The 57,671-nt window shown below is 50.9% G+C and carries 46 protein-coding genes (2 of these 46 running past the window's edge); 18 read left to right on the plus strand and 28 right to left on the minus strand.

Annotated elements, in window-relative coordinates; translation table 11 throughout:
- A protein-coding gene (locus DB847_RS14515; protein WP_108650532.1) for an IS4 family transposase crosses the window boundary here: on the minus strand, positions 1-1,390 show its 5' portion. Its footprint begins 35 nt before the window's first position; the window shows 1,390 of its 1,425 coding nt (coding positions 1-1,390); its start codon is at positions 1,388-1,390; its stop codon lies beyond the left edge, outside the window.
- 381 nt (positions 1,391-1,771) lie between these two features.
- Here DB847_RS14515 and DB847_RS14520 point away from each other — a divergent pair, with 381 nt between their 5' ends.
- Positions 1,772-2,383: an NAD(P)H-binding protein gene (locus DB847_RS14520; protein WP_108651342.1), complete on the plus strand. Its 612-nt coding sequence runs from the start codon at positions 1,772-1,774 to the stop codon at positions 2,381-2,383.
- A 988-nt stretch (positions 2,384-3,371) separates the two neighbouring features.
- On the opposite strand, the gene DB847_RS14530 is transcribed toward DB847_RS14520, so the two are convergent.
- Positions 3,372-3,989, minus strand: a complete 618-nt coding sequence (locus DB847_RS14530) for a hypothetical protein (protein WP_108651344.1) — start codon at positions 3,987-3,989, stop codon at positions 3,372-3,374.
- Between the two features lie 706 nt (positions 3,990-4,695).
- On the opposite strand from DB847_RS14530, the gene DB847_RS14535 reads away from it, so the two are divergent.
- Positions 4,696-7,710, plus strand: a complete 3,015-nt coding sequence (locus tag DB847_RS14535; RefSeq protein ID WP_108651345.1) for an NADH-dependent flavin oxidoreductase — start codon at positions 4,696-4,698, stop codon at positions 7,708-7,710.
- 95 nt (positions 7,711-7,805) lie between these two features.
- Positions 7,806-8,723 carry an FAD:protein FMN transferase gene (locus DB847_RS14540; protein ID WP_199911578.1) on the plus strand — a complete coding sequence of 306 codons (918 nt, stop codon included), beginning with the start codon at positions 7,806-7,808 and terminating at the stop codon, positions 8,721-8,723.
- Positions 8,724-8,839: 116 nt separating this feature from the next.
- On the opposite strand, the gene DB847_RS14545 is transcribed toward DB847_RS14540, so the two are convergent.
- Positions 8,840-9,832: a sugar-binding transcriptional regulator gene (locus DB847_RS14545; protein ID WP_108651346.1), complete on the minus strand. Its 993-nt coding sequence runs from the start codon at positions 9,830-9,832 to the stop codon at positions 8,840-8,842.
- 430 nt (positions 9,833-10,262) lie between these two features.
- On the opposite strand from DB847_RS14545, the gene tal reads away from it, so the two are divergent.
- Positions 10,263-11,213 (plus strand): transaldolase, encoded by a 951-nt coding sequence (gene tal, locus DB847_RS14550; protein ID WP_108651347.1) that lies wholly within the window; start codon positions 10,263-10,265, stop codon positions 11,211-11,213.
- Between the two features lie 78 nt (positions 11,214-11,291).
- A complete protein-coding gene (gene tkt / locus DB847_RS14555) occupies positions 11,292-13,286 on the plus strand; it encodes a transketolase (protein WP_199911867.1) in 1,995 nt (664 codons plus the stop codon).
- Between the two features lie 152 nt (positions 13,287-13,438).
- Here the strand turns inward: tkt and asnB are convergent, their stop codons facing one another.
- The 11 genes from asnB to DB847_RS14610 form a co-directional block, all read right to left on the minus strand.
- Positions 13,439-15,448: an asparagine synthase (glutamine-hydrolyzing) gene (asnB, locus tag DB847_RS14560; RefSeq protein WP_108651349.1), complete on the minus strand. Its 2,010-nt coding sequence runs from the start codon at positions 15,446-15,448 to the stop codon at positions 13,439-13,441.
- A gap of 326 nt (positions 15,449-15,774) precedes the next feature.
- Positions 15,775-16,410: a crotonase/enoyl-CoA hydratase family protein gene (locus DB847_RS14565; RefSeq protein ID WP_108651350.1), complete on the minus strand. Its 636-nt coding sequence runs from the start codon at positions 16,408-16,410 to the stop codon at positions 15,775-15,777.
- The gene (locus DB847_RS14570; RefSeq protein WP_108651351.1) at positions 16,386-16,676 is read right to left on the minus strand and encodes a Clp protease/crotonase-like domain-containing protein; all 291 of its coding nucleotides are present in this window, start codon (positions 16,674-16,676) and stop codon (positions 16,386-16,388) included. The genes DB847_RS14565 and DB847_RS14570 overlap by 25 nt, the downstream gene beginning before the upstream one ends.
- A 1,027-nt stretch (positions 16,677-17,703) precedes the next feature.
- Positions 17,704-19,482 (minus strand): putative bifunctional diguanylate cyclase/phosphodiesterase, encoded by a 1,779-nt coding sequence (locus tag DB847_RS14575; protein ID WP_108651352.1) that lies wholly within the window; start codon positions 19,480-19,482, stop codon positions 17,704-17,706.
- Between the two features lie 42 nt (positions 19,483-19,524).
- Complete coding sequence (locus tag DB847_RS14580; protein ID WP_108651353.1) at positions 19,525-22,353, minus strand: response regulator; 2,829 nt, start codon at positions 22,351-22,353, stop codon at positions 19,525-19,527.
- The gene (locus tag DB847_RS14585) at positions 22,346-27,406 is read right to left on the minus strand and encodes a DUF4347 domain-containing protein (RefSeq protein ID WP_159084833.1); all 5,061 of its coding nucleotides are present in this window, start codon (positions 27,404-27,406) and stop codon (positions 22,346-22,348) included. Before DB847_RS14585 ends, DB847_RS14580 begins: the two co-directional genes overlap by 8 nt.
- Positions 27,407-27,416: 10 nt before the next feature.
- Positions 27,417-28,337, minus strand: a complete 921-nt coding sequence (locus tag DB847_RS14590) for an efflux RND transporter periplasmic adaptor subunit (protein ID WP_108651355.1) — start codon at positions 28,335-28,337, stop codon at positions 27,417-27,419.
- A gap of 52 nt (positions 28,338-28,389) precedes the next feature.
- Positions 28,390-29,823 (minus strand): efflux RND transporter periplasmic adaptor subunit, encoded by a 1,434-nt coding sequence (locus DB847_RS14595; RefSeq protein WP_108651356.1) that lies wholly within the window; start codon positions 29,821-29,823, stop codon positions 28,390-28,392.
- Positions 29,805-30,506 carry a hypothetical protein gene (locus DB847_RS14600; RefSeq protein ID WP_108651357.1) on the minus strand — a complete coding sequence of 234 codons (702 nt, stop codon included), beginning with the start codon at positions 30,504-30,506 and terminating at the stop codon, positions 29,805-29,807. The genes DB847_RS14595 and DB847_RS14600 overlap by 19 nt, the downstream gene beginning before the upstream one ends.
- An 11-nt stretch (positions 30,507-30,517) precedes the next feature.
- Positions 30,518-31,807 carry an efflux RND transporter periplasmic adaptor subunit gene (locus DB847_RS14605; protein ID WP_108651358.1) on the minus strand — a complete coding sequence of 430 codons (1,290 nt, stop codon included), beginning with the start codon at positions 31,805-31,807 and terminating at the stop codon, positions 30,518-30,520.
- Between the two features lie 210 nt (positions 31,808-32,017).
- On the minus strand, positions 32,018-32,905 hold the full coding sequence (locus DB847_RS14610; RefSeq protein WP_108651359.1) for a LysR family transcriptional regulator ArgP: 888 nt from the start codon (positions 32,903-32,905) through the stop codon (positions 32,018-32,020).
- 92 nt (positions 32,906-32,997) lie between these two features.
- On the opposite strand from DB847_RS14610, the gene DB847_RS14615 reads away from it, so the two are divergent.
- The 3 genes from DB847_RS14615 (at position 32,998) to DB847_RS14625 (ending at position 36,029) form a co-directional block, all read left to right on the plus strand.
- Positions 32,998-33,618: a LysE/ArgO family amino acid transporter gene (locus tag DB847_RS14615; protein ID WP_108651360.1), complete on the plus strand. Its 621-nt coding sequence runs from the start codon at positions 32,998-33,000 to the stop codon at positions 33,616-33,618.
- Positions 33,619-33,636: 18 nt separating this feature from the next.
- Positions 33,637-34,338, plus strand: a complete 702-nt coding sequence (locus DB847_RS14620; protein WP_159084641.1) for a B3/B4 domain-containing protein — start codon at positions 33,637-33,639, stop codon at positions 34,336-34,338.
- A 602-nt stretch (positions 34,339-34,940) separates the two neighbouring features.
- Complete coding sequence (locus DB847_RS14625; protein WP_159084642.1) at positions 34,941-36,029, plus strand: hypothetical protein; 1,089 nt, start codon at positions 34,941-34,943, stop codon at positions 36,027-36,029.
- Between the two features lie 168 nt (positions 36,030-36,197).
- On the opposite strand, the gene DB847_RS14630 is transcribed toward DB847_RS14625, so the two are convergent.
- On the minus strand, positions 36,198-37,184 hold the full coding sequence (locus DB847_RS14630; protein WP_108651363.1) for an NAD(P)H-quinone oxidoreductase: 987 nt from the start codon (positions 37,182-37,184) through the stop codon (positions 36,198-36,200).
- 207 nt (positions 37,185-37,391) lie between these two features.
- On the opposite strand from DB847_RS14630, the gene DB847_RS14635 reads away from it, so the two are divergent.
- The 5 genes from DB847_RS14635 to DB847_RS14655 all read left to right on the plus strand — a co-directional run bounded on the left by DB847_RS14635 (position 37,392) and on the right by DB847_RS14655 (position 40,568).
- On the plus strand, positions 37,392-37,880 hold the full coding sequence (locus DB847_RS14635; protein ID WP_159084643.1) for a DUF2878 family protein: 489 nt from the start codon (positions 37,392-37,394) through the stop codon (positions 37,878-37,880).
- A gap of 130 nt (positions 37,881-38,010) precedes the next feature.
- Positions 38,011-38,703 (plus strand): pirin family protein, encoded by a 693-nt coding sequence (locus DB847_RS14640; RefSeq protein ID WP_108651365.1) that lies wholly within the window; start codon positions 38,011-38,013, stop codon positions 38,701-38,703.
- Between the two features lie 10 nt (positions 38,704-38,713).
- A complete protein-coding gene (locus DB847_RS14645) occupies positions 38,714-39,718 on the plus strand; it encodes a glutathione S-transferase family protein (protein ID WP_108651366.1) in 1,005 nt (334 codons plus the stop codon).
- Positions 39,719-39,783: 65 nt separating this feature from the next.
- A complete protein-coding gene (locus DB847_RS14650) occupies positions 39,784-39,984 on the plus strand; it encodes a DUF1153 domain-containing protein (protein ID WP_108651367.1) in 201 nt (66 codons plus the stop codon).
- 101 nt (positions 39,985-40,085) lie between these two features.
- Positions 40,086-40,568 carry a GAF domain-containing protein gene (locus tag DB847_RS14655; protein WP_108651368.1) on the plus strand — a complete coding sequence of 161 codons (483 nt, stop codon included), beginning with the start codon at positions 40,086-40,088 and terminating at the stop codon, positions 40,566-40,568.
- On the opposite strand, the gene DB847_RS14660 is transcribed toward DB847_RS14655, so the two are convergent.
- From DB847_RS14660 to DB847_RS14670, 3 genes are all read right to left on the minus strand, one after another.
- A complete protein-coding gene (locus DB847_RS14660; RefSeq protein ID WP_108651369.1) occupies positions 40,563-41,084 on the minus strand; it encodes a GNAT family N-acetyltransferase in 522 nt (173 codons plus the stop codon). The genes DB847_RS14655 and DB847_RS14660 overlap by 6 nt on opposite strands.
- A gap of 27 nt (positions 41,085-41,111) precedes the next feature.
- Positions 41,112-41,540, minus strand: coding sequence for a hypothetical protein (locus DB847_RS14665; RefSeq protein ID WP_108651370.1), 429 nt, complete (start codon positions 41,538-41,540; stop codon positions 41,112-41,114).
- 958 nt (positions 41,541-42,498) lie between these two features.
- Positions 42,499-43,407 carry a LysR family transcriptional regulator gene (locus DB847_RS14670; protein ID WP_199911579.1) on the minus strand — a complete coding sequence of 303 codons (909 nt, stop codon included), beginning with the start codon at positions 43,405-43,407 and terminating at the stop codon, positions 42,499-42,501.
- 197 nt (positions 43,408-43,604) lie between these two features.
- Here DB847_RS14670 and DB847_RS14675 point away from each other — a divergent pair, with 197 nt between their 5' ends.
- Positions 43,605-45,152, plus strand: coding sequence for a CoA transferase (locus DB847_RS14675; protein ID WP_199911580.1), 1,548 nt, complete (start codon positions 43,605-43,607; stop codon positions 45,150-45,152).
- Positions 45,153-46,211: 1,059 nt separating this feature from the next.
- On the opposite strand, the gene DB847_RS14680 is transcribed toward DB847_RS14675, so the two are convergent.
- The 10 genes from DB847_RS14680 to DB847_RS26095 form a co-directional block, all read right to left on the minus strand.
- On the minus strand, positions 46,212-46,844 hold the full coding sequence (locus DB847_RS14680; protein ID WP_108651372.1) for an arylesterase: 633 nt from the start codon (positions 46,842-46,844) through the stop codon (positions 46,212-46,214).
- A gap of 179 nt (positions 46,845-47,023) precedes the next feature.
- The gene (locus tag DB847_RS14685) at positions 47,024-47,419 is read right to left on the minus strand and encodes an H-NS family histone-like protein (RefSeq protein ID WP_108651373.1); all 396 of its coding nucleotides are present in this window, start codon (positions 47,417-47,419) and stop codon (positions 47,024-47,026) included.
- Between the two features lie 153 nt (positions 47,420-47,572).
- Complete coding sequence (locus DB847_RS14690) at positions 47,573-47,869, minus strand: hypothetical protein (RefSeq protein ID WP_108651374.1); 297 nt, start codon at positions 47,867-47,869, stop codon at positions 47,573-47,575.
- Between the two features lie 20 nt (positions 47,870-47,889).
- Positions 47,890-48,174 (minus strand): hypothetical protein, encoded by a 285-nt coding sequence (locus DB847_RS14695; RefSeq protein ID WP_108651375.1) that lies wholly within the window; start codon positions 48,172-48,174, stop codon positions 47,890-47,892.
- 274 nt (positions 48,175-48,448) lie between these two features.
- Positions 48,449-48,799: a hypothetical protein gene (locus DB847_RS14700; protein WP_108651376.1), complete on the minus strand. Its 351-nt coding sequence runs from the start codon at positions 48,797-48,799 to the stop codon at positions 48,449-48,451.
- A gap of 377 nt (positions 48,800-49,176) precedes the next feature.
- Positions 49,177-50,454: an ammonium transporter gene (locus tag DB847_RS14705; protein WP_108651377.1), complete on the minus strand. Its 1,278-nt coding sequence runs from the start codon at positions 50,452-50,454 to the stop codon at positions 49,177-49,179.
- A 195-nt stretch (positions 50,455-50,649) separates the two neighbouring features.
- Entirely contained in the window at positions 50,650-51,405 is a 756-nt protein-coding gene (ulaR, locus tag DB847_RS14710) for an HTH-type transcriptional regulator UlaR (protein ID WP_108651378.1), read from the minus strand.
- 147 nt (positions 51,406-51,552) lie between these two features.
- Positions 51,553-52,425 (minus strand): L-ribulose-5-phosphate 3-epimerase, encoded by an 873-nt coding sequence (locus DB847_RS14715; RefSeq protein ID WP_108651379.1) that lies wholly within the window; start codon positions 52,423-52,425, stop codon positions 51,553-51,555.
- 168 nt (positions 52,426-52,593) lie between these two features.
- Positions 52,594-53,358: an L-ascorbate 6-phosphate lactonase gene (ulaG, locus tag DB847_RS14720; protein WP_267897767.1), complete on the minus strand. Its 765-nt coding sequence runs from the start codon at positions 53,356-53,358 to the stop codon at positions 52,594-52,596.
- Positions 53,340-53,660 (minus strand): MBL fold metallo-hydrolase, encoded by a 321-nt coding sequence (locus DB847_RS26095; protein ID WP_267897714.1) that lies wholly within the window; start codon positions 53,658-53,660, stop codon positions 53,340-53,342. The genes ulaG and DB847_RS26095 overlap by 19 nt, the downstream gene beginning before the upstream one ends.
- 451 nt (positions 53,661-54,111) lie before the next feature.
- Between DB847_RS26095 and DB847_RS14725 the strand changes: the two genes are divergently transcribed.
- The 4 genes in view from DB847_RS14725 to DB847_RS14740 are tightly spaced (at most 60 nt apart) and all read left to right on the plus strand, a layout consistent with a single transcriptional unit that may run on beyond the window.
- Positions 54,112-55,875 carry a PTS ascorbate-specific subunit IIBC gene (locus DB847_RS14725; RefSeq protein ID WP_108651380.1) on the plus strand — a complete coding sequence of 588 codons (1,764 nt, stop codon included), beginning with the start codon at positions 54,112-54,114 and terminating at the stop codon, positions 55,873-55,875.
- A gap of 60 nt (positions 55,876-55,935) precedes the next feature.
- Positions 55,936-56,412: a PTS sugar transporter subunit IIA gene (locus DB847_RS14730; protein WP_108651381.1), complete on the plus strand. Its 477-nt coding sequence runs from the start codon at positions 55,936-55,938 to the stop codon at positions 56,410-56,412.
- Positions 56,413-56,456: 44 nt separating this feature from the next.
- Complete coding sequence (locus DB847_RS14735) at positions 56,457-57,149, plus strand: L-ribulose-5-phosphate 4-epimerase (RefSeq protein ID WP_108651382.1); 693 nt, start codon at positions 56,457-56,459, stop codon at positions 57,147-57,149.
- 52 nt (positions 57,150-57,201) lie between these two features.
- Positions 57,202-57,671: the 5' portion of a 3-keto-L-gulonate-6-phosphate decarboxylase UlaD gene (locus DB847_RS14740; RefSeq protein ID WP_108652988.1), read on the plus strand. Its footprint extends 175 nt past the window's final position; only the first 470 of its 645 coding nucleotides appear in the window; the start codon lies at positions 57,202-57,204; its stop codon lies beyond the right edge, outside the window.

Consider the following 57,671-nt stretch of genomic DNA (forward strand, 5'->3'; position numbering starts at 1 on the left):
CAACCATAAATCCTCGAAGATAATCCTGAAGTCGATTCCAACCTTCCCAGAGAGTATCCCAGCCTGCGATCCCGCTTCGTTTGGTATCATTGAACCCTCCCAGCTTTGCAATCTCCTGGTAAGCCCACTCCAAACTCGGTTCGAACGTTTGCTTCTTATTGCGCAGCAAGATCAAGAGCTTAATCTCTTCTCCGGTAAGCACTCGTGACGCACTTATCTGACTGACCTCCTTCGCCTCTTTAATCAGGCCCAGCTTCTTCAGGCTGAGTGGCAAGGTAAAACTCTCCCGCAACTGCATCAGCCGAACCGCTGAAAAGCCAAGTATCGACGCCATTCGCTCCAGATTGTCTACCGACCCCATTCTTAGCTCTTCTACACCTGCACCGGATTTCCAGGCTTTGTGGAAATCCTCCACTCGCCATCTGGCCGTGTAGCTCTGGATAACTTTCAGGGCCTCTTCCAGAGTTGAAACTGGCTCGCTGGTCAGCAGAAGCCAGCGGATCGGCTCTGCACCATTAGGCTGACCCAGCTCTTCAGCCAGTACTGCGTTGAGGGTGAGAGTTCTGCCCCCCTGAGTGAGGGTCAATGAGCTGCTAAAGACTTGTAGCCTCGCCTTGCGAGTCGGCCGATTCTTCCGTTTCCCATGCTTATCTACCATCCCTTTTTGAGGGATATGAAGCTCATATCCGCCCAGGGAAGCTTGGGAGCGCAGATGTTCATCTAAAGGGAGTCCGGACTCTTCCACTTTGCGCATATGCTTTGCCCGCACGATAAATCTTTCTTGGTGCTCCTTCTTATCCTTGAGATAGTCAAAGATATCTGCTTCTCGATCACAAACGGTGATCACCCGGGACATCAGCGCTCCCATCCTGTGTCGGCAAAGGGCTGACGCATCGGGCCACTTACCACTCTCTTTCTCGTCTGCATCCTCAGGGTTATCCGGCCGCAACCACCACTCCTGATGAACCAACCCTATCGTTTGCTGCGTTCGGGCATTGAGTAGTAACTGGGAATGCACCCAGAATCCTCTTGATTTATCCTCCTTCTTTCCTAATTTCCCCAGCTTCGAAGCGGCTTGGTGCTTGTAACTTAATGAAGAGGTGTCCTCCAGAGCCAGGAGTTCGGGAATATCCTGGGCTATCTCAACTGTCCTTTCAAAACCAGCCTGACGTATTTTCATTGGTTCGACCTTTGGATTACGGATAAAGCGATAGCTGCCTTCAAGCAGGGCATCGTCACCCTCACAGGAAGCGGCCAAAGATTTCCCCACATGTCTACCACAATGGCTGGCGAGTGTGACTAACCGGGCTGTACGCCGCACGTCTCCAAGCTGTGCCGAACCAAAGATGTGCTGGGCCCAGCGTTGGGGATCATGGGGAGAAATCTGCATCGTATGAGTACCTTGAAACGGGATTATACGATGATCAGATCACTCTATGCTCAGAAAGTTCCCCTGCTCTTGAGATGTGTAGAAGAGACAGGATCTGAGCTTTCTAGAAAGAACGTGTGTAGTGCACCTTTTAACCTTCGATTAGGAACATATACTAGACTTTCAAAGCACACATCAGATCATTTAGTCAATCTATTTTAGGTTGGTCATGATAATAAGTGACTCATGTTGTTTTTCCTGAAAACATTATCTATTGATAAGCTGGTATCATATAGTGAATCAAACACGCACTAAAAGTATGGATTATAAGGCTGAGCTAACCTTAACTTATGAATCATTACTAAAAGTGATTTGGTAACTATCAACAAGGAAAATATAAACATGTACTTAATATTTGGTGCCAGCCAAGGACTAGGGCTAAGCCTTGCCAAGCAACTTAAAAAACGGGGAAATAAAGTTATTGGTGTAAGTCGCCGTAAATCAGTTCAGCATGAAGATAGTGTTTACTTTAGTCAGTGGATACCTTGTGATGCTCTTGATAAAGACACAATGCTATCTACTTTAAAAAACATTGGTTCGACACGAGATTTAAACGTAATCTCAACAATGAGCGCTCCTTTTTTAGGAATTAAAAACTTAATAGATGTTTTAGAAGAGTGCAATATAAAGCGATTTGTTTTGGTTACCTCTCTTGGGTGCGGAGATGGCTGGGAATATTTATCTGAACGAGCAAGAAAGGCATTTGGAGAGTACGTTAGGGAGAAGACATTAGGGGAAACATGGCTACAGTCTAGCTCCCTTAATTACATTATTATCCGCCCGGGTGGATTAAGAGATGATAATGTCACCGGGACTGGGATTTTGAGCCAAGGAAAAGAGGTCCACGGGTATATCAATCGAGATGAGTTATCACGATTGATTATTGAGTCTTTGGATAGTAAGAGTGCAGCGGGTCAAGCTTTTGAGTGTGTTGACCCTGAGTATACAGCCTGACCTAAAATTCTCAGACAAGAGCCCGCAAGGTAACCACCACGTATAGGTTTTAGATACCATATGGGTGCCGGAAGGCGCCTTTTGGGTCTATAATTCCCGGATGTCCCGACGCTCCACTCTTGAATCTGACAACCACAGACCTCTCAACCGACTCCTCAAAAAGACTGCTCCTTTGCCCGCTACTGTGTAGTCCAAGGCGATGACCTGCCAGCAACCGAAATCAAAACATCAACAAAGCCCTGACTTGCGCCACCTGTGTCTTGGGCGGTAAGGAGATGGTCTGTCCTAACGGTTGCACGGTCAATAATCAACTCTTTGGCTTTCTTACCTGCTCCACCTAACACTATGTGATTCAAGTTAGCCTCTGAGGGCGAGGGAAATACAGAGCCATATTCCATAACTCAACTGCAGCCCTTTGGTTTGTCGTGACTCCTGCAAAGCAATAGACAAAGAGCCCACCCTTCTTCCGAAATTCCAACTCTCCCTTCTCCCGAAGGTCTTTCAGGATCCGGCACACATTGGTGTAGGTTTGGCCACTTGAATCAGCAACCTCTTGGGCGGTCATCCACCTCGCTTGTTTTCTAATAATACGTATTACTTCATCCCGACTATTATCAATCAACTAAATACTCCACATTATGAATTATTACAGAGTTGAAAATTATTAACTGAGAACTCTTAACACCAATGACATCTTTGGAATTAATCCTGAAACATTGCCACTTAGAACTATATATCACTATTATTTTTAGTAACGAAAAGAGGATAGAGTGATGATTTTTAACTCTCATACTTTGAAGTAAAAACTTAATCATAGGCAGCGTACTGCATCTCTAAGCTAGAACTTCTGTTCGGGAAGAATTCTAAATCCACCTATCCTCAAATTAATATTACTAGCAGTGGCAATTTACAGAAATAGTCGCCTTTTTCCCTGAGGTGTTTTTGACAACACATGAAGTATGATGAGCAGCAAAAGATATTGTCCCTTTTAATGAATCTGGTTTATATATAGTCTGTATATCCCCCCATCAAGTTGTAACTCAAGAGGAAACTCATCTGATGAGTATACAGTGAGATAGTCAGTAGAAAATGGAGCACAGGTAAACCCGCCAAGCTCTGTCGCCTCCCCGGAGGACAATGTTATTGTTTGGGTCCCTTTGAGGTTGTTTTTTTCAGCTGCATAACTCGATTTACTAGCATAGAAAGGGCTGTTTATCTCCTGTTTGACATAAGGAATATACTGACCATTTATTAAATGCTCAGATACATTAACTATGCTTTTATTGTTGTTTAATATAAAAGATGATTTATACGTCTGCCCTGAGTCTGGATTTTGTTTGTAAACTAAAATTCCATAGTGAGAATCAATCGGCTCTTTAACTAACCTATATGAAGAGGATTCAATATCCCCTATTTTTTTATAATTATCACTACTGACACACTGCTTCATATTCACACAACTCAATAGCTGCACATCATACATCACGTTATTAGTATCATTAACTATTTTTAGTGAGTTAATTTCTGCGCTTTGCGCATAACAAGATACCACTCCAGTTGAAGATAAAATTGCAGCAACACATATAATAGACTTTAAGTTTTTCATACACACATCCGTAATAATTTAATTTTCCCACATTAGTGTGAGTGGAATAATATTAACACTAATAAAATAAGGATTCATATGAATTCTATACATCTGAGTGTTATCACTAAAACTTAAAGGATCACTGACATACTTTTCCAGAAAAGAAACCAAGCATTAACAAGATCAAAACTGGTCATGCACTCGAATAGTGGATCAAAAAGAAAAGCGTCATATTCAGACTGTTTTGAATTATTTGAGATGATTGTAAATCGTATTTCGATGGTCGCTAAGGCGACAAAGCGATGTCTGAAGGGCTGCTACTGGTGTCCGCTTTGGGAGAAAAGCAGACATCAAACAGTCAGCTTCAAACTCCTTAATTAAAAAGAATGCCTCAACCTTCTCACAAAACCATCCAATTTTGAGGCTTGGCCGATAGCCACATCAGCAACCAGTGTGATTTATAACCCAATCAAGCTATTCGGCTGACTGCCGAAAACCGCTTTTCCCTCTACAACCCCAATTTCATGCACCAAAATCATAAAACCAATGCAAACCATTCATTTTACTCATAACCATAAATCAATATAGTTTGCATGGTTAAAGGCTCAAACAGAACATCTGGAGCAAATTCCACATGTTTTCATATCCAAAAGACCTGTCACAGGAATCAGCAAGCTCACAGGCCGGTTTGATATGAGAATTAATCTGTAAAAAGGAAAAAATGATGGCTCAGTTAGTCGATGAGATGATCTTTCAATCAGGGGGCAAACTGAAGAATCGCATCCTGATGGCACCGATGACGATTCAGTCTGCTTTTTTTGATGGCGGTGTGACCCAGGAGATGATCGCCTATTACGCATCCCGCGCAGGTGATGCGGGTGCCGTCATCGTAGAGAGTGCTTTTGTTGAAAACTACGGCCGCGCATTCCCCGGTGCACTGGGCATAGATACCGACAGCAAGATTGCTGGTTTGAAAAAACTGGCTGAGTCGATCAAGGCGAAAGGCTCAAAGGCAATTTTACAAATCTATCACGCAGGTCGCATGGCCGATCCTGAGTACAACGGTGGCCACCAGCCGATCTCTGCAAGCCCTGTTGCAGCCCTTCGTGATAACGCTCAAACTCCCCTTGAGATGACAGAAGATCAGATTGAAGCAATGATTGAGAGCTTTCGTCATGCATTCAGACGAGCAATTTTAGCGGGCTTTGATGGCGTCGAGATCCACGGGGCAAACACCTACCTTATCCAGCAATTCTTCTCGCCTCACTCAAATCGCAGGACGGACCAATGGGGGGGCGATATTGAAAAACGCACCCGCTTCCCGCTGGCAGTTTTGCAAAAGGCCAAACAGCTTGCCCTCTCCTTTGCAAAAGAAGATTTCATCATCGGCTATCGCTTCTCGCCGGAAGAGATAGAGGAGCCGGGGATCCGCTTTACCGATAGCATCTACCTGTTGGATAAGCTTGCGGCTGAGGGCCTGGATTATTTGCATTTCTCTATGGGCCACTGGCAGCGTAACTCCATTGTAAACCCCGAAGATAAAGAGCCGCTCATCACCAGGTATCGCCAGCTTCAAACCGAAAACCTGGCCAGAGTGCCGGTGATTGGGGTGGGCGGGATCGCCCAGCGTCGCGACGCAGAAAAAGCCCTCACCCAGGGCTACGACCTGGTGAGTGTGGGTAAAGGCTATCTGGTTGAACCCACCTGGGCAACCAAGGCACTAAGTGATGAGTCCTGCGCTGAATTTGCCGACATTGCCCAACAGAAGGAATTGCAGATCCCCACCCCGCTTTGGGAGATCATGGACTACATGATTGTGGATAGCGCCGCCGAAGCTCTGAAACATCAGCGAATCAAAGAGCTCCAAAAGATTAAGATCAGCTTCAATTCGGGTGCATACACGGCTTACGGCCGCGGCCATAATGGCGACCTGCCTGTGACCGTGACCTTCTCAGAAAATAAGATCCTGGATATCCTGGTGGATTCATCCAATGAATCAGACGGCATCGCTAATCCGGCATTCGAGCGTATCCCACAGCAGATCCTAGATGGTCAAACCCTGAATATTGATGTGATCTCGGGTGCGACCGTGAGTAGCCAGGCGGTGATTGATGGTGTTTCCAATGCAGTTGATCTGGCTGGCGGTAACTCTGAAGCGCTGCGCTGCAAAGCTCGAGAAGCCGTTGAGTGGTCATCCAAAACCATTGAAGAGACCGTTGATATCGTGGTTGTCGGCGGCGGTGGTGCTGGCCTGAGCGCAGCCCTGACTGCCCTGGATAAAGGCAGGTCGGTTATTTTGCTCGAAAAATTCCCCGCAATTGGGGGGAACACGGTTCGTACCGGTGGCTGGGTCAACGCCGCAGAACCACAATGGCAAAATGACTTCCCGGCACTAGCGGGCGAAAAAGAGAGCCTGCTGGCAATTTCCCAAACACCAGAGTCCGAGTTCGTTGGTGAGTACCTCAATGATTTCAGAGTGCTCAAGGATCAAATTGCCACCTATTTTGCCGATGTAGAGATAGGTAAACACTATCTGTTCGACTCCGTCGAGCTACACAGGATCCAGACTTACCTTGGCGGCAAACGGACCGATCTCAACGGTGAATTAATCTATGGTCAATACGATCTGGTGGAGACCCTGACATCGCGCTCTATGGAGTCGATCAACTGGTTGAGTGATAAAGGCATCGATTTTGACCGCAGTGTGGTTGAAATTCCGGTCGGTGCTTTGTGGCGTCGCGCCCACAAACCAAAGCGCCCCAAGGGTGTTGAGTTTGTCGATAAGCTCCAGCAGCGCATTCAGCAACAAGGTGGCCGGATCATGACAGATACCCGGGCGACCGATCTGATTGTTGAAGATGGAAAAGTGGTGGGTATCAGGGCGACCCAGGCCGACGGCACCAAGCTGGTGCTCCATGCCAACCAGGGAGTGGTGCTTGCCTCGGGTGGCTTTGGTGCCAACACCCAGATGATCAAAAAATATAACAACTACTGGAAAGAGATCGCGGACGATATCAAAACCACCAACTCCCCTGCTCTCATCGGTGATGGTATCGAGATTGGAGAAAAAGCGGGAGCCGAGCTGGTTGGTATGGGCTTTGTGCAGCTGATGCCGATAGGGGATCCGAAATCCGGTGCCCTGCTGACGGGGCTTATCGTACCGCCCGAAAACTTTGTCTTTGTGAACCAACAAGGCAAACGCTTTGTTGATGAGTGTGAAAGCCGGGATCGGCTCTCTGAGGCATTCTTTGATAACGGTAGCCTCATCTATATGATCGCCGATGAGAAGATTCGCCAAACGGCGGCCAATACCTCTGACGCAACCATAGAGCGCGAAATAAAAGAGGGGATCATCATTCAGGCAGACACCCTCGAAGAGCTGGCTGAGAAGATTGGGGTACCTGAAGCTGAATTGACCGAGACCATTAAGCAATACAATAGCTATGTTGAACTGGGCCATGATCCCGAGTTTCATAAGAGCGCATTCGGTTTGAAGGTGGAGCAGGCCCCCTTCTACGCCACACCGCGTCAACCATCGGTTCACCACACCATGGGAGGGCTGAAGATTGATACCAGAGCGCGGGTGATCAACAAAGAGGGTGAGATTATTCCTGGCCTGTATGCGGCAGGTGAAATCGCAGGAGGCATCCACGCGGGTAACCGTTTGGGCGGGAATGCGCTGATTGATATCTTCACTTACGGGCGCATCGCAGGTGAAAGTGCAGCCGAGCTTGCTTAACTCAATAAACCGGGGAAGCATGGCTTCCCTTTTCTTTAGCATTCCATCAACGGAGCAGATTGATAAAGATGACCAAATATCACAGCAGATTCCGGATGATGGGAACAGTCATCGACTTGGTAGTTCACCATCCAGAGGGGGAGCAGCTCATCAGGGATGTTTATCTCCAGCTCGACCAATATGCCCGGCGATTTACGGTAAACCAGGACAGCTCTGAGCTGATGCAGGTCAACCAAAGTGCCGCAATTGCACCTGTGGTGGTTCAACCCGATCTATTTGAGCTTATCAGGAAAGCCAAATCGATTAGCCAAGACTCAAAAAATCCCTTTAACATCGCCATCGGTCCGCTGGTCAAGGCCTGGCGGATCGGTTTTAAAGATGCCAGGGTCCCGGCGCAAGATGAGATCTCAGCAAAGCTCCCCTTAGTAGATCCCAAAAAGATAATCCTGGATGAGCAGCAACACTCTGTTTACCTGAGTCAGCCAAAGATGGAGATCGATTTAGGGGCGATCGCCAAGGGCTATTTTGCCGATGAGGTAAAAAAGAAGCTGGTCGATGCTGGTGTTGAACATGGCTTTATCAGCTTGGGGGGAAATGTATTAACCCTTGGCCACTCCCCTGATAATCCAAACCAGGCATGGAATGTGGGAATTCAAAACCCCTTGGCAGAGCGGGGCTCTGTCGTTCGGGTTGTCCCCCTTAGAGGGAGATCTATGGTCACCTCCGGGATCAACGAGCGTTTCTTTGATGCCAATGGGCAGCGCTACCATCACCTGCTTGATGCGCAAACGGGTATGCCAATCGCAACAGATATCGCCAGCATTACCATTATCTCCAAACATTCGGTCGATGGTGAGATCTGGAGTACCGCCGGATTTTTACCCTCAACCACTGACACTATTCGCTATCTGAATCAACAAGCCGGTATAGAAGCCGTGGTGGTTTCAAAGCGAGGCGACGTCTCTGTCACTTCGGGCCTGACCGATGATGGGAGGAAAATTTTCTATTCGTGATGGATAGGTAGAACAACCGAGAACCCCAGCAACTCGGATAAACTTCAGGAGTGCCAAATTGCCTTATATAGGGGCCTATATGGGCAAGCATTCAGCCCCATGTATCAACAGACTGGTTATTTTTCTGGCTGAGCCATCTGCTCATCCAGGTTCAGTACCGTGAGGGCGTTGCTAACACTGGTTGCAATAACATCAATAGCCCCGGTACGCAGTGCTCCCAGTAAGGCTAGTGGCTTGCTGTTTTCTGCGGCGATCGCGATGACCTCTGCAATCGGCCGGTACTCCTCTAACCCCAGCCCAATGATGCGATCGCTCATCACGGTTTTCGCCGACTGACCCTGGATATCAAAAAATTCATATCCGGCAAAATCCCCGACAACCCCTTGCTGCATTCGCGACTGCACCACCTCATCTGCAGTAAACCAACCCAGATCGACCATGTAACTGTTTTCACTCATGTTACCAATACCAACCACAGCGACATCAGCCTTGCGTGCCAGATCTAAGGTTTGTTTGACGGTCGCATTTTGCATGAAGGTTAGTTTTTGCTCGCGGTTCTCAGCATAAGCCGGGGCGTACAGGGTTTCTGAAGTTCCCCCGTAGCTTTTGGCAAACTGACGGCAGATGTGGTCCGCATTGAACATACTGCCCCTGGGATGGATCCCACCAATACCACAGACAAATTTTACCTCCCGATGCGGGATCACCCCGATATGATGAGCCACAGCAGAAACATTACGTCCCTGGCCGACCGTCACCACCATACCGTTTTGTAATGAGCTCGCCATGTATTTGGATACCAGTCCCGCGACCTGAAGCCGCTGCTGCTCTTCACTGGGTTGATCCAGGGCGATTAATGCACGCTTGATCCCAAAACGCTCAATCAGTCTCTGCTCGATTTTGGCACTAAAAGCGGGGTGATACTTGACCGTGATCTCAACGATTCCCTCATCTCTGGCCTGCTTTAGCATCCGGCCCACTTTGGCACGGGAGATGGAGAACTTTCTGGAAATCTCCTCCTGGGTGGCACCATTCTGATAATAGGCGACCGAGACTTCGGTCAACAGATCTGTATTATCATCGGAGGTATCTTGGGTAAATTTGTTCATACTCGCAAACTCTCAATAGTGCGCACATATGTTCAAGAGCATAACATATGTCGCACCCTCCCCCACCTAAACATTTGACCACAGCGAATACATTTGCTCACCCTATTCCTGCGACTCAAGAAGCCGAAAACCGACCATTTACCAGGCTTCCCCGGGCCAATATTGCTCTTTTCAGCCAAGATAACGGTTAATTTGGTGATATATATCACTATAAGCCCCTATGCATGATTGACTTTATTCCCAGATCCGATAAATATGAACTCAACATTAAATCAAGAGCTGAGCGGATGATCACAGCAACTGCTCATATACTAAAAAAATTCCGCTCCGTTGATTTATCAGGTAGGGATAGAGTCCAGAACGATTCGCCACCCTGCCTGCAAATGCACAACTCAAGTCAACAGTTAGCCCGTTAAATAGGATGATCGAAATGAGCAACAAATTAGAGCAACTTCGTAAACTCACGACTGTGGTCGCAGACACTGGTGAAATTGAGGCCATCAAAAAATACCAGCCTGAAGATGCTACGACGAACCCCTCTCTGATTCTAAAAGCCGCTCAAATCGAAGAGTATGCACCGCTGATTGAAGCTTCTATTCAATATGCAAAGGCGCAAAGCCAGGACAAGGCACAGCAGATCCAAGACACCTGTGACATGCTTGCGGTTAGCATAGGTAAAGAGATCCTAAAAACGATTCCGGGACGTATCTCAACTGAGGTTGATGCCCGCCTCTCTTACGATATGGAAGGCAGCATCGCTAAGGCGCGTCAGCTGGTTAAGATGTACAACGATGCCGGTATCTCTAACGACCGTATCCTGATCAAGCTAGCTTCTACCTGGGAAGGGATCCGCGCAGCACAGGTGCTGGAGAAAGAGGGGATCAACTGTAACCTGACACTTCTATTCTCATTTGCTCAGGCGCGTGCCTGTGCTGAAGCTGGAGTCTTCCTGATCTCTCCTTTCGTGGGCCGCATCATGGACTGGTACAAGGCGAAAGAGGGACGTGATTTTGAAGCCGCAGAAGATGCGGGCGTTCTGTCTGTCACCAAGATCTACAACTACTACAAAGAGTACGGCTACAACACAGTCGTGATGGGTGCAAGCTTCCGTAACATCGGCGAGATCCTCGAGCTTGCCGGTTGTGACCGCCTGACCATCGCCCCTGCCCTGCTGGCAGAGCTGGAAGCCGCCGAGGGTGAAGTGGTTGAGAAGCTCATTGACTCTAAAGGCGCGAAGCAGCGTCCTGCGCAGATGACACACGCTGAGTTCCTGTGGGAGCACAACCAGGATCCGATGGCAGTTGAGAAGCTGGCCGAAGGGATCCGTAACTTCGCCGTGGACCAGGGCAAACTCGAAGCTATGATTGAAGCGAAGCTTTAATCACATCGAATCTGACAAGGGGAACTTCTGCGTTCCCCTTTTCATTCTCCTTTGTAAACTCAAACACTATCGGTATCTATTATGGATCGTAAATATCTGGCAAATGCTATCCGTGCCCTGAGCATGGACGGCGTACAGCAGGCAAACTCTGGCCATCCGGGCGCACCTATGGGTATGGCTGACATTGCTGAAGTTCTGTGGCGCTCTCACCTGAACCACAACCCAACAAACCCGCAGTGGGCCGACCGCGACCGTTTCGTCCTCTCCAACGGCCACGGCTCGATGCTGATCTACTCCCTGCTGCACCTGGCAGGTTACGAGCTATCCATTGATGATCTGAAGAGCTTCCGTCAACTCCACTCTAAGACGCCGGGTCACCCCGAGTACGGTTACGCACCAGGTATTGAAACCACCACCGGTCCTCTGGGCCAGGGGATCACCAACGCCGTGGGTATGGCGCTGGCGGAAAAGACTCTGGCAGCCCAGTTCAACAAAGCAGGCCATGAGATCGTTGATCACTACACCTATGCATTCATGGGGGATGGCTGTCTGATGGAGGGTGTCTCTCACGAGGCCTGCTCTCTCGCGGGTACCCTGGGCCTTGGCAAACTGATCGCTTTTTGGGATGACAACGGCATCTCTATCGATGGTGAAGTCGAAGGCTGGTTCTCCGATGATACCCCGAAGCGTTTTGAAGCCTACGGCTGGCATGTGATCCCGGCGGTGGATGGTCACGATGCACAAGCGATCGATGCTGCAATTGTTGCGGCGAAAGCCGATCCACGCCCGACGCTTATCTGCACCAAGACTATTATCGGCTTTGGCTCCCCCAACAAGTCCGGCTCACACGACTGCCACGGCGCACCACTGGGTGCCGAAGAGATTGCTGCCACCCGTAAAGAGCTCGGATGGGAGCATGGTCCTTTTGAGATCCCAAGCGAAGTTTACGCACAGTGGGATGCAAAAGAAGCGGGCGCCGCCAAGGAAGCCGCCTGGAACGACAAGCTTAGCGCTTATGAGGCAGCCTACCCTGAGCTTGCAGCAGAGTTCAAACGCCGCGTCGAAGGCGAGCTCCCGGCTCAGTGGCAAGAAAAAGCGAACCAGATCATTGCCGATCTTCAGGCAAACCCGGCAAACATCGCATCGCGCAAGGCATCGCAAAATGCCCTGGAAGCTTTTGGTCAGATGCTTCCCGAGTTCCTGGGGGGCTCCGCGGACCTAGCACCATCGAATCTGACGATGTGGTCTGGCTCCAAGTCGGTTTCTGCCGAAGATCCGTCCGGTAACTACATCCACTACGGTGTCCGTGAGTTCGGGATGACCGCCATCATGAACGGGATCGCCCTGCACGGCGGCTTCGTGCCTTACGGCGGAACCTTCCTGATGTTCATGGAGTACGCACGCAACGCGATGCGGATGGCTGCACTGATGAAGGTCCAGAACATCCAGGTCTACACCCACGACTCTATCGGCCTGGGTGAAGATGGTCCGACTCACCAGCCGGTTGAGCAGATCGCTTCATTGCGCCTGACTCCCAACATGAGCACCTGGCGTCCCTGTGACCAGGTTGAGTCAGCAGTCGCCTGGAAACTGGCGATCGAGCGTAAAGATGGCCCGACCTCGCTTATCTTCTCTCGCCAGAACCTTGCACAGCAGGAGCGTAGCTCTGAGCAGGTCGCTGATATCGCCAAAGGTGGTTACATCCTCAAAGACTGTGCGGGTACACCTGAGCTTATCCTTATCGCAACAGGATCAGAGGTTGAGCTGGCGGTCCAGGCCGCAGACCAGCTGACGGCTGAAGGCAAAAAGGTCCGGGTGGTTTCCATGCCATCGACCGATGCATTCGACAAGCAGGATGCAGCTTACCGTGAAGCGGTACTGCCTTCAGAGGTTACAGCCCGTATCGCAATTGAAGCTGGCATCGCCGATTTCTGGTACAAGTATGTTGGCTTTGGCGGCAAGATTATCGGCATGACCACCTTCGGTGAGTCGGCCCCGGCAGCAGAGCTGTTTAAGATGTTCGGTTTCACCACCGAAAACCTGATCAAGACAGCCAAAGAGCTGCTGGCTTAATCTGAACTCCGGACTCTTTTACCAACCAAGCCGAGACCCACTGTCTCGGCTTTTTTGACTCTGTGCGCGCTTAATGGATTATCAGATCAAATTGCTCTCTTAGATGACTGATATGAACCACAAAAAAAGCTCAACACTTGCTCTCAAAACCTCTAATAAACCACCTCCTCTTCACAGGACGCTTCTTTCTCCGGGCAGGTCACAAAATCTGTAATTTTAGAGTGAACCACATACTTTGTGACATTGAGTTCGGGACAACGCTGGTTGATGTTTTCCACCAGGTTGACCACAAAAAGATCATGCAACATCTGGCTGGTTAAAATATAAAGCAGCAGTGAGTTGATCCTATTTTTGAGACTGGAGCTCCAGAAATTGAGGCGATGGAAAATTTGCAAGCCTCTGACGAAATGGACATTGAATATCCCAGCCTGTTTAATCGCAGCTTGGCTAAGATATTTTTCAATGAGCTTCCTGGAGGCAGGGCAGGTTTTTTTGAGAACCAATAGGGGCGGAGCCGAAAACGGGTGTTTTGTTCTGTTGTAAATCTCTGGAATGATCCTATCCTTAAACGCCTCTTTGAGGACATACTTTTCGTTTTCCCCCTTAACCTTGAGCTCCACCGGGATGGTTCGGGCATATTCAAAAAGCTTATGATCCAGAAAGGGGACTCTACCCTCAATGGAGTTTGCCATCTCCTGACGGTCCCCTAAGATCGTCAGAATGTAGGAAGCAAGGTGCCCTTTAATACTAAAAAACTGCCGCTTTTGCTCGAAACTTAAACCATCGGTCTTGTCACGACTTATGATTTGATGCAGCCGACTGACCGGGTGATTTTGCTTAAGCTTAAGACGATGGGCATGACTAAACAGACGATTAAAAAATCCCTGACGTTTCTCACTGAAGCTCTCTGCCATCTCAATCTGTGGGATAAAGCCAAATTGCTCTTTTAAAAACTCTTTTTGTTGGCGATGGTTGCCTCGCATTTTGGTGCTCTTTGAGTTGCCGGTCCAAATATTTTGAGCGATAGAAAAAGACTCACCCTTGAAGTAGGGATAACCCAGGAACACCTCATCCGCCCCCTCTCCGGTGAGCACCACCTTGACATGCTGACGGGCTAGTTTTGACAGCAGGAACTTTCCAACTCCGTGAAGATTAAGAGCCGGAAGCTCCACGTTCCATAGGCTGTCCTCGAGATTACCAAATAGGTTATGCCGATTACAGATAATGGTATGAGACTCAGCACCAATGGCATCCGCTTGTTTTTGAGCTATCTGGGCTTCATCAAACTGCCTTACTTCATTGAAGCAAATAGTAAATGTCTTCAATTTATCAGGATGTAGCCTGGAAACAGTTGAGGCAATAATAGCTGAATCAATACCACCGCTCAGATAGACGCCAACCGGCACATCGGCCCGCAGACGAGTTTTCACCGCCTCATCGAGATGATGACGGATCTCTGGTTTTGCTTCCTCAAGTGTCTGAGGCCGTATCTGTTTCGGCAATTCAATATCCCAATAGCGCCGAACCTCTACCTTACCCTGAAGGCTGATCTCAAGATAACAACCGGGGGGCACAGTTTGTATCCCCTCAAAGACCGTATTCACATTCACAAAGCTCAGGGTATCTCTTAGTGCCAATGGATCAATTTTCGCGTTATGAAGGCCTGAGGCAAAAATGGCCTTAGCTTCAGAGCCCAGCAGAACCTGCCCCTCTTTTTCTACATAGTAAAGAGGCTTTATACCAAAACGATCTTTGACCGCATAGACAGTCTTTCTGATCCGATCAAAGAGTATGAATGAGAATTCGCCTCTGAGCTCCTTTAAAAATTTAATTCCATATTCCTGATAAAGGTAGAGAATAACTTCAGAGTCTGACTTTGTTTTAAACTGATACCCTTTATTTTTTAGTTCAGTACGAATAGATTCGAAATCGTATACCTCACCATTACACACCAGAACAATCGAGTCATCAGAGGAGGTAATCGGCTGATCGCCCGTTTCAAGATCAATAATCGATAGCCGGGCGTGCCCAAGACTCACTCTGTTATCAATATCCTGGTAGAGTCCCGCGCCATCCGGTCCCCTGTGATAAAGCGCTTTAACTGAGTCGCACAGTTTATGCTCAGTTATATTGGTATTTACAAACCCGCTAATCCCACACATAAAACACCTATAAAAATATTAGACCACTAAATTCCGTGTTCAATAAAAGTGAAAGCACAAATGTGCTCAATACCAGTTACAGTTCGACAATAAACATCCAGTGAGACTCTAAGTTGTCAATTGCAACCACCGGCTATTTCATTGCGTGCGTAGAAACAATTTGCTAAAAATAAATCCGGTCATGGATAAAAACTACTTTCAGTGTTCTCACTGCTTGACGCCAGATATCTTCCAAACTGAATCAGCCCATAAGCTTAAATTTATTAAGGTGATTCTTGTATATCTCACCTTCACCTAAAGTCAGCCTCAATATATTAAATTAACCTTTAATAGGCTAATGCCTGTGAAGTCACTGGATTAGACACTTTACTCGCAAAATTTATTTGGCTATTCACTAATTTAGACATCATTCGGATCTCTTTTTCAGTGAGATTCATGGCTGCATCGACCCAGATATCACCGATATCAAGCATAGCCTGATAACTCAGAGGGTTAACACATGATCGAACTTTTTTCATTGCCTTCAGACTGTTTAACCGATTTCGGCTTGATCGAATATATGAATTAACCGCCGACTCTCCGCCTCCCTCGTCAACCAACTCATCAATGACTCCAAGTTCATAGAACTCTTGAGCGCTATATTGCTTGCCGCTGAGGATTATTTTCTCTGTCATGGAAGGGCTGACACGCTGCATCAATAAGTTATAGGCCCCCATCCCGGGAAATAGGTTAAACAGAACTTCGGGAAAACCCAGTTTTGCCTGTCGCTCGACAATGATGATAGCACTCGATAGTGCAGCCTCCAGGCCTCCACCTAACGCATTTCCATGAATCAAAGAGATAGTCGTAATGCCAAGTTCATGCTGGGTATTGTTAAAATATACCGCATCAATACAGCGTCTTGCATAGTCTCGCAGACCTTCACTATCCCTGGATTCTATACAATGGCTGAAGTGTGCCAGATCCCCCCAAAACTAAACACCGGATGACGCGATGTGATGATGTTAAACTCTATATCAATCCGCCTTCCTTCATGGGGTAACTTGCCATTAAGATTTTTCAAAATTGAGTGGAATTCATTTACCTCCTTTAACAGCTCCGGCGTAAAGCAGGAGCGAGGCTCAGAATTCAGGTAGAGCCAAGCAGATTTCTGCTCAGGCTTGACTATTACTTCCAAATATTTAAAGTTTTTAAGTGATGCTTCATGTGTATAATATAAGTTACTCATCACAAATCCTTTTTTGAATAAACTCATCCATTAACAACTAACAAAAATAAAGCTATAGCCTATAACCCTAGCCTCGGCCGCTAAAAAACTTCACCTGCATAGCAGGATCCCTCGCTTAAATTAAACATCTGACGCACTTACCGGCTCATTTTTCTGCAGGAGGACGCCGATTATAGTCATAAAATAAACACAGATAGTCAACACAATGAAAACAATTAAAGTCATCTCGTTACTATTTAGGGAGGGTTTTGGATTAATATAACTCATTTTGACAATAAGGCTAAAAGCAGACATCGCACAAAGAAACTAATCAAACAAATCCTCAAAAAAATATCAAGTAACTCCCGAGTCAGCTGAGCATACGACGTTCAGAAAACCCAATAAAAAAACACCTCTTCAATCTTATAAATAATTTATTCAAATAATCGAGCAGATCCATTAAATAAACTAAAGCCTCAATAGTAAGGATAAAAATAACAAGTGTTCAGGTTCAGCCGTACAGCTCTCAGTCAGAATCAGTTTCAAATATCAGCGGTAAACCAGACACTCATGGCCCAACTTAGAGTGAAGCGACTTAAGCAGCAACGGCTATCTGCAGGGAGGTGATGCTGTGCCTGTATCCCCAGCTGATGACAGCTGCAGCGACCATGGTTTCTGCGGGCTAGTGCTTAAATAATTTTACCACCCACTTGTACGATGAAGTACTTGAGCCATGGGCGAAGTTATTCGTGGAATAACGTAGCGCGAGGTATGGACACCGAGCAGGGAAAGGTTATCAAGGATGGTAATCGGCGAGTCACCTAGCTCGATGGAGGGGGGATGTTGCTCCCGGAGCAACTTCACGCGAGATAGGATATCGAGCTGGGGAGGTTTATCAAGGATGATAAATGCATCGCGCGGAGTAAGGTTTTGCCTACTTTTGACGATCTAAAAGTAGGGTGCAGTCGGGCACCCCCGACATTGTCTGAAGTTGTGGTGCAAGCGAAAGCACCCAGATAAGCGGTACAGACAATAACGCTTATCTGCACTAGGGCTCGGGTGTATTGCCTAACGACTGGTGCACATACTCGCGGAACGCTTCTGCCGGAAGTGGCTTGCTAAAATAGTACCCCTGGATCACATCGCTGTCGGTGGTCTTTAGAAAGTCCAGTTGCTCCTGAGTCTCGACTCCCTCGACCACCACCCCAAGCTGCAGGGCCTTTGCCATGGCGATGATCGCCTGGACGATCAGCACCTCATCCTGATTATCCGGCACCTCCATGATAAAGGCTCTGTCTACCTTGAGCTCATCGATTGGGAATCGCTTGAGATAACTCAGGGATGAGTAGCCGGTGCCAAAGTCATCAATAGACAGACCAACCCCAAGTTGCTTGATCGCCTTGAGAACCTTGATGGTTGCCTGGACATCCTGCATCGCCATGCTCTCGGTGATTTCGATCACCAGCTGCTGGGGTTGTAATCCCGACTGTTGCAGTGCCTCGGTCACCCGGCTTGGAAAATCACTCTCCTTAAACTGCTGCCCCGAGACATTGACGCACACCTTCAGGGCTCCCAGGCCTGCGCGGGTCCACTGAGCGGTCTGCAGGCACGCCTGCTGGAGTATCCAGCTGCCGATAGGCACGATCAGCCCCAGCTCCTCGGCCAGGGGCACAAATTGATCCGGTGGGATCATCCCCTTTTGTGGATGAACCCAACGGATCAGTGTCTCCATGCCTATCGTTTGATGGGTATGGATATCCACCTTGGGCTGGTAGTGAAGTTCCAATTGGTGATTGGCCAGGGCCTGGCGCAGATCCCCCTCCAGGGCCAGCCTCTTGCGGGACTGCTCATTGATGGTGCTGGAGTAAAACCGGTAAAGATCCTTGCCCTGCTCCTTGGCATGGCGCATCGCCGAGCTGGCACTCTGAATCAATTGCTCCGGATAGTGACCATCATCGGGCGACAAAGAGATGCCGATGCTCGCGGTGACAAATAGCTGCTGACCGTTTATTTCGAAGGGATGGTGCAGATTATTGATAATTTTTCGGGCAATCGCTGCGGCCTCTTCCGGCCGCTCCAGCACGGGAAGCAGTGCGGTAAACTCATCGCCCCCTAAGCGGGCTAAACACTGAGAATTATCCTCTGAGCTCACCACCTCCTCACTTTGTACCACCTCCTGGATCCGCTCGGTCACTGCCTGCAGTACCCTATCCCCGACCTGGACCCCAAAACTCTCATTGATCTGACCAAAGCGGTCCAGAGCGATGCTCAGCACCGCCACCTGCTTTGCGATAACGGCGGCGCTCTGCAAAGCCCAGCCTAAGCGATCGATAAACAGCTTTCGATTGGGAAGCTGGGTCAGGCCATCATAGTAGGCCAGTTGATCCAAATAAGCCTTGAGAGCCAGGGTGTTTCTAAGGCGCAAGATTAGCTCACTGGCATCCACCGGCTTGGCCAGAAAATCGGTGGCCCCAAGCTCCAGCGCCTTAAGCTTGGTCGGCGCATCACTGGATGAGGTCAGCACGATCACCGGCAGGTAGGCAAACTCCTGATGCTGACGGATTTGACTTAAGATCTCAAACCCAGAGATCTCCGGCATAACCAGATCCAGCAGTAGTATGTCCGGGCGGCGTTTCTCTAACACCGCCATCGCCTCACGGGGATCTTCGACGCTGATGAAGCGCTGATAGCCCTCATCCTCTAAGAAGGCCTGCACCAGCTCCATCATGATCGGCTCATCGTCCACCATCATCAGAAGTGCATCTTTAAAGTCCGTATCATTGAGTCTTGCACTGTCGGATCCCTTGATCCGGCGCTGAGTGTCCATATCTGCTCCTGTTGGGCATCCCAAGGGGATCTTCTCTATCCCCTAGTTAAGGTTAATTCGGCTACAAATGATCTGAATGATCTCCAGTAACTGCTGGCACTTAGCCCACTCACTGTGTTTGGCTGCTACCTCGAGCTCGGCAGCAGGCTCGGTGAAGAGCTCAAAGCCCACAGAGCCTCCGGCTCCCTTAAGCCAGTGAGCCAGCTCGCTAAGCTGCTGAGACTCTTTAGCCTCAAGAGCGTTTGCCATTTCGCTCACCTTCTGCTCAAGTCGCGGGATAAATTTCTCGACGATCGCCCTGAATCTCTCCCCCTGGGTAGCAAGGGAGGACTCGACTCGCTCAGGGATCTCCCACTTGTGCTCCCGGACCTGCGGCTGGGGTGCTGCCTCCGGCTCAATCGAGATCCGATCCCTCAGGGCTGTTATCTCTACAAGCTGTGACTTACAGGCTTCCCCCTCTCCCGCCCTGGCGCTCTGCTCAAGCTCTTTTGCCAGTGAGGTAAACCCTGAGAAACCAACCGAGCCCGCAGAGCCCTTGAGCCAGTGTGCCAGCCGGGCCAGCTCAGCAAGATCCCCACTCTCAAGGGCGTTGCTCATCGCCACCAGCTGGCCATTGAGTTTGTGCACAAACTTCTCAACCAGGGGCTTAAATTTAGGATTTTTCAAAGCAAGCTCTGAATAGATAAAGTCTGAAGTTTCAGGTTGCGCCAGAGGCTTTGGATCAGGCTGTGACTCGGGCCTGGTCTCAAGCTCAGTGGCTCCGAGGAGCGAAGCCAACAGTTTAAGAAGCTTGTCGATCTGGATCGGCTTACTCATATAACCTGAGTAGCCGGCATCCAGGCAACGCTGCTCAATGCCTTTCATCGCATGGGCGGTGAGCGCGATCACCGGAAGCTCCAACCCCTGCTCACGCATCTTACACACCGAGGTGTAACCATCCATATTTGGCATCTGCACATCCATCAGCACCAGATCGTAGGCCTTGCGGCTGACTGCGCGCAGCGCCTGTGCCCCATCATGGGCTTCATCCGCTGCTATTCCCTGCTCGGCCAGTACCAGCTTGATGAGTTCACGATTTTCCAGGCCATCATCCACCACCAACACCTGTGCATCCGGGAACTCCCAGTTTTGTCCGCGAAGATCCTGCTCGGGCTCGGGCTGGGCCAGCAGTTGCTCGGGGCTCAGAAGCTCACCGACCGAGTCTTTGTCGAGCTCAAAAACCATGATAAAAGAGCTGCCCACCCCAGGCTCACTCTCTATCCGGATCTCTCCCCCCAGTGCCATCACAAATTTTCGGCTAATCGCCAGCCCCAAACCGGTGCCACCAAAACGGCGAGTGATGGAACTATCGGCTTGGACAAAGGGATCAAAGACACTTTGTTGCTGCTGCTGCGTCATCCCGATACCACTGTCTTTAACCTCCAGCTCCAGCTCCCGGGTGGCCGGATTGAAGCGGGTTATGATGCTCACTCCCCCTTTTTCGGTAAACTTGATCGCATTGCCAACCAGGTTGATCAGGATCTGGCGCATTCGGGCGGGATCACTGTGGATCTGGCTTGGCATCTCCCCCTGAGGCTCATAGCAAAGGGTTATCCCTTTTTGCTCGGCGCGCACCCTGAGCACCTGGATCACATCCCAGATAATCTTGTGCAGGCTGGTTTGGGTCTGCTCAACCTCGATATGCCCCGCCTCCACCTTGGAGAGATCCAGAATATCGTTGATCAGATCTAAAAGATGGGTGCCATTGGTGAGTATGGTATCCAGGTAGTGGCGGCTTTGCTGAGCGCTCTTGCCATAACCACGCTGCAGCGCCTCGGTGAAGCCCAGGATTGCATTCATCGGGGTGCGGATCTCATGACTCATGTTGGCCAGAAAATCACTCTTGGCCCGGTTCGCCGCCTCCGCTTCCTCCTTGGATTGGCGCAGCTGAACCTCTTTCTCTTCAAGCTCTGTAATATCATCAAAACTAACCAACACCCCGCCCGCCTTACCCTCATCGGCAAGAACCGGCGAGCAGTTCACCATGAAGGTACGGCTCTCATTTGACAGCTCCAACTTGAGCATCCGGTTGGTCTGGGTCTGTCCTTCCTCAAGGGCCAGGCTCCAGGGATAGTCACTGCTTTCGGCTTGTGCCCCATCGAGCCGCCTCCAGGCCAGACGCTCAATCGCATAGCCCATCAGGCTTGCCGGGCTGCGATCCAGCAGGGAGGCAAAAGCACGGTTGGCCAAAACGATCTGCTCCTTGCGATCCAGAACCACCAGGCCTTCTGCCATGGTATCCAGGGCCGATCGAACCCTATCGGGGATCGCCTGGTTGGGATCTAAATGTTTGAGCATCCTGCCGAGGTAAAGATAATAGAGGATAAACAGGCAAGCGCTGGCAAACAGAATAAACTGCACCAAAGGGCGCTTGAAGAACCCCAGCCAACCGCCACTAAACAGGGGTTTAAACTGAAGTTCAACCTCGCCCCAGACCTGCTTTCCCGCCATCACTGGCACCTGCATATAGGTATCGGCAGATAACTGACTCACATCCTGGCCAGGCCACTGGCTGCGATGCTGCCCCACATCGATGACCAATCGCTGGTCGGCACGTCTGACCCCGGCCGATAGCAGCTCGGGATTGCGTGAAACCACCAGCTTGAGGGTTGACTCCAACCGGCTCAGATCCGACTGAGTAATGAGGCTGGAGCTATTGGCGGCGATCGCTTCGGCAAGTGCCACCCTGTCCTTGAGCTTGATGGTTTGTGGGTCGGGAAGCACCCCGATCAACATGGCGATCAGTACCACACTCACCAGCATACCGATCTGACCCAGGGCGATTCTGGATTTGGTACTTCGGGCAAAAAAAAGGCGTTTGATTCTATCCATCCCTGGTCTTATCCTCCGCGGCTGTATCCTGGTCTGGTGTTTCGTCGGGCTTTTGGTGATCGGCCACAATATCCTGGAGTCGTTCCTGCTCCTCGGGAGTTTTCTCTTCACTCAGATCTGCAGAGTGGGAGAGGATCGGCAGAGGATCGATAAAGCGCCAGGCTGGCAACGAGCTCAGGACGGTACTGAGCAGCACCCCGCTTCGGGCCAGCCAGATCACATAACCTATCGACAGGCCGGTCGACAACGCAATCGAGCCGCCAATCAAGGTGGTCTCAACCTTCATACTCTGCTGAGCCCGCTCGTTCAAATCATTGAGCCCATGAATAAAATCACTTGAGTCATAAAGGGCAAGGGGAGCAAGCTTGGAGCTCAGCAAGCGACTGAAGGTAGTCGTGGTGAAAAGGTCACGCTTGACGGTAACCCCAACCTCGGAGTCAGACTCCTGGCCCCGGGATTGCAGCTCATCCTGTACCAGGGAGTCGGCAACCTGGTGGGTCAGTTGTGACAGGGAGAAGGGGGAAATGGCATTGGCTATCAAGTTGTCAAACTCCCCGCTATCCGCCATCACGGGAATATCATCCTGCGCTTCATCAGCAAGCAGAGCCTCACTCTCATCGAGAGACTCTTCCGTGCTCTCATCCTCTTCAGCCACCTCTGCCTCCTGCTGCACCAGAGCAATCGGGGTCGGAATTGGAGTCACAACCAGCGACAGCGGGCTACTGGTCACAGCCTCTGCTGTGCCTCTTTGGTCCTGGTAGCTCAGAGTCACCGTTAGCTGCTGGCCGATATCTGCGGCACTAAGCTGATAACTATCCCCGGTTGCCCCCGCTATGGGCTGACCATTTATCTCCCACTGATAGCTAAAATCTCCCAGGCCATCGGCATCGGTTAAGTTATGGCTGAGGGTCATGGTCTGACCAATCCCAACCTGACCGACTATGCTCACACTCCCCTGGGGAAGATCATTGATATTGGCGATCTCTGCGGTCGCGCCACTATAGAAGGTTCCCTCATCTGTGCCCTGATCATCGGTATAGCTCACCGCAACTCTGAGAGTTTTCCCCACATCCTGGTCGGTGGGGTTATAGGTTGCGGCATTCGCTCCCGCAATATCCTCCCAACCGGCACGAGCCAGGCCGGGCTCAAAGCGCTGCCATTGATAAGCCACAATGCTGATGCCATCCTGATCGCTGAGGCTGCTGAGATCCGCCTGCAGAGCACCATCTTCGATGGACTCCCCGGTGATCTGTGGACTACCAACCGGCAGATCGTTCACATTCGCAATGGCTCCGCTGCTATCGCTATAGATGGGTCCCTCACGACTGTCTCGATCATCGGTATAGCTCACCCCAACCCGGATCTCCTTCCCTGCATCCAGATCGCCCAGCAGATAGCTACTGGTGGTGGCCCCACTAATGTCAGACCATACCCCGGCTGAGAGTCGCTGCCACTGGTAGCTGAACACGGCACCACTGATACCATCAATATCCGTGATGCCAGCGGCATCGACGCTCAGGGTTTGATCTTCACGGGGGGCGCCACTGATGGCGGGTTGACCCGATGGCAGATCATTGGTATTCGCCACCATCTCACTGGCAGGGCTATACAGGGGTCCCTCAAAAGTCCCCTGATCATCGTTGTAGGTCAGCTCCAGGCGGATTTGTGAACCGATATCCTGACTGGTCAGGGTATAACTGCTATTTTTGGCCCCCAGTATTGATTGCCAGCTGGCCCCATCATAGCGCTGCCACTGGTAGAAAAATCCGGCCGAGGTGCCATCGGCATCTGTGAGAGTGCTGGTATCGGCAAACAGCTCCTTGTATTCAGCAAGGGTACCGGTAAAGGATACCGATCCCTGAGGCGAGTCATTGACATTAGCAACCATGGCTGTTGCTGCACTGTAGAGGGTCTCCCGGGTTCCCTGACCATCGGTGTACCAGACCTTGACCCGGATCTCTTTATCCACATCGGCATCATCCAGGATATAGTTCTCACCGGTTGCTCCGCTAATATCAGTCCAACTTGCCCCTATCAGATGCTGCCACTGATAGTTAAAGCTACCCAGTCCGTCGATATCGGCGATGGAGGAGGTCACGGCGCTGAGGGTTTGATCTTCAGTCGCTGTTCCACTAATCGTGGGTAGCCCCGTTGGGTCGTCATTCAGATTGGCAACCGCGGCTGTTGCCACGCTGTAGAGCGGCCCCTCGCCCACCCCGGTGTCGTCATTAAAGGTGACCGCTACCCTGAGCTTAAGGCCGACATCGGCATCCCCCAGAGTATAATTTTGGCTGGTAGCACCACTAACATCCGTCCAGCTCACCCCGTCAAAACGCTGCCATTGGTAGCTAAACACCGAGGTTGCTGTGCCGTCGGGATCACTAACACCCGAGGTTACTGCGGTTAAGGTTTGATCCTCGGTCGCTGTGCCAGTGATGGTCGGAGCGCCAGAGGCCGGGTCATTAATATTGGCGATGGTAGCGCTGGCAGCACTGTAGACAGGACCCTCGGCGGAGTCATAATCATCGACGTAGCTCACCCCAAGGCGAACCTGCCTGCCCACATCGGCATCGTCCAGGGTATAACTGATGCCCGTAGCACCACTGATATCATTCCAATTGGCGCCATCGTAGCGCTGCCACTGATAACTAAATACCGCTCCGCTCATCCCATCGGGGTCGGATATACCCGAAGTGTCACCGGTGAGGATTTGATCTTCGGTTGCGCTACCAAAGAGAGTCGGTACCCCGGTTGGGGCATCATTGAAATTCGCGACACTGCCGCTGGAAGCACTATACAGGGGACCCTCTGCGGTTCCCCAATCATCGGTATACTCAACCTTGACCCGGACCTCCTTGTCCACATCGGCATCATCCAGGGTATAGGCATTATCGGTTTCTCCGCCGATATCAGACCAATTCACGCCATCATAACGCTGCCATTGATAGGTAAATGCACCACTGATCCCATCGACATCCACAATTGTGGAGTTGTCCACCGACAGGGTCTGATCTTCCTGAACTGTCCCCACCAGACTCGGTGCTCCTGTCGGCAGATCGTTAAGGTTATCTATGGTGCCGGTTTGCAAGCTATAGATGGGGCCTTCAGCAAACCCTCTGTCATCGGTAAAGCTCACCCCGACTCTGAGCTGCTTGCCGACATCATTATCACCCAGCAGGTAGGTCGATGCGGTGGCTCCGGAGATATCGGTCCAAACACTGGCCTCAAAACGTTGCCACTGGTAGCTAAAGCTGCCTGAGATCCCATCGGGATCGCTCAGCCCGGATGTTCCGGCGGTCAGAGTTTTATCCTCCAGAGTCACGCCACTAATGTCAGGAAGTCCGGTCGCCGGATTGTTGCCATAAATCAGGGCCAGTGCTTCGGGAGACTCGGCCGCACTGTCCAGGCCAATCTCACTCCCATCAAACAGCATGGCTGCATCCAGATTGGTGGAAGCGCCGGTTCCCTGCAGCTGTAGCAGCAGGAGATCATTGGCCTGAGCATCGGCCAGATTGTTATTCCCCACAAAATCATCATAGGCATTGAGGGATACCACCAGCTCTCCCTTCTTGAGCGTAATCCCTCCCACACTATGATCTTGCTGTACCAATTCCACACCACGAATACCCGAATCAATATTGGCCATCGTGCCATCGATAAACAGCTGCTGCCCTGTCACAGAGGTTGATCCACTCAAGGCTCCAGCAATGGTTCCCCTCCAGATATCCTCACCGGCCAATGCCTTGGAGTTATACAAAAAGTCACCCGGATTAAGGGTGGCCCCCGCCACCGTTGTGGTCTGCTCCACCAGGGCAAAATCTTTGAGATCGTCCGCAACCGGATTCTCTAACAGGAGGGTAAAGGTGCCGCTGCTGTAGTCACCGCTGTTGGTGGGGCGAAACAGCACCATATCGGCACTAGTCACTGTTAGTCCGGAGAAATCCTCAGTCGCATCGGTGGAGAATAAAATATCCCCGGCCTGAAGATCATAGGTGTCAGCCCCTTGCCCTACGGTCAGATCCCAGGTCACCATATGCAGGCCATCCAGGGTCAGATCCCCATCTGTGGCATGGGAGGAGAGATCCAAAAATGAGTTGAGGGTGCCGGTTGAGGGATCGGTTGCCAGAGCCAGGTTGGGATCGGTCAGGTTTAGCACCTCACCACTGCCCCAGCTGGTGAGGCTAGTGACCCCACTTGGAGATGCAACATCGGCAGCCGTCGCCAGGATAAAGCCATTTTGCGGCGGTGAAACCAGCAGCTGCTGCCACTGGCTGGCCGAGTCTTGACTAAAGAGCTCCCGAGTTTCTATATTGCCGTAATGGTATTCAAGGCTCCAGTCGCCTCCAAGCTCGGTACTTCCGGTGAGATCCTCACTGGCCGCTACATCCGCTCCGGTTAGCTCAGACAGCTCTGTCAGCAATACCTGTCCCTGGGCATTTGCAGCCAGGTTACAGCCGTAAATCAGGATGTCGGCCTCTTCACTGAGACCGGCTTGCCAATTCACAAGCTGCTGCTGATAACCGGGCAGACTCGAACTATTCAGCGCTGCATCCCCCAGGGTCAGCTGGCCCGGACTGCCGTGGCTAATCAGGTGCAGGGCCTGAATATTGTCAAACTGTGCCAGGGTATCGCTGATGAGCTCGACCCCATCGCCCTCCAGCATGATGGTCAAAAGCTCACCCTGACGATCTTTCTCAATGCTATCGAGCAGGATCTGGTAGTCAGCCACCGAAACGTCCACGAACACAAGCTCACGAATTTCGGAATACGCAGAGAGTGCAAGGAGCGAAGTATCAGGCTCCAGAGAGTCGCTCTCAAGAAGTGGCTGGGGTGTGCCTTGAGGATCTTCCTCCCCGGAGGGAAGATCCCGGGTCACTAAAGAGCTCAGCAGGGGATCGATATCTGAGGTTTGAGAGAGTTCGGGCTGGAGCTCGGTTGCCGCCGCTCCCACCCCTATGGGATCGGCCGAGAGCAGCAGCCGCTCTTCCAGGCGCTCCAGCCAGTAGGGAGTTTGAAACTCTTTGGGAGCTCGTTTATCTGTGGATCCTTTCACCCTGCCTCCTTCACCCCTTAACCGATAAGATCCCGGGGCCAAGCTTAAGGATCTGCTGATAAATGCTCACCGTCTCAGGCAAACGGCCATCTCCATAGTAAGTTGTCTGCTCCACATCATGGCTGTTGGTTTGGGGACTAAACTGTAGGGCACACTTCACCCCAGCCGGGATCCTGTGCTCGGGATTCGGCAGAATCAGATGCACCCCAAAGGAGCCGCTTCCCACATCACCAATTCGATCCACCGAGCTGACCCTGGCATACAGGGGCTCCGAGTTGCTATTTTCCGGATGCACCTGGGCCTGCATCCCGGGTTTGATCTGGCCGTAAAAACGCATCGGCACTATGGTTTCGACCTTGAGGACATCCAGATTGACGATCCTGACCACAGGCTGCTCCTCGACGTATTCACCTACCGACTTGAGGCGGCGATGGATCACCCCATCAATGGGTGAAGTCAGGGTCTTTTGTGCCAGCTGTGCCATCGAGCGCTTGAGTTCAAGTTGGCGGATCTGCTGAAGCTCAACCGCCTGCTTCAAGGCACCCGAAGAGAGATCCACATCGCGATCGCTCTGCTCTTTATCGTGCTCCGACACCAGTTTTCTCTGAAACAAACGGCTAAAGCGTTGCTGGCTTCGCCTGTCATAGCTGAGATTGGCCTGACCTATCTCGACCTCGGATTCGATTTTGGCGCGGGCCTGGGCCAGCTCAACGGTCGCCTTTTCGACGCGAGCATCCAGGAGGGCCACCACATCACCGGCCTTAACCTCCTGACCACGCTCCACCAAGATGGAGCTGATCACCCCGGAAACCGGACTACTAAGATCGATCTCATGTTGTGGCAACAGCACACAGTCCATTGCCGGCAGCTCTTCTGCACACAGAGGGAGTGCACAGATGCTCAACAATAATCCCTGATATAGCTTTCTCACACTTCACTCCTTGCTGTATCGCGATGCCTTTAACTCAGCAGCCAAGCTCTCGTTAAACAACCCCCTGATCCCACCAGCCCTGTAAAGCCCCATGGATCATCTGCGCCAGGCTCCGGGGTGGGTGCTCAAAACGTATGGTCACATGCCGTCCCAGATAACGCCTTCCCTTGACCTGTGGAAGCTCCAGATTAAACAGGAACATGGGGGCCAACAGCCGGGTGCCGGAGCTATCCCGGGTATCCACCCGAATATCTCCCCCAGCCAGGGAGCCAAGCAGGGGGGTCGGCAAAACATCTGTAGCCTGGGGCACCTCGTGGATCCTTGCGACCTTTGTCTCGGGACCTGTCCCCGAATGAAAGCGTACCCTGGCCGAATGCAGTTGCCCGCGGATCTGTTGCGCGACAGGCGCCGGAAGCAGGGTTTGGATCTCAACCGTTTGCAGATTGTCGACATAGCCCACGGCCGTCCCCTGTTTCAGATAGCGCCCCTGCAGATCCCTGATCCCATGAATATTAAGATAGCCACTTCGCCGGGCTTTGAGGGTCAATCCCTGGATCCGTTGACGGTTATCAGCAAGCTCGGTGTGGAGCTTGCGAAGCTTTTCCTGTTGCAGCTGGGACTTTGCAGGCTCAGAGACCAGGTAGCGGCTTCGCTCGTTGCGAGCCCTGGTTAACTGCAGCTCGAGTTTCTGCTGGCGGACTCTCAACTCCGGATTATCTAAAGCCAGCAGAGATTCTCCTTCCTCAACCCACTGCCCATTCTTCACATAGATGGCCTTCACAAAACCTGAGCTTTTCAAGCGTAGCTGGGCATCCTGGTGCAGAGTAACCACCCCATGGGCGTGGGTCGAAGTTTTAAACGGCGTAAAGAAAAGCGCCCCTCCCAAAAAAATACAGAGCATAAAACCGAGCGAACATCGGATCTTCACCCCCTGCTCTGCTCCCTTGCGAAGGGCGATAAAACAGAACTTCAGAAGGGGCCAGCCAATCTGCAGCACTAACGCCCACAGGGCCAAGGTCAGCCCCAGCCAAAACCAGAATGTACTGACATACAGGGCAATCGACAGGCTTAGGAATATCCGGTAAATAATGGCTGACACCCCATACCCGAGCAGCCAGCCCTTCTCACCGGGCAACAGGGAGAGCGCATCCAAGCGAATACCAAACAGATACTTGAGGCTCTGCTGCTGCAGATAATCTTTCGATCGGGTTGCCAGGTTCTGCAGACCCAACCACTCGGACAGCAGGTAATATCCATCAAACTTAAGCAGCGGGTTGGCGTTAAACAAAACCGTTGAAACGCCCCCAATGAGAGCCAGATCAAAGCCGATATCCCTGAGTAGCAGTGAATCACTCCCCAGCCACAGCCCGAGGCCGATACAGGCGATCACAAGCTCGGCCAGCACCCCGGCTGCCGCCACCAGCATCCTCTGATATTTTTGAGAAAAACGAACACTGTGTGAGGCATTCACATAGGGGATCGGCATAAAGATAAGCAGTAGCAGCCCGGCTTCGGGTACCTCTCCCCCCAGCGGCGCAGCGCCATTACATGGGCCAGTTCATGAAACAGTTTCAAAAACGGGTAGAGTCCCCACAGCCACAACAAGTTGAGAGGATCATCGAGCCGGGCCCTGGAATACTCAATCAGCTCGGGCCAATGACTGATGCAGACCCAGCCACCCCAGATCAGGATGAGGACAGTGATCCACAGGGAGTAGCGGCTAAACAACAGCGAGCAACATCGCTGCTGCCAACCAAGGTAAGGCCTGGGATCAAAGGAGATGAGCTTAAAGCAGAAGGGATTTGCCAGTACCCGAAGGGCAAGGGGTTTGACCAATCGGGGAGATGAACTTAAGGAGGCTCCCTCAACCTCAATGAGCCGATGCCTGATAAGCTCAGCCAGCAGCTGGCACAACTCCCGGGGAGGCTTGTCGGGAAATGTCCCTTCGGTTTCCTGATAGCTCTGCTCAAGGGTTTTCTGACCATCGAAACTGACAAGAAGCCGATGGGTCGTCTCATTGATCCGAAACTGCTCACCACGCCCCGGGCTCTCTATCACCCACCACCGGCATCCCCGCTCCACACGAGGATAAAAATGAAGGTCGGAGGAGAGGCGGATCTTAGACCGATGAAGACTCTCCCAGATTTGGTTTGCCTGCTGCCGGGTCATCCCGTCTCCTGTCAGGGGCTCCACGCCCAGAATTTAAGGCGTAGCCAGTCGATGAGATCATGGGTTAATTGCCATCCCAGGGTCGCCTTGCCAACTTTGATCTTAGCGATCCCACGCATTCCGGGGCGAAGGGCTTCTCCCCTGGCCTCAATCCTTGCTTCACACAGATAGCTGGTCCCGAGCTCCCCATCGGTAAACACCATGCTGCGTTTCTCAATGATCAGGGGGAACTCCTCGCCGGGAAAGGCGTTGAGAGTCACCATTCCCTGATCCCCCGCAGTCATCCGATCGATATCCCGCTCATCAACCTGCAGCTCCACCCGGTAACGCGCCAGAGGTGCCATCTCAAACAGAAGCTGTCCCTTCTCCAAAGGCGCTCCGACCGCCCGGCGCAGATCGCCCGAGATAATCACGCCATCGATGGGCGCCTTGAGCTCAAGCATCTCCAATTTGTTTTGCAAAAGCTTGAGATCGGCCTTGAGTTCATCAAGCTGACTAAGGTAGAGGCGCGACTCGGCGTAGTGCTGTTCGGCCAGAGCCTGGCGATACTGTTTACGGAGCTGATCCTGTTTGAACATAAGCTGCTGCTGCCTGAGCCTGAGCTCTCGTCCGTCCAGGGTTGCGACCGGATCACCGGCTTTGAGGCTCTGTCCTGCCCTGGCATGGATTGCCAGCAGGTATCCATCAAAGGGGGAGACTATGGCCCGCTCGATCTCCCCCTCGATCGTGGCCTGAGAGTGAATACGATATTCAGCGGGGATCATCAGGACGGTGCAGAGGATCACCAGGACAGAGGCAGTAAAAAGACAGAGCCTGCTCCGTGAGCTCAATGCTTGCCACTTCATCTTAAGAGAGCGGGTTGCCATTGATTCATTTGAAGGTGGCTCCGGCGGAGGCGAACCAGAAGTCTCCTGTGAGCAGTCTGATAAACCTCTCTCAGAGCTGGCGGTTTCTTTTAACAGAACGAGCCATTCACCTCCCCATTGAAGAATATGCAGAGCGCGCTGAACCTCTGACTGGCCCGGAAGCATATCAACCACCACCACATAGCTTGTCCCCGGAGTATTAACCCCAAGGGCGAGCTGAGCTCCCTGCTCACCATCCCCCATCTGTACCATGGGTGCTTCACGTTGTACCGCCATCTGTGCCAGGGGCAAAAGTTCGTTTACCCTTGCGGGATTGAGTGAGTCGGGATAGCAAGCCACCGGCTCCATCCCATCCTCCAATGACAAAAAGAGCACCGCCTGCTGTACCTGGCCAAGCATCTGACAAACATTTGACAGCCATCGGGTCTCCAACATTATGCATCCTGCCTCGGAGTTTATATCCACCTAAGTGTAGCCATTTGCGTACAATCTGTTATCTGCGGAGCACAGAGATAAAGCCGGGTCAGTGGCTATTGCGCCTCACCTGCGCCATAGATGGCTATCTAGCAGTATCAATGCCAAAATGTCTTAATGACATCCAAAGGCTTGGCTGACAAGGCGCTTGCGGGGAAAAAATACGCTCGCCTAATAGAGGCCGGTTTTACAATAGTCACACAAAATCCGGGTGATGCGTCCCACCATGCCCCCAGCCAGGGTCCAGTGGTGCCAATAGAGCTTTCGCCGGATGCTTTGACCGGGGAGTAGATTGATGAGCCTGCCATCGGCCAGGAGCTTTTCTGCCTGCAGTCTTGGGATAAAACAGTAGCAGCTCCCCTGCTCTGCCAGTTTGACAAAAGCCTCCGAGGAGCGGGCATGATGACAGATCCCCTGGTGCTGACCCCAGCCCATCTCTTGAAGAAAGCCTTGGTGCAGATCGTCGACATAGTCGAATACCACGATCGGGGCGGATAGAAACATCTGCTCCGACTTACCCTTGCTAAAGAAATGGTTGGCAAACTCCGGTGCGGCAACACACAGGTACTCCATCTCACCGAGCCGTTCCACCGAACACCCGGGCAAAGGGCTCTCTTTGAGACTTACGGCACCCACCACCTCGCCTCTGCGCAATCGCTCCAGAGTCCGGCTCTCATCTTCAACCAGCAGGTCCAGCGCCAGGGCGTACTCGTTTAACAGCGGTGAAAGCGCCGGGACCAGCCAGGTCGCCAGGCTATCGGCATTGACGGCGATCGACAGTGAGGTGAACTCAGCATCATCGGCGCTGAGCTCGGGTAACAGCTCCTGCTCCAGCAGGTGTACCCTGCGGTATAAGCCCAACAACTTCTCTCCAACCCGGGTTGCCCTTGGCGGCTGGCTTCGGATCAATACCGGCTGAGACAGCCATTTTTCTAGTTGCTTAATTCGCTGTGAAATAGCTGACTGGGTCAGACTAAGTTCACAGGCGGCCTCTTCAAAACTTCCCTTGGCGATCACTGCATCCAGAGCCGTGAGCCAACGATAATCAAGCCCTCTCATAAGCCTCTCTTATGATATATAAAAATTATTAGCTTACTTTATAACATAGCTCCGGATAGGCTGAGCAGATATTTTCCTTCCCGGAGTTAGCTATGTTTTTCTCATTACTCGCCCAGGGCTTTGGCCTGGGAATCGCAATGATTCTGCCCATTGGGGCACAGAATGCCTACCTTCTGAATCTTGGCCTTAAAAAGCGCCACCACTTGCTTAGTGCCAGCCTGTGTAGCCTGTGTGATCTCGGACTTATCACCCTGGGTGTGTTCGGGATGGGCCAGGTATTTGGGTCTAATCCCGCACTACTGATGACAATTACCCTCGCCGGGATCGCCTTTTTGTGTGGCTATGCCTTGCTGTCACTTAAAAGTGCCGTCAAACCTGCTCTCGAATCCGGCACCTCAGGCCAGCTTTCCAATAAAAAATGGCAAGCCGTAATACTGGGCACCCTGGCAGTGACCCTGCTCAATCCCCAGGTTTACCTGGATACCCTGGTGATCTTTGGATCGGTTGGGGCACAGTTTAATCTGGAGCAAAAAGTCGCCTTTACCCTTGGCTCAGTGATCGCCTCCATTGTCTGGTTTTTCTCACTGGCCACGATCGCGGCCAGACTCTCTTCCATTTTATCCAAACCTATCACCCGGAGAATCATAGATATCCTGGTCGCACTGATCATGCTGGTGATTGCCGGAACTTTAGCGATGCGTCTTTTTAACTAAGCAATGCAAGGAGTAACGATGAACTTATCTATTGAACCTTCCATCCTGGCTCAACATCCAAGCCTCCAGCTCGGTGTCCTTCATCTTCAAGGGGTGAACAACAGCATCAATCCCTCGTTGGCACAAAGCATTCAGGATGAACATAAAATTATCAGAGCTGAACTTGAGGGGAAACTTATCCGCGACCTCCCTCAGGTCTCAGTGTGGCGTACCATTTATCGCCAATTCGGTGCTAAGCCTAAAAAACATCTCAGCTCGATTGAAAACCTGCTGACACGGCTTCAAAAAAGCCAGGGATTAAGTTCTATCAACCCCTTAGTTGATCTCTATAATCTGGTCTCTTTAAAGTATCGACTCCCGGTAGGAGGTGAGGATCTCGACAAGGTGACAGGAGATATTGAGTTAAGGTTTGCCCGATTAAATGAGCCTGAAATCAAGTTGCTCGGTGATCCGGTCCCGAGAGCCCCTTCCCCAGGTGAAGTGATCTATGCCGACGATAAAGGAGCAATCTGCAGGCGTTGGAACTGGAAAGAGGCAGAACGCACTAAGTTAACCGAACAGACCCAAAATGCACTGATCGTGCTGGAAGCCCTGGAGCCGACTCAACATCTGCTTGCCGATGCCCTGGGTGAGCTGAGCCAGAAGTTCAGTCAGCATTGCGAAGCTGAGATCAGCTGCTACCTAATGAACCGCTCGACCCCTGCAATCAAGCTTGTTTAGCACCATTTTTAACACGCTGCTCTCAGAGCATCCCCCTGAGAGCGGCAGGTAACCCGACTCAGGAAAGAGCTCCTCACAGACTTTAGGCCCAAAGTTGCCAGGCTGCTGCTCCTGCTGGGTAGCCAGACCAGAGCGCCACCAGATGCCCGAAACCGAGTTTTCCCGTCGCTGTACTTGGCAATAAGCAAACGGGCCTTGGAACTACCCTTGCTACCTTTGCGCTTGTGAGATTTCGGCAAACATTGATCGTCGCTCGCTTGGTAAACCTTGGGTTATCCGTCTTTAAAGATTCATACAGAACTCACTCGTCATCCTATAATTCAGACAAAGCCAGTCACATTTAACATAAAAGCTCTTTCGCAAAATTTTGAATAGGGTATTTCAGGTCAGCGGTGATTTATCAGCCTGGCTGAAGAAAAATTAATGTGGGCTTTGAGGATCTCTCTGGCATAGATTTTTATCAGAGAGTTAATACCAGCATTTTGTGCGCTGGATGTTTAGTAGCAAAATCGACCCTTGAGAACCCTTGTTCTGAGTCGTCCGATACATAATCGATTGGTAAAAAACTCAACAACTGAAACTTAAATGGAGTTAACAACCCAATGAAACGTATACGTCTATCAAGTCTCGTTGCTACTTTATGCTTATCTACCGCTGCGGTACAGGCAGCGCCGGTAACACCTGCGAGTATCCACACACCATTCACTCATAATGTCGGTATCGATTTTGCCACCAATATGACCAACTGGTACCCGGCCGGGGATCGGCAGGCGCAAATTAATGATTCGCAAAATATGCTGGAAGGGATTGTGAAGCATTTTAAATTGATCCGTGTGTACTCCATGTTTGTGCCGGGGTGGAATAATGATGTCGATCCTGCAACTCAGGCGCTTGCCAATGTCATGAACACGGGGGGCAATAGTGATGTAGAAGCGATTATTGGTACCCAGAATAGTTTTGACAAATTTTGCACCAGCTCAGATCTTTCTGACACCTGGGTGAGTAAATTGGTTCAGACCTTTGGCTCGAACACGAGCAGGATTAAAGCCGTGCTTCTGGGCAATGAGGTTAATGCCCAGGGTGGTATTGATGCCACCAAGCTTGAGTCCTGTATGAAAAATATGAAGCAGTCTATGGCCAACGCTGGGTTAGGCAATATACCAATTAGTGTTTCTTTTAATTTATTACCTCGCGATAACAGCCCGAATAGTATTTTTGACCCACTGGTGAATGTCATCGTCAATAATTGGGATAATTCCTGGAATGGTGGCTATCCGTTTGTCATGTATGATCCGTATCCCGATGCGATTACGACCCCTCAGGGCACCCATGACCCGAAGTTAATTGCCGGAAAAGCCCATGAGGTATTTAATGATTGGTATTCCGATATTGTAAATAATTATGCAAGTCGCTTTAATCATAGTGGCAAAACCTTACAGGTGTTTATTGCTGAAACGGGCGCAGAGGGCAGTCTGACACAGGATGGTTCGACTTTGATCAATAATGCATTGCTTCAGGAGCTTGATAGTCAGTATAAAAGTAATAATGGCAAGACGGTCCCGACGATTATGGAAGAAGCCGCCAATCAAAGTAAGAAAGCCGCAGGGCAACAGATGATGGGACTGTTTGATAAAGATGGGAATCCGATTAGCGGTTTGATCCTTCCTGCCTGGACAACTAAGCATCGGTAATTTCAGATTTTTTCATTGTGGGGTAGAGATACTGGCTTAGTGTCCGGAGGTTGCTGGCAAGCATGCTACCCGGAGCTAAGTGGTTGCACACCAGACACAAGAGTCTTTGTGTGCTGAATTGACAATGGCGGTATCATTACCGCCACTTTTTATTACACCCCATAGCCTCTATTCACCAGCGACCTGAAGAACGACCTTGCCAAGATGCTCTCCTGATTCCAGATAGGCATGGGCCTTATCCGCATCCGCAAGGTCAAATACCCGGTCGATCACCGGCTTGACCTCACCCGCAGCTATCCAGGGATAGACATGTTTGCGGAGCGCATCTGCAATCCCCTGCTTAAAAGTGATCTCCCGGGCTCTCAGGGTCGATCCTGTGATATGCACCCTTTTTTGCATCAGCCGCTTCAGGTCCAGCTGCGCTTTCTGGCCACGCTGAAACGCAATACAGACCAGGGTGCCCTCCTGGGCGATCGCGGTTAGGTTTTTATCCAGGTAATCTCCCCCCACCATGTCTAAAATCAAATCGACCCCATCTCCTTCGGTCAACTTCAGGACCTCTTCAACAAAGTCCTGTTCTTTATAATTCAGGACTACATCGGCGCCGAGCTCTTCACAGAAACGACATTTTTGCTCGCTGCCTGCCGTCACAAAAACCCTGGCTCCCACCCGCTTAGCCAGCTGAATCGCGGTTGTACCGATCCCACTGGCTCCACCATGGATAAGGACGGATTGCCCGGATTTAAGGCCTCCACGCTCAAAAAGATTGCTCCAGACCGTAAAGAAGGTTTCAGGAAGAGCCGCAGCCTCGACCATGGAGAGTCCTTGAGGAATGGGCAGACACACGCAGGCTGGCGCTGCTACATATTCTGAGTAACCTCCTCCGGTGACTAACGCACAGACCCGGTCCCCGATTTGGAAATCGCCCATATCCCCATTGCTGGCAACTATCTCACCGGCGACCTCAAGCCCCGGAATTAACGAGGCACCGGCTGGCGGTGGGTAGTAACCTTTGCGCTGGACGATATCCGGGCGATTCACTCCGGCAGCACAGACCCGGATCAGGACCTCCCCCGCGGCAGGCTCAGGTTTGGCTTGTTCAGTTAACTCCAGGACCTCGGGCCCACCAAAGTGGGTAATATCGATGGCTTTCATCAAACTCTCCATTCATTGATACATTCATCCGATGATAATCAATCCTGGACTGTGCTGCAGGGAGCTAGTCGGCAAATATGCAGATCATACAGGGCTCCCCGGGGTGACCATCACCTCTTGCTTGACTAACCCATGCGCCAGCTCTCAGACTTAATCCAAAGGGTGAAGCACTGTCATTGTCCATGCTTCCCGCTAAGAGGAGTAAGTATGCACCTTGGGATAAGCTCAGTCTGGTTTATTATGCTGGTACTGCTGGCGCTTTACGGACAGCAGCAATATCAGCTTTGGCTCGCCCTGGCGCTCATCATGACCTTCGCATGGGATCGCGCTGCGCTTAAGATCATCTTTTCTCTTCCCTTAACCGGGATCTGTATCGACTGGTTACTAAGCAAAACCCACTTTGTTGTTTTTGAGCCCGGCGGCTTCCCACTGTGGTTACTGATGTTGTGGCTAGCCCTGAGCTGGTACCTGTGGCAATGGCGGAGCTACCTGGCCAGGGTGCGGGTGTTACACCAGATGCTATGCGGTTTCATTGCCGGATTGCTGTTCTATGCTCTGGCCCTGTCTCTGGACACCCTGTATTTTCCCCAGGGAACCTGGCAAACCCTGCTTCTGCTCGCTCTTTGGTGGACTCTGCTACTCCCCCTGATGGTGCGCTGCGTGCTTTGGCTGAATGCACAACTCGAAACCGGCTGACCTTTGCTACCCTTATGTTCAAATTTTATGATGTCACCCATCGTAATTCTTCGTTTTTAAAGCAAAACTCCAGGGTCAATAATGTTCACATAGCAACAGTTAATTTGAACATTGGGGTTCGGGAGGCAGCATGTTGCAGATCTTAAGATCTAACGAGCGTGGCCATAGCCAGCTGAGTTGGTTAAATAGCTACCATAGTTTCTCCTTCGCAGATTTCTATGATCCACAAAAGATGGGAATCTCGGTTTTGCGAGTTCTCAATGAAGATGTTCTGGCTCCCGGCGGTGGCTTTGCGATGCACTCCCATCGGGACATGGAGATCATCACAGTGATGCTTGCAGGAGAGCTGGAGCATAAAGATAGCCTGGGGAACATCTCTCGCCTGCGGGCCGGGGAGATCCAGATCATGAGTGCCGGTACAGGGATCCGTCACAGTGAATATAATGCCTCTATGGAAGAGCCGCTGCATCTGCTGCAGATCTGGATTAAGCCCAACCAACTCGGACTGCCCCCGCGCCATCAGCAACAAAGGCTTGGGATGGAGCAAGGAAATCAGCTGCTGGTCTCTCCTGAGGGCGCTGGTGACAGCCTGAAAGTATTCCAGAATCTTCAGTTGTACCGGATGGTACACCCCGGGGGAACTTTGCAACTGCCTGAGCTCAAAGAGGGCCTTGGCTATCTGCACCTCATCGGCGGCAGCCTCAAACTTGAGCAAGAAACACTCGAGACCGGAGATGCACTTATCATCCAGGATACCCGGCCCCGGCTACAGGTCGTTGAAACTCTGGACGCCCTCTTATTTGATCTCCCAACCAGGCATTAAGGAGCTAACCATGGGTCTATTAGTTAAGGGTCAATGGCAGGATCACTGGTACGACACCCGGTCAAGTGGCGGGCGATTTGTCCGTGATGAGTCGCGGTTTCGTGACTGGATCACTTCTGATGGCAAGCCTGTCCCGGAAAGGGAGTTGGGGTTCAGGGCTGAGGGCGGACGCTATCACCTGTATCTGTCGCTCGCTTGTCCCTGGGCACACCGCACCCTTATTTTTCTTAAGCTCAAGGGGCTGGAGGAGCTCATCAGCTACAGTATCGTCGAGCCACACATGCTGGAAAATGGCTGGGAGTTTTGTCGGGAGCATGGATTTTCCGGACTGCATCAGCAGGGAGCCACTGCGGATCCCCTCTACCAGAGCGAGTTTCTCTATCAGATCTACCTCAGAGCGAGACCCGACTATTCGGGGAGAGTCACGGTTCCTGTGCTGTGGGATAAACAGAATCAGACCATCGTCAGTAATGAGTCCTCAGAGATCATCCGAATGTTCAACCAGGCCTTTGATGGGCTGACAGGAAATCGCCTCGATTTCTATCCAAACGAACTTCAAGCGCAAATTGATGAGCTTAATGCCTGGATCTATGAGCGAGTGAATAATGGGGTGTATCGAGCCGGGTTTGCCACCAGTCAGCAGGCCTATCAGGAAGCGGTTCATCCCCTGTTTGAGGCTCTGGATGTGTTGGAGCAGAAACTCTCAATACAACGCTACCTGCTTGGGGAGGTACTCACGGAGGCAGATTGGCGGCTCTTCACCACCCTGATCCGTTTTGATGCCGTCTATGTCGGGCACTTTAAAACCAACCTGAAACGGATTGCAGATTATCCGCATCTGCAGGGCTGGCTAAAAGAGCTCTATCAGTACCCGGGGATCCGTGAAACCGTCAACTTCAACCATATCAAGCAGCACTATTATTACAGCCACCAGCAGATCAATCCAACCCGGGTGGTACCGGCAGGCCCCGAGCTGGATCTGGACTCCCCCCACGGGAGGGAAAAGATCGGTTAACCCAGTCACCACAAACCTCAATTGAGACCTATACTGACAGTGAGGCCATACACAAGGAGGTGACCATGACCCAGCAAACAGTGGATAAAGCCTGGAGTGCTGAGCGTAAAACGGCATTGGTGCTGGAGATCCTCAAAGAGCACACCAGCATCACGGATGCCAGTGAGAAGTATCATCTCAGCCCCACAGAGATAGAGCATTGGCTGCATGATGCTCAGCGCGGCATCGAAAATGCCCTGCGCGCCAACCCTTACGATATCCGGTAACCAAGGGAACGCACCGCCCCTGCGACAGCTTTGGTGATTGAGAGGATCTTGCTCCAGGATGTGCTATAACAGATAACCCCTGTCATAACCCTGGAGCAACAATGACCAAACAACAAAAGCAACAGACCTATCGGGAGTTATTTCAAGCCCTGGACGCCTTGTGTGAAGGAGAGCGTGATCCCATCGCCCTGATGGCAACCATTAGCTGCGAGCTTTTCCAACGTTTCGAACTCTTTCACTGGGTGGGTTTCTATAGAAATATCGGCAATGACACCCTGAAAATCGGCCCCTACCAGGGGGGGCATGGTTGTCTGACCATCCCCTTCTCCCGTGGGATCTGTGGCCAATGTGCCCGCGAGCGGAGCTTGCTGAATATCCCGGACGTGCTGACCCAAAGCTGTCATATTGCCTGCTCAACCAGCACGCGCTCTGAATTGGTTCTGCCTATCATCAATCAACAGCAGCAATTACTGGCGGTGCTGGATATCGACTCGGATCTGCTGGCGAACTTTGATGAGATCGATGAGCAGAACCTGCAGCAACTGAATCGCTATTTCAACCAGGTGCCCGCAGCAAATCTATAACTGCTGAGGCCGCTCAATCGCATAGATATCAACGATCTTGTCATTGATTCTCTGCTGATGACTAAATTCCTCACCGAGCCGCTCGGCCACCTTCGCCGAGCGGATGTTATTGGGGGCAATCACACTGATGATCCTCGGCAGAGAGAGGTGGCAAAATCCCCAGTGGATGACCTCCCGCGCCGCCTCGGTCGCATAGCCCTTTCCCCAATAATCGGGGTCGAGCGCCCAGCAGACCTCAGGTCCGGGCCACCCCTCGGGATTGATGATCCCAACCCGGCCAATTAACTGATGACTCTCTTTTTCCTCCAGAGCCCAAACGCCATGATCACGTAACTCCCAGTGGCCCAGAGTGTAGGCGATATTATGCCAGGCCTGCTCCCGGGTCAGGGGTTCCCCCTCTCCCATGAATCGCATGAACTCGGGCTTGGCACAGATCTGGGCATAACGCTGCAGATCGCTATTGTGAAAAGAGCGCAGAATCAGGCGCTCTGTCTCAATGATGGGGATTTTATGCATTTTGATCTCCTTATTCTATTGCATAAATTAGCCGGAATATTCGACGGGCTCCATATCACTCCACTGGGCCCTGATCCCTGGATCCTCTGCCAGGGCCTCATAAGCCTCTTCAAGGCAGGAATAACAGCAGAGCTTGATCCCGGCTTGCCTGGCACACTTTTGGGAAATCATACTCGATAGCCTGGAATCTGAGACACTCACAAACCTTGAACAGCCCCGCTGCTCAAGCCCCTGATACATAACACTCAACTCATCCAATCCATCGGCTGTAATACTGGGTTGATTCTGCAGGTGCTCCAGATAAGCCCAGGGCTGCTCTATGCCATGATCCAGAGCTTCAAACATTCTTGTTGCAAGATGACGGATGCCACTGCGGTTAAAGTGTCCTAATGGCTTAAGCAGGAGCAGCTTCGGGTAGCGGTGGATGATAAAGTGCCCATGAGCGGCTTCTTTCATGAAAACCTCAAATCGCTTGTCTCTTTAGTACCATATCCCACCCCTAAAATTGACACAATCTTCAATAAAGAGCCAATGTTCGATCTGAGCCTTTGGTTGTGATTCGTGGCTGTTATCACTCGACCACGGCAATATGCCAAGGGCACAACATGGCTGACCTCAGGTCAAATCACTGAAGTTCGCTTTGTACCAATAGCGAGCTTGATAGCATTGCATGCAGCTAATATTGTGGCTTCGCCACAGATATGCCGGGGCGCCGACAGCGCCTGACTTTTGTATCGGCAAAAGTCAGCAAAACCTCCCTTCGCGCTGCGAGTCCCTCCGCAGAGCTGCGGTGCTCGGCGATTATCATCCTTGATAATCCTACCAGCTCGGTATCCCTACCTCGCGTTTCATTGCTCCGGGAGCAATTCCACCCTGTCTCGAAAACAAAAAATAGTGGTTTTATAGTTTGCCTCGGCACTCGCTCACGGGGGTTACTTCCCCTTTGATTCGCACCGAAAGGCCACGTTGGTGTTTGAGATTGAAGGATATGGATATCCTGAAAGCAGGGTCGAGCCATGGATGGCTCGTTTCTGCGTATCTCATAAAACCAGTGGCTCTGAGGATCAACGCGAATCGAGGGGCACCCTCGGGGTTGTTAGGGGGACTGGGTGAGCAGTTCCCCTAACCCGTCGCTGCTCGGCAGCGGCAAATGTGCCGAAGGCACAAATACTCAGTCCGAAGGACTAAGAGCTAAGTTCGCTTTGTACCAATAGCTGACTTTTCCTAGTGCTGCGCACGGCTGATCTGCGGCTTCGCTGCATAAGTGCCGGGGTGCCGGCAGCACATTACTTTTGTACCGCCAAAAGTAATCAAAAGCTCCCTTCGCGTGATGTATTTATCATCCCTGATGAATCTCTCCAGCTCGATATCCTATCTCGCGTTACGTGACTCTGAGAGTCACTTCACCCCTCCATCAAGCTCCGGTGCTTGGCATCCCTGCCTCGAAAAGAGGTAATTGATCGAGCAATGCTGAAATTGAAGGCAAATATTCATCATTCCAAACAAGATAGGTACGGTTCATTGTTATCCCGTCAGGTAGTTTGTGTTTTCTTATAGCACTATTAAGGCTCAATGTTTCCAGAACCGAGGCCGGAATAATGCCATAGCCGCCATTTGCAGCGACACACGCAGCAATAGCATGGTAACTGCTGAACTCAGAAATTCGTGAAGGTTTTACAACCGCTTCTGAAATCCAATTTTCGATGATGGTGCGATACGAGCAACCTTTTCCAAAGGTGATCAGTGTTTGGCCATGGAGATCAGAGCTCTGAGTCACAGGCGGATGGTCGGCGCTGGTGACCAAGATCAGTTCTTCACGAAATACCGATCGGACGTTGAGACCATTGCGCTCAAAAGGCTCACCAACAAACGCTGCATCCAGACGATAATCTTGCACCCTTTGTATCAATTGCGCCGTTGTCCCGGTTTGCAGCTCCACTTTAAGGCTGGGCTTAGATCGATGAAGCGCGGCAAGTATCTTTGGTAAGCGGCTAGCGGCGGTACTTTCCATAGAACCCAGCCGCAGTGGTCTTAGAGAATTTGAACCCCGCACAGATAATTCTGCTTCATCCGCCAAACGAAGCAATCGCTCAGCATGAACCAAGAGATCTGCTCCTTGTGGCGTAAGCTCAAGGGAGCGACCGCGCCTTCTGAATAATGAAACACCAAGCCTTTGCTCCAACTGTTTAATCCGTGTCGTGACGTTGCTTTGCACCCGATTTAATTTCTCTGCGGCACGAACAATGCCACCTTCATTCACTACAGCGCAAAAAACATCAAGCGAATTTAGATCCATTCTTCTCATTTTAAGAATCTTATTCAAAATAATTCAATTTAGCTAATGGGTTAGCTGTGTCAATGTTTGAACTGTAGGAAGCTTAATAAAGCAGCTGAAGTTGGTGATGAATAGGTTTTAAGTCGCACAGAATTTGAGTTCGACACCATCTGCAAAACTCCCAGGTTCGGCTTGAGTCTAACAGCCTCGGCACTGAGGAGTGTTGTGACTTACAGCCGTGACAGGTGATAGCAAGTTTCCATTCAAATTTTGGCCTGATTGAAAATGGTAAAAGCATCATGACGAAAAAAAATAACAATCTTCCCCACTCTATGGATGAGCTGCTAGAAATTCGTGGGCAGGGGAGTCCAGCTGAAAAAGAAATTACCTTTACCCGCGAAGGCCCTTTTTTCGCTTCACCACTTAAAATGGGTGAAGCCTTAGCCAGCGCACTGGCCGCACGGGCACTTGCTGCAAACGACCTGTGGGAGCTTCGCATGGGGGATCGTCAGAAAATTGAAATCGACACTCACGCAGCCGCTGCAACCGCGCTTCTGGGCAGCCGCGAAACCGAGCGCCTTAATGAAAAAGGCGAATACGAGCATTTTGAACTTAGCCCTGCCGTTGCCGATATGATTGCAACAACTCAATGCTGGCCTACTAAAGACGGTAAACACTTCTTGCCGCACACAAATCTGGACCATTTGCGTGAAAAAGTTCTGGGGGTGTTGAAGTGTGACAACTCCATAGATGCTATCAAAGCCGCGCTCATGAACTGGACAGCCAAGGGCGCCGAAGACGCGATCGCACGGGTACAAGCCTGTGGTGGAATGGTGAGAACTCCCGAAGAGTGGCTTGCCCATCCACAAGGGGCATACCTGGCCAAACGGCCTGTCGTGGAGATCGAAAAGATTGCCGACAGCGACCCTGAGCCGCTACCGGAATGCAAGACTCCCTTGGAGGGGGTTAGAGTCATTGATTCCACTCGGATTATTGCTGGCCCGATGGCCGGGTTTTCTTTAGCTGAACATGGCGCTGATGTTCTCATGGTCACTGCCGAGCATTTGCCTCAAGTGCCCGCCTTCCTGCGTGATACCAGTCATGGAAAGCGAAGCTGTTTTCTCGATTTAAACCATCAGACGGATGCAGAGCAATTGCGCTCCCTGGTAAAAGAATGTGACGTCTTTCTGGATGGCTACCGTCCCGGAGCACTGGCCCGTAAGGGGTTCTCCACCGAGAGTCTGACTAAAATGCGCCCGGGTATCATTCATACTTCCGTGAACTGCTTTGGATCGGGTGGCCCATGGTACGAGCGTGCCGGCTGGGATCAGGTGGCTCAGGCCGTAACCGGGATGTGCGATGTTCATGGAAGAGGGGTCGATGCAGATGGGCCCTTGTTGACCCCGGTATTTGTTTGCGATTTCCTGGCAGGTTATCTGGCTGCTTATGGGACTATGATTGCCCTGGCTCGTCGGGCTCGCGACGGCGGCAGCTATCGAGTAACCTCGTCATTGTGTCAGGTAGCAATGTGGCTGCTGCGGATGGGCGAGGTAGAGGGGTATAAAGGCGTCCGCGGACGCTTGACGGAGCAAGAGAGTAAAATTTGGAAGCGTGAAGTGCATGGTACGCCTTATGGGGACCTTCGGATGATCGGCCCTGTCATCATGATGTCCAAAACCCCCGCGATTTGGCAGAGCCTACCGCCGGTACTTGGTGGAGATAAACCAGGCTGGAGACCAAGAACGGAACGCACTGGTGACAGAACTATTGTGCCGCAGGCACACAATGGCTAACTGTAGGTCAGATCATCGAAATTCGCTTTGTACCAAAAGCGAACTTGATAGCATTGCATGCAGCTAATATTGTGGCTTCGCCACAGATATGTCGGGGCGCCGACAGCGCCTGACTTTTGTATCGGCAAAAGTCAGCAAAACCTCCCTTCGCGCTGCGAATTTATCATCCCTGATAAATCTCCCCAGCTCGATATCCTATCTCGCGTTACGTTGCTCTGGGAGCAACTTCGCCCCTCCGCAGAGCTGCGGTGCTCGACATCCTGTCTCGAAAAAAAATTGTGGGTTTATAGTTCGCCTCGGCGCTCGCTCACTGGGGGTTACTTCCCCTTTGATTCGCACCGAAGGGTCACGTTGGTGTTTGAGATTAAAGGATATGGATATCCTGAAAGCAGGGTCGAGCCATGGATGGCTCGTTTCTGCGTATCTCATAAACCAGTGGCTCTGAGGATCAACGCGAATCGAGGGGCACCCTCGGGGTTGTTAGGGGGACTGGGTGAGCAGTCCCCCTGACCCGCAGTCCGCGGCCGGACAATTGTGCCACAGGCACAAAAAGCTGACCGCAGGTCAAATGATGAAGGTTCGCTTTGTATCAATGGCGAACTTTTTATATATCCTGCGGATAGCCTTTTTGCAGCTGCGCAGCATGATTGCCGGAGTGCCGGCAGCACATTACTTTTGTACCGCCAAAAGTAATCAAAAGCTCCCTTCGCGCTGCGAGTCCCTCCGCAGAGCTACGGTGCTCGGCATCCTGCCTCGAAAACAAAAAAGCACAAATATAACTAGCCTCGGTGCTCGCTCATGGGGGTTACTTCCCCTTTGATTCGTGCCTGAAAATCATAATGCGAGTGAATCCGAATGGCTGGACGCCATGAGAGCATAGCCACGCCAGGGGTGGAGTCTCTCCCGGAGAGACAGAGCGAGAGATAGGGATATCGAACTGGGGAGGCATATCATGGATGGTATGCGGCGTGTCTATGCTGAGCTTCAAGGAATAAGTAATTTTCAGGATTGCCACGAATCAAGGGGCCCCCTCGCGGTTGTTAGGGGACTGGTTAAGAGTCACCCTGACAGAGCCCCTCTTTGAACCATTAACTGATAGATCGCCTGGGCGAAGAGGCGGTAGCCCTGTTGATTCAGGTGCACCATATCTGATTTCATCTTGCGGTCGCTCTCAAGCTCCCCGAGAATCGTTTCATCGATAGGCAGCCGGTTGTTGTCCGCAAGCTCCCGATAGAGCTCCGGTGGATCCACCCATAAGCCCGGTTTAGGTACCGAAATCAGGATCACCTCAATCCCACGCTGCTGTGCCAACTCGATCATCTGTTGCAGGTTACTCTTAAGCTCAACCATGGATCGCTTACGCAAGATATCATTCCCGCCATGACAGAGAATGATGAGGTTTGGTTGGATCTCATCCAGCACCCCAGGCAAACGCTTGAGGCCTTCAGAACTCAACTCTCCCGGAACCCCCGCGTTGATCACTCGGATCCCTGAGAGCTGCTGAAGTACGGCGGGATAGCTCTGTTCAGCCGGGACACCCACTCCGCGAGTCAGACTATCTCCAAAAGCCAGTATCTTGTCTGCAGGCTGTAACTCGGTGAGGACAGGTTTGCTACAGCCAGAGACAAACAAAAATAATAACAGGCCTAACCATCGCCATTGTTGCCAGCCCACTCGCTCACATTCAGCCATAGGAAGTTCCGCGCTGCTCGTTTTACCCAAGTATGGCTATTAATGTTTCATTGCCCAGTCCACTCAAGCCCCGGACTCAGGCTCATGATAAAATTAGCGAGACTCTTTATAGGCGCAAGCCAAAAAAAAGCCTTGTGAATCTCATGAACTCACAAGGCTAAATCTGAATAACAAACAGCTTAGATCAAGAACTCATCCAGAGAGCGTCCTTCGTCCAAAGCACGTTGGATCGGAGCAGGCTTGCGTCCCTGACCCGTCCAGGTCTTCTCCTGGCCATTCTCATCATGATACTTATATTTGGCCGGACGTGGAGCACGCTTAGAGGTGGACTTAGTCGCTTTCTGTGGAGCCAGATCGCCAAGATCGATACCATCAGCAGCCATCTTATCCAGGTACTCCTGGATTTTTTGCTGGCGAGCTTCCTCTTCTGCACGAACCGATTCCTCAGATTCCCTGCGTTGCTCAACCACCTCCTGTAATTTAGCTAATCCCTCCTCCAACTGCTCCAGAGTCAAATCTCTGCAGTTAGCGCGAAGACTGCGAATATTTAATAACGTCTTAATGAAATCAGCCATTCATATTTCCTTATTTTATTTTAATGGATAGCATTCTTTATGCTGCCGACTTTATTATGCATAAGCCTTGGAGATGATTCCAATTATTTTTTTAAATAGCCTGAACAGTTGCTGAACTATCCACAGACATCCCATCAAGTCATGCCGAGAAAACTAGCCTGTACGGTTCCAAACCGATAGTTTGATACTAATTTTTGCATTTTCAGGAAGTGTACCATTTGTCAATATATGAATATCCCCGGCATTATTCGCCTCACACAAACGCTCATAAAGCTTGGATATCTCGTCACGATCGCCATCATGAAACTGAAATGCGACATCAGCTGACTCATGCTCAGGTAACAGGGCAAAATTAAACTGCTCATCAATCAAAATGTAGTGATAACTCTGGTGAGCTATCTTAGCTACAGCGTTTATAGAGTAATGGGTTGTTGTTTTGCTGGTTAACATACCCTATCCCTCAATGTGGCTTACTGTTCGCTCAAGACATGCTGACGTAGCTCAGTAACTTTTGCCATGAAAAACTGCTGCGCATCATCCCGGGTATAGGCTTCGGAGACCTGGCGCACCCCATCAATAGAGAAAGGTGCACTTTGAACATACCCCTTGCGCTTCTGACATACTCCGGAAGCAAGCTGCACTTCACGATCCAGCACGATCACATGAAAACGAGCCGGACGACTTATCTCCAGGAAGTCAGCGACCTCGACAAGTGCCAGACCATCCATCTCATCATGAATAACCAGTTTGGGCATGCCATTCTCCTTGTGTTTTACATCCAGGTACAACAGATTTAGAGAGTGTCTGCGACAATCTATCAGCTCAATGACAATGATGCAATTTTAAACAGAATTTCTAATTTTGGCCCTATATTCTTCTTTACTCTTATGGGCCAGATTAAATGTTGTTTGAAGCGATAAAGTCAAACCCAGCAAATAAATTAATTCCTGTAAAAACGAGATATCTTTTGCGAGTTACCATCAATTACCCGACTAAAACAGACAAAATAAGCGTAAATCAGCCCTCCTATCACAGCACCAACAAAGCCTCCCCAAGAAATAACCAGGGATGAGTCACCGAGCCCCAATAGTCAAAAGCCAAATCAAGTCGATAGCAAACCAGATTGCATAAGCTAAATACAATCAAACTCACCAGCAATACCAGGGGAAAAACCCAGCCTTTCGCGCCTTTATCCAGCCCAAGAATAATGATCCCGCCACCCAGCACGGCTCCCATTGCCAGAGCGCAGGTTAGACTCCACAGCAGAGTCTGAGCCGGGTGTCCGGGAAAAAGATACAACCCATAGATCCCCCAAAGCACTATCTCTCCCATGACTGAGAGCAGCAGCGCAAAACCGATTATTTTTCTATGAGATCCCATCCTGTCCTCCTCACTATGTGAGCTGGTTTCATTGATAAGTGAGGTTAAAGCTTCCAGCTAATGGAAGGTCAAGGGGTGTATTCCAAGGGGTGTGGCTAGCGGTGAAACAGGAACAGAGACTGGGTGCTGACAATAAAAAAGCCCCCAACGCATTGGAGGCTCTTATTGAATCCTTACCAGGGCATTTTTAGTTTAATCCGGGTAGTTATTCGTAACCCTCAAGTTCAAGTGCTGCTTTGAGCTTTGTTAAGCTGACCTTCTGCAGCAAGGCTGCTGCAGTAGAGCAACATGGATGTGGCTTGCGAGTCAGCGATCAAAGTCAAAGCTGCTTTCATGAGGTGAACCGGTTTATCCGGAAACGCTCCAGGTAAAGCTATTTATTCGACCCGCTCACCATGCTCGGCAATATCCAATCCGCGGCGCTCGGTCTCGTCATCGACTCGAAGATTCACAGCCAGGCCAATAATCTTGAGCAGGATATAGCTGGCAACCGTGGCGTAGACGACGGTGACCACAACCCCCAGAGCCTGTAGCCCAAGCTGAGCCCAGTTCCCCTCGATCACACCGGCTGTCCCGCCAATGGCCGATGAGGCAAAGACCCCGGTGAGCAGGGCACCGACGATTCCACCAATACCATGGATCCCAAAACAATCCAGGGAATCATCATATCCCAGCTTTGTCTTGAGAACCGCGGTCGCCCAATAGCAGATCACCCCGGCCAGTAAGCCGATACCAATCGCGGCTCCGGTTGTCACAAATCCCGCGGCGGGTGTGATCGCAACCAATCCGGCAATGGCACCGGAAACAGTTCCCAGCACAGAGGGCTTACGAGTGATACTCCACTCAGCAAACATCCATGCCAGGGCTCCGGAGGCGGCTGCCAGTTGAGTCGTCAGCATTGCCATCCCCGCTCCCTGTCCTGCGCCAAGGGCAGAGCCTGCATTGAAGCCGAACCAACCCACCCAGAGCATGGCCCCGCCAACCAGGGTCAGGGTCAGGTTGTGGTTAGCACTCTGATCGCAGCCCTCCTGGCGACGCTTACCAACAACCATGGCCGCGACCAGGCCGGATACACCGGCATTAATATGCACCACGGTACCGCCGGCAAAATCAAGGATCCCCTTGTTCATTAGCCAGCCATCACTCCCCCAGACCCAGTGGCAGATGGGAGCATAGACCAGCAGGAGCCAGAGGGCGATAAAGACCAATAGGGCCGAAAATTTCATCCGCTCCGCCACAGCACCTGTGATGATCGCAGCTGAAATCACCGCAAAGGTCATTTGGAAAAACACAAAGGCACTGGTGGGAATAGTGCCGGTTAAACTGGTAGTGGTCACCTTATTGAGCAGGAGATCACTCAGGCCACCAATAAAGCCGTTACCGGTGGAAAAGGCCAGGGTATAGCCTGCGACTGCCCACAGCAGTGAAACCAGGCAGCAGATCGCAAAACATTGTAGCTTGATCGACAACACATTCTTCTTACGAACCATGCCGCCATAGAAAAGAGCCAGGCCCGGGATACTCATAAACAGAACCCACATTCCGGAGCTCAGTACCCAGGCCGTGTCTCCGGTGTCCAACCCGGCCGGTGCCGCCAGCGCCGGGAGACTCAAGCAACTAACCGCCGGAAATAACATCCATAGCTTCCATTTCATCGCCACTCTCCTATCCATTCTCTGTCACTGAATATTTATAATTTGTGCAGAGTCAAACAAGAGACGTGCCAACTATTATTTAGTGTTATATATCAATTAATTAAGACGATTTTTGACGCTATTTTAGTTTTTAATCAGACCTGAATGCACCACTTAGAACAAAAAAGAGGCTATTTCGCACCGAGATGGTGCATGCTACACCAAGATGACCTCTGTCCCCTGCTCCCTGAGCTCCCGGATGATCTTGGGATCGGCCTCTGAGCCTGTGATCAAAACATCGATACGTTGTGCATGACAAAATAGCATCCCGGCACGTTGACCAATTTTATTGCTGTCGGTCAAAACCACAAGCTTGCCCACATGATCCAGCATTTTCTGCTCTGCCATGGCTGTGAGCATATCCATCTTATACAGACCATCGACCGTTAATCCCTTGCCACTGGTAAACATCCAGTGGCCGGCATACAGGGAGGAGATCTCATCCTGAGGAGCCAAAGTGATTGATTGGCTCTTATTGTACTGACCACCAATGATCACCACCCCATCGTGCTCCTGCTCTATCAGGTAATTGGCAAGGGGAAAATAGTTAGTGATCACCTGAACATCCTGACCGCATAGCTCCTGACCGAGCAAAAACGCGGTAGAGCCACAATTGATTACGGCACTTTCTCCCGGAGAGATCAGAGATGCTGCAGCCTGGGCAATTCGAACCTTTTCATCATGGTTGGATGCAAGATGAATATTAAACGGGGACCAAAAGCTCTTCTTTTGCGGAAGGGATTCGGCGCCATTACGAACTTTACGTAACCTCCCGGACTCACTGAGTTTCGTGATATCCCGGCGCGCCGTTGCCGGAGAGATCTCAAAGGCTTCGATGAGATCGGCAATTGTCAGATAACGCTTTTGCTGTAGCAGCTCAAGTATTGTGCTATGCCGCTGGGCTTCTGTCATAGCAGTTCCATTTTTTGATTATTTATGACTAGTATTGATTTTATAACTTCACTCCCGTGATTTAAACCCATTCGATAATCTTCAAGGGGCTGAGCCGCTCTGAGTAGTTAAACTTTGAAATGGCTCTCAATCATCCCCCTTCGATGACTATAGAAGTTGCATTCCCGCTTTATGAGCAGCCTCGGCCAACCGGGCTCTGGCGAGTCGAATATTCTGGGCCCACTGCTCATCCCGGGCCCACATCTCGATCACCATGGGAGCTGCGTACTCCATGCTAAGTAAAGTTTTAAAAATGGATTCAAAATCAACATCCCCCTCCCCGATCACCAGATCCCGGAACTGCCCCTGGTGATCAGGTGTCACTCTCAGCGTGTCTTTGAGATGGAGCTGAACAATATGCTCACAGCTGAGCTTGAGCTCGGTACAGGTATCGTAATTCCAGCCACTAATATTGCCTACATCCGGATACGCCATGAAATAAGGAGATGGGAGCTCATTTTTCAGGATCTCAAATTTACTCAAGGAGTTGAGATAGGGAGTATCCATGATCTCAACGCCCAGCATCACACCGGCGCGCTCCGCCATTTTCGCAGCGCTCCTCATCCCCTCAATAAAACGGCAATGGCTTTCGGGAGTTTGTGTCTCATAGTAAACGTCATACCCGGCAAGCTGGACGCAACGCACCCCCAGTTTATAGGCGAGATTGATCGCCTTTTGCATCATCACAAAAGCCTGCTGTCGAACCGACGCATCTTTTGAACCAAACGGGAATCTGCGGTGAGCACTCAGGCACATGGAGTGAAGGGGAATGGCATGTTTCTCACACAGACGGCGCAGGGCGTAGATCTTCTCATCACTCCAATCCAGGCGCTGACGTCGCTCATCTGATTCATCTACTGATATTTCAACAAAATCAAAACCAAACTCTTTGGCTGTCAGGAGCTTCTCCTCCCAGGATAGTTCAGCGGGCATCGCTTTCTCATACAGCCCCAGGCGAAAAGAGTTATCAAAACTATGCATTGCACACCTCATGGAAAAGTTCAGCTCCTCCCTGGCTGCCGGGCAGACGATGAGGAGCTTTGTTGAGCGGCTAAATCATCGGCCCCCTCTTACCTGGGGCTCGCTATCACAGGGCAATGAAGCGACTCAAATCTGCCGGCATGGAGAAATAAATATCCGCCCAGGACCCTACAAAAATGATTTGTAAGGCAGCTCGGGATCATCAATGAAAATGTCATCAAAACCTCGAGGGTGCTGGTAGTAACGCTTATCTTGATCGGTCGGGAAGGTGTACTTGCCTCCGACCTGCCAGAAGAAGGGGCTGAATCCATAATTCAGGCGATCTTTTTTCATCTTCCACAGAACCTCGATCTCACGGGGATCATTTTGGAAGTTTGCCCAGATATCATGGTGAAACGGCACCACCACCTGAGCATCCAGCGACTCCCCGGCCCTTAATATATCGGAAGCGGTCATCTTGTCGGTCACGCCACGGGGGTTTTCTCCATAGGAGAGCAACGCCACATCAATCTGATGATCATTACCATGCTTGGCGTAGTAGTTTGAGTAGTGCGAATCTCCGGAGTGATAGAGATTCCCGCCTGTGGTCTCAATCAGATAGTTGACGGCGCGATCATCCATACCATCAAGAATCGATTTGTCATGAGAGCTCACTCCTTCCGGCAGGGTCACCAGAGCGGTGCGATCAAATGCATCCAACACCTTGATGGTCACATCTCCTACCGGGATCTCATCTCCAACCTGCGCCACGATACAACGATCGGCAGGAACTCCCCACCCGGTCCACAATTCGACACATGCCTTAGGCCCGATAAACTTTACCCGCTCATCGCAGTTGTAGAGAACGGCTGCGGCGACGTTGATATCGATATGATCCGCGTGGTCATGGGTTGCCAGTACGGCATCGATTTTTTTTATGCCGAAGGGATCCAGGACGAAGGGGGAAGTTCTAAGGTTCGGCTGAAGGTTACGAACTCCCCCATCCGCATCATCTGATGCTGATTTTTCATGTTCGGATTGGCCCGGGTTTTCTTGCCGGTGCCACACCAAAAATCGATGCACAGGTTGGTGTCTCCCTCTGACTTCACCCAGATCCCGGTACAACCAAGCCACCACATGGCAAATGTTCCGGGCTTCACCTCCTCCTGCTCTATCTCTTCATTCAGCCAGGTTCCCCACTCAGGGAAGGTATTCAAAATCCATGACTCCCGGGTAATCTCATCAACCTTGCTCATCTGAATCCCTCTTGCTTCTTTGCCGATTGCAACACTGTCATCCTGCGCTGGCAGGCAATGACAACAAATGATGTGAACCAACTATAACAATCACAATAATGATTGAAAATGATTAAAGGTGACTTTTTGTGATCCAGTTAAACATTTGAACGATCAAAAACTTCGAATGAACTGCAGTAGCCCTTGCACCCCCTTACCGCCGAAAGAACAGGGGATACCCCCTATAAATGGGAATAAATAAGGCCTAAACCCTCATAATTGATCTTGATCAAAACAGATACGAAATCAATGAGAGCATTCTCACATAATGTCAAATAATGACTTTTTATGATTACTTTTAGTTGCTAGGTTGTTTGAGCTGATGGCAGACAAGCGTAAAGGCAAGAAACGAGAACAACGAAAATACAGGATACCCGGCAAGCTGGATTGCAGTTATTGATGGAGCATCATTATGCAGACCCTATACGACATATTTTATATCTTTTATAGCCAGATCATGACCAAGGCTCCCTTGCTTTTGGGGCTAGTGACTTGTATCGGTTACATCTTACTTAGACGTGACGTGACGACCGTCATTAAGGGCACCATCAAAACAATCGTTGGATTCATGCTGGTCCAGGTTGGAGCAAGCACTCTGGTCGCTGGCTTCAAACCTGTGATAGAAAAACTAGCTGAATACCATCACATCGTTGGCTCGGTGATCGACCCCTACACCACGATGATGGCAACGATGGAGACCATGGGGCAGGACTACTCCTGGGTTGGCTATGCCGTACTGCTGGGGCTGGCGCTGAATATACTACTTGTTGTTTTTCGTCGTATTACCGGGATCCGCACCATAATGCTCACCGGACACATCATGTTCCAACAAGCAGGCCTGATCGCTGTTTTCTATTTCATTATGGGAGCATCCATGTGGGAAACCGTGATCTGCTCAGCCATCTTAATGGCTCTGTACTGGGGAATCGCCTCCAATATTATGTTCAAGCCCACAGAAGAGGTGACGGGCGGAGCTGGCTTTTCTATTGGGCACCAACAACAAGTTGCCTCTTGGATCGCGACAAAAGTAGCTCCCAAGCTTGGAAACAAAGAGGAGAGTGTCGATAACCTGAACCTTCCGAAATGGCTTAATATTTTCCACGACAGCATCTCGGCGACGGCCATTGTGATGACTCTCTTCTTTGGCATCATTCTTCTCTCTTTCGGCCTGGATAATTTGCAGGCGATGGCAGGAAATACTGCATGGCCCATCTACATCCTTGAAACGGGTTTAAAGTTTGCGGTTGCTATTCAGGTCATTGTCGCCGGGGTTCGCATGTTTGTTGCTGAGCTCTCGGAGGCTTTTAAAGGGATCTCAGAGCGAGTCATTCCGAATGCGGTACTGGCCATCGACTGTGCCGCAATCTATGCCTATTCACCCAATGCCATGGTCTTTGGCTTCATGTGGGGAGCCATTGGCCAGTTTGTCGCAGTCCTTGCCCTGCTGGGTTTTGGCTCACCGATCATGATTATTCCCGGCTTCATTCCTATGTTCTTCTCTAACGCAACCATAGGTGTGTTTGCTAACCACTTCGGAGGCTGGAGAGCGGTCATGAAGATCTGCTTTGTGATGGGGATTATTGAGGTAACCGGATCAGCCTGGGCGATTCACTTGTTGGCCGAGCAGGGAACTCAGTTTAATGCCTGGATGGGAATGGCGGACTGGGCTCTGGTGTTCCCGCCTATCATGCAGGGTCTGTCCTTCTCATCCATGTTCTTCTTTGTGATCTTGGCTGGTGCCGGCGTCTATATGTACTTTGCTTCAAAGACATTGCGGGCCGAGGAAGACCAGGCCAAAACAAGCCGAGAACAACTCAACACAGCGCAAGATCTATCCCACTGTGGGACTGAAGAATCCGTGCAGATACAGAGCTCTGCCCGGGCCGTGCGCATTCTGGCGGTGTGTGGAAATGGTCAGGGATCATCGATGATGATGAAGATGAAGATTGGCAAATACCTTGAAAAGAAGGGGATCCCCCATGCCATGGATTCCTGCGCCGTATCCGACTACAAGTCCAAGCTGGCAAGCACTGACATCATCGTCTCCTCCAAGCATCTTTCCGGCGAAATGGATCCCGGACAGGGCAAGTTTGTGCTGGGCGTACAGAACATGCTTAACCCCAACTCTTTTGGAGATGAGCTGCTGCAGATCATCCACAACAATTTTGCGAAATGATTCTGAAACGATAACTAAAGCCACTTCTGCTCACGGTAAGTGGCCCGCATGGAGCTGATTATGAACTTCAAACAATCTCTTATCGATAACCGCTCAATCAAACTACAGACAACGGCAACCGACTGGAAAGATGCTATCAAACAGGGCACCGATATGTTGATCGCATCCGGCGCTGTTGAGCCCTCTTATCCTGAAGCCATCATCCGCAGTATCGAGCAGATGGGCCCCTATATCGTCATTGCCCCCGGGTTGGCGATGCCCCACGCCCGCCCGGAAGATGGAGTCAATCGCACGGCATTCGCTTTGGTAACCCTCAATGATCCCGTCCATTTCGAGGGGGAAGATGAGCCGGTTGACGTTCTGATCACCCTGGCTGGCAGCTCTTCGGATGAGCATATGCAGGGGCTGATGGAGGTCACCCAGGTGCTGGATGATGAGGAAAGTGACAGCGGGGTGGATCTGGACAAACTACGCAATTGCCGCTGCGCAGAGGATGTGTACGCGGTCATAGAGCAGGCATTGGCCGAAACGGTATAGGCGATACAAATTCACCAACCTAGGGATACCAAAGGAGGAGTGCTATGTTCCATTCCCTGAAAGAGAGAGTGCTGGCCGCCAATCTACAGCTTCCCAAATATGGCCTGGTCACCTTTACCTGGGGTAATGTCTCCGAGATCGACCGCCAGAAAGGAGTCATTGCTATCAAACCATCCGGGGTGGCCTATAGTGTCCTCTCCAGCCAGGATATTGTCATCCTTGATCTCAAGGGAAATATTATCGAAGGAGAGCTCAATCCATCGAGTGATACCGCAACCCATCTTGAGCTCTATCGAGCCTTTCCCCATATCGGTGGAATTGTTCATACCCACTCAAGACATGCCACCGCCTGGGCCCAGGCTGGGTTAGATATCCCTGCCCTGGGCACCACCCATGCCGATTACTTCTATGGCGATATTCCCTGCACTCGCCAGCTCACCCCGCAGGAGATCCAGAGCGACTACGAACAGAACACCGGCAAGGTGATCGTTGAAACCTTTAATCAGCGCGATCTGGATCCCAGCGCGGTCCCGAGCGTCACAGTTATGGGGCATGCCCCTTTCTCCTGGGGAAAAGACGCCCAGGATGCGGTGCATAATGCCGTAGTCCTTGAGGAGGTAGCCGCCATGGCACTGTCGACCCGTACCCTCAATCACAACATAGAGATCCAGCAGGAGCTTTCCGATAAGCACTACAACCGAAAGCATGGCTGCGATGCCTATTACGGCCAGTCGTGAATTTAAAGCCCGGCTCAAATTTCCAAATCCAAAAGAGACCAAGAGAATGAATATGAACAAACCCATGCTACAGATCGCCCTGGACAGCACAGATTTAACCACAGCAGCCGGGATCGCCGGCCAGGTGGAAAGTTTTGTCGATATCATTGAGGTCGGCACTATCTTAGCTTTTGCCGAGGGGATGTCTGCGGTGAGTAGTTTACGCCGCCAGCATCCTGAGCACATCTTGGTATGTGATATGAAAACGACCGATGGCGGGGCGATCCTGGCCAAAATGGCGTTTGAGGCAGGGGCTGACTGGATCACCGTCTCTGCTGCCGCTCACCCGGCAACCATAAGAGCCTGTAAAGAGATAGCCGATAAGTTCGGCGGCGAGGTGCAGATTGAACTCTATGGTCACTGGACCCTGGATGATGTCCAAAGCTGGCTCGACTCAGGGATCACCCAGGCTATCTATCATAGATCCCGCGATGCCGAACTGGCAGGAGTCCGCTGGTCCGAGGAAGATATCAACCGGATGCG

The sequence above is a fragment of the Dongshaea marina genome (genome assembly GCF_003072645.1).
Taxonomy (GTDB): Bacteria; Pseudomonadota; Gammaproteobacteria; order Enterobacterales; family Aeromonadaceae; genus Dongshaea; species Dongshaea marina.

Coding starts and splice junctions, on each gene's coding strand:
- DB847_RS14595 (WP_108651356.1), bottom strand. CDS start 29,823: ATGCCGATCCCCTATGTGAATGCCTCACACAGTGTTCGTTTTTCTCAA.
- ulaR (WP_108651378.1), bottom strand. CDS start 51,405: ATGACAGAAGCCCAGCGGCATAGCACAATACTTGAGCTGCTACAGCAA.
- DB847_RS14645 (WP_108651366.1), top strand. CDS start 38,714: ATGGGTCTATTAGTTAAGGGTCAATGGCAGGATCACTGGTACGACACC.
- DB847_RS14685 (WP_108651373.1), bottom strand. CDS start 47,419: ATGGCTGATTTCATTAAGACGTTATTAAATATTCGCAGTCTTCGCGCT.
- DB847_RS14620 (WP_159084641.1), top strand. CDS start 33,637: ATGAACTTATCTATTGAACCTTCCATCCTGGCTCAACATCCAAGCCTC.
- DB847_RS14535 (WP_108651345.1), top strand. CDS start 4,696: ATGGCTCAGTTAGTCGATGAGATGATCTTTCAATCAGGGGGCAAACTG.
- DB847_RS14630 (WP_108651363.1), bottom strand. CDS start 37,184: ATGAAAGCCATCGATATTACCCACTTTGGTGGGCCCGAGGTCCTGGAG.
- DB847_RS14575 (WP_108651352.1), bottom strand. CDS start 19,482: ATGGACACTCAGCGCCGGATCAAGGGATCCGACAGTGCAAGACTCAAT.
- DB847_RS14690 (WP_108651374.1), bottom strand. CDS start 47,869: ATGTTAACCAGCAAAACAACAACCCATTACTCTATAAACGCTGTAGCT.
- DB847_RS14650 (WP_108651367.1), top strand. CDS start 39,784: ATGACCCAGCAAACAGTGGATAAAGCCTGGAGTGCTGAGCGTAAAACG.
- DB847_RS14625 (WP_159084642.1), top strand. CDS start 34,941: ATGAAACGTATACGTCTATCAAGTCTCGTTGCTACTTTATGCTTATCT.
- DB847_RS14605 (WP_108651358.1), bottom strand. CDS start 31,807: ATGTTGGAGACCCGATGGCTGTCAAATGTTTGTCAGATGCTTGGCCAG.
- DB847_RS14520 (WP_108651342.1), top strand. CDS start 1,772: ATGTACTTAATATTTGGTGCCAGCCAAGGACTAGGGCTAAGCCTTGCC.
- DB847_RS14540 (WP_199911578.1), top strand. CDS start 7,806: ATGATGGGAACAGTCATCGACTTGGTAGTTCACCATCCAGAGGGGGAG.
- DB847_RS14730 (WP_108651381.1), top strand. CDS start 55,936: ATGAACTTCAAACAATCTCTTATCGATAACCGCTCAATCAAACTACAG.
- tal (WP_108651347.1), top strand. CDS start 10,263: ATGAGCAACAAATTAGAGCAACTTCGTAAACTCACGACTGTGGTCGCA.
- DB847_RS26095 (WP_267897714.1), bottom strand. CDS start 53,660: ATGAGCAAGGTTGATGAGATTACCCGGGAGTCATGGATTTTGAATACC.
- DB847_RS14530 (WP_108651344.1), bottom strand. CDS start 3,989: ATGAAAAACTTAAAGTCTATTATATGTGTTGCTGCAATTTTATCTTCA.
- DB847_RS14705 (WP_108651377.1), bottom strand. CDS start 50,454: ATGAAATGGAAGCTATGGATGTTATTTCCGGCGGTTAGTTGCTTGAGT.
- DB847_RS14615 (WP_108651360.1), top strand. CDS start 32,998: ATGTTTTTCTCATTACTCGCCCAGGGCTTTGGCCTGGGAATCGCAATG.
- asnB (WP_108651349.1), bottom strand. CDS start 15,448: ATGTGTGGGATTAGCGGGTTTGTAAATACCAATATAACTGAGCATAAA.
- DB847_RS14680 (WP_108651372.1), bottom strand. CDS start 46,844: ATGGCTGAATGTGAGCGAGTGGGCTGGCAACAATGGCGATGGTTAGGC.
- DB847_RS14665 (WP_108651370.1), bottom strand. CDS start 41,540: ATGAAAGAAGCCGCTCATGGGCACTTTATCATCCACCGCTACCCGAAG.
- DB847_RS14635 (WP_159084643.1), top strand. CDS start 37,392: ATGCACCTTGGGATAAGCTCAGTCTGGTTTATTATGCTGGTACTGCTG.
- DB847_RS14725 (WP_108651380.1), top strand. CDS start 54,112: ATGCAGACCCTATACGACATATTTTATATCTTTTATAGCCAGATCATG.
- DB847_RS14700 (WP_108651376.1), bottom strand. CDS start 48,799: ATGGGATCTCATAGAAAAATAATCGGTTTTGCGCTGCTGCTCTCAGTC.
- DB847_RS14610 (WP_108651359.1), bottom strand. CDS start 32,905: ATGAGAGGGCTTGATTATCGTTGGCTCACGGCTCTGGATGCAGTGATC.
- DB847_RS14715 (WP_108651379.1), bottom strand. CDS start 52,425: ATGCATAGTTTTGATAACTCTTTTCGCCTGGGGCTGTATGAGAAAGCG.
- DB847_RS14545 (WP_108651346.1), bottom strand. CDS start 9,832: ATGAACAAATTTACCCAAGATACCTCCGATGATAATACAGATCTGTTG.
- DB847_RS14600 (WP_108651357.1), bottom strand. CDS start 30,506: ATGACCCGGCAGCAGGCAAACCAAATCTGGGAGAGTCTTCATCGGTCT.
- DB847_RS14640 (WP_108651365.1), top strand. CDS start 38,011: ATGTTGCAGATCTTAAGATCTAACGAGCGTGGCCATAGCCAGCTGAGT.
- DB847_RS14570 (WP_108651351.1), bottom strand. CDS start 16,676: ATGAGTAACTTATATTATACACATGAAGCATCACTTAAAAACTTTAAA.
- DB847_RS14580 (WP_108651353.1), bottom strand. CDS start 22,353: ATGGATAGAATCAAACGCCTTTTTTTTGCCCGAAGTACCAAATCCAGA.
- DB847_RS14735 (WP_108651382.1), top strand. CDS start 56,457: ATGTTCCATTCCCTGAAAGAGAGAGTGCTGGCCGCCAATCTACAGCTT.
- DB847_RS14695 (WP_108651375.1), bottom strand. CDS start 48,174: ATGCCCAAACTGGTTATTCATGATGAGATGGATGGTCTGGCACTTGTC.
- DB847_RS14655 (WP_108651368.1), top strand. CDS start 40,086: ATGACCAAACAACAAAAGCAACAGACCTATCGGGAGTTATTTCAAGCC.
- DB847_RS14660 (WP_108651369.1), bottom strand. CDS start 41,084: ATGCATAAAATCCCCATCATTGAGACAGAGCGCCTGATTCTGCGCTCT.